Origin of the sequence: Mesorhizobium sp. M1329, assembly GCF_040318035.1 — a bacterium.
Lineage (GTDB): Bacteria > Pseudomonadota > Alphaproteobacteria > Rhizobiales > Rhizobiaceae > Mesorhizobium.
This window is the reverse complement of the sequence record NZ_JAMYLN010000003.1, coordinates 222,913-279,406: the sequence shown is the minus strand read 5'-3', so window position 1 is coordinate 279,406 and position 56,494 is coordinate 222,913. Positions and strand designations below refer to the sequence as shown.

Below are 56,494 nucleotides of genomic sequence, written 5' to 3'. Positions count from 1 at the left end.
GTCATTCAACCCTCCTTCGGCTTTTCCGGCCGAAATAGAATCGAGCTTCGCCGCAAAGCGCAACCCAGATGTGTGAATGCGATAGTCTCCCCCAGGGGGAGAAGGGAAGACGCGCCAAGGCTACCCCAATTCCTCGGAATGCCGGATCTCGACGCCATACTCCGCGGCGGCATCGAGCATCGTATGCCACAGGCTTTCGGCAAACGTCGCAAATACCAGAAGATTGAACACCGCCTGCCCGTCCGGCCGGTCATTGCCGCGCCAGAGATTGATGCTGGTGTGATCTACCGACGTCGCGGCAGCGGTGCCGGCCGGGAACGCCGCCGGGTGCAGGTCCAGCGACGACAGTTTGGCCAGCATCGCGCGTGCCTTTTCTCCGGAAATGCTGATCAGCGCGCGGGCATGCGACTGGTCGGACAGCGAGGCGGATTGCGCAAACGCCTGGCTCAGCGGTCCGATCGTGTGCTTGCCGCCATTGGACAGGACCAGGAACTGATCCGGTCCCGACCAGATCAGCGTAGCGTCGGGAGCTCGGACCGCCTTTGGCGTTTCCGGGGCGGCAACGCCGAAGCGGGTTTCGGCAGCCTTCGCCAGTTCTGCCGCTTTGCCGCGCCGCGCCATCACCTGGATCAGGTCGAAATTGCGGATCTCGGTGAGCGATACGCCCGCCGCCGTGCCGCGCGCGCCATAGGCGCCGCCGACAAGCGCCTTCTCCAGCGGACTGCGGCTAATCCAGGAAAACTCAGCCACGCTGGCGCCCTCCATCCGGGTCGTAGAAGACGGGACTGCACAGCTCGACATCGTAGTCTTCGCCGCGCAGCGGGTCGTGCGCGTGGACGATCTCGCCGATGCGCTCGCGGCCGCGCTCAACCAGTGCCAACCCAATCCACTGGTCGAGCGTCGGCGAGAAGCAGACCGAGGTGACGTAGCCCTGGTCGTTATCGGGACCGGGTGTCTTGCCCTTCGGCATGATATGCGCGCCGGAGCGCAGGCGGCGTGTCTTGTCGACCGGCTTGATGCCGACCACGACCTGCCGGTCCGGCGCAACCAGCACCTCGCGCCTCGCCATGACGCGGCCGATGAAGTCTTTCTTGGTCGACATCATCTTGCCGAAGCCAAGGTCGGCGGCGGTCGTCGTGCCGTTCAGCTCCGGCCCGGCGACATGCCCCTTTTCGATGCGCATGACGCCGAGTGCCTCGGTGCCGTAGGGCGTCACGCCGAACGGCTTGCCGGCCAGCATCAAATTGCGCACCAGCGCGTCGCCGTAACGCGCCGGAACCGAGATCTCGAACGCCATCTCGCCGGAGAACGAGATGCGGAACAGCCGCGCTTTGATGCCGCCGCGTAGCGCGACTTCGCGCGCGCCCATAAAGGGAAAGCCCTCGTTCGACAAATCCTCCGCCGGATCGACGATTTCGCGAAGCAGGTCCCGCGTCTTCGGCCCGGCGATCGAGAATTGCGCCCACTGGTCCGAGACCGAGGTCAACTGCACATCGAACTCGGGAAACAGCACCTGCCGGCAGAATTCGAGATGCTGCATCACCAGCCCGGCCTTGGCGGTGGTGGTGGTCAGGAAATAGTGATCCTCGGCCAGCCGCGACGTCGTGCCGTCGTCATAGACGATGCCGTCCTCGCGCAGCATCAGCCCGTAGCGGGCTTTGCCGACAGCAAGATTGGAGAAGGTGTTGATGTAGACGCGGTCGAGGAAGGCGCCGGCATCCGGGCCGTGTACGTCGATCTTGCCGAGTGTCGAGACGTCGCAGAAGCCGACGCCGGAGCGCACCGCCTTGACCTCGCGGGTGACCGATTCCAGCCAGTCCTTTTCGCCGGCGCGCGGATACCATTGCGCGCGCTTCCACAGGCCGGTGTCGACGAACACCGCGCCCTGTTCGGCGGCCCAGTGATGCGACGGCGTCAGTCGCGTCGCATGAAAATTCTCGTCGCGATGATGGCCGGCGAAGGCGCCGATGGCGACCGGCACATAGGGCGGCCGGTAGATCGTCGTACCGGTCTCGGGAATGGACTTGCCTGACACCGCCGCCATAATGGCGAGGCCGGCGACATTCGAGGTCTTGCCCTGGTCGGTGGCCATGCCGAGCGTCGTATAGCGCTTGAGATGCTCGACCGACTCGAAGCCTTCGCGCTGCGCCAGTTCGATGTCGGACGCGGTCACGTCATGCTGGTAATCGACGAAGGCTTTCCCTTTGCCGGCCACATGCCAGAGCGGCGTCAGCGAAAAGGCTTCGTCGTCGGCGACCGGCGATGTGCCGGCATTGCCGCTTCGTCCGGCGCTCTGCGCTGCCGTAGCACCCGCGGCAAATCCCTGGCGCAGGCAGTCGCCCAGCCCGAAGGCGCCGTTGGCGGCGCCGACGGCCACCATGCCGGGTGGCGCGCCGTCCGGCACGAAGGCTGCAATATCGTCCTGCCATTTCGGCCGGCCGCGATGGTAGGAAGTCAGCCCGACCGCCGGATTCCAGCCGCCGGAGACGGCAAGTCCGTCTGCCTCGACCTCGGCGCGTGCGCCGCCGGTGAGCGCCACCGCAATTTTCCTAACGCCGTCCTTGCCGCCCTCGACCCCGCTGACCGAGCCGTTGAGCACGGCAAAGCCGCCTTTGGCGGCAAGCGCGCGATGCGCGGCGGAGACGTCCGGGCGTCCATCGATCACCGCCGCGATCTGCAGACCGGCGGCAAGCGCGGTCTCGACCGTGCGCCAGCCGTCCTCATTGTTGGTGAACAGGGCGATCCGCCTTGCCGGCGTCGCCGCGTAGCGCGCGACATAGGTCCGCATCGCCGAAGCCATCATCACGCCCGGCGTGTCGTTGCCGGCAAAGACGATCGGCCGCTCGATGGCGCCGGCGGCAACGACGCAACGCCTGGCTACGATCCGCCACAGTCGCTGGCGCACCTGGTGCTCGGGCGGCGAGGGCAGGTGGTCGTTGACCCGCTCGATGGCGCCATAGGTGCCGCCATCATAGACGCCGAACAGTGTCGTGCGGTTCATGATGCGGACATCGGGGAGCGCGGCGAGTTCCCCCAGCGTGCGCGTAATCCATTCGGCTGCCGGCTCGCCGTCGATCGTGCCGCCGTCGGCAAGCAGACGGCCGCCGAACGCAAAATCTTCCTCGCACAGGATGACGCGGGCGCCGCTGCGCCCGGCCGCCAATGCCGCCGCAAGCCCGGCCGGGCCGGAACCGGCGATCAGCACATCGCAATGCGCCCACGCCTTGTCGTAATGGTCGGGATCGGCGCCGCCGGCAGCGCGTCCGAGGCCGGCGGCGCGGCGGATCGCCGGCTCGTAGACCGCTTCCCAGAATTTCGCCGGCCACATGAAGGTCTTGTAGTAGAAGCCGGCGACGAAGATCGGCGCAAACAGCTGGTTGACCGCCATCAGATCATGGCGCAGCGACGGCCAGCGGTTCTGGCTGGCCGCTTCGAGCCCGTCATAAAGTTCGGCTGTGGTCGCCTTGGTGTTCGGCTCGCGCCGCGCTCCCGTGCGCAGTTCGACCAGCGCGTTCGGCTCTTCGGATCCAGCGGTCAGGATGCCGCGCGGCCGATGGTATTTGAACGAGCGGCCGACCAGCTTGATGCCATTGGCGATCAGCGCCGAGGCGAGCGTGTCGCCCTGGAAGCCGGCATAGCTCTTGCCGTCGAAGCGGAAGCCCAGCGGAGCGGAACGATCGATGAGACCGCCGCTCTCCAGCCGGTGTGTCTGCGCAGGGCCAACCATCAAGCGCCCACCTTGGCGGCACCAACGCCCGCCGCCGGCTCGACGGAGGAAATCTCATGCGTCAGCGTGTTGCGGGCGACCTTCAGCCAGGCCCGACAGCCGCCGCCATGGTACCAGTATTCACTCATCGGCCCGGCGACGTTGTCGCGCAGATAGACGTAGTCGAAGACCTCGTCTTCGGTGGCGCCGGCCGTCGGACGCGCCGGCTTGGCGTCGCCCAGATAGGTGAACTCGCCGAGTTCGCGTTCGCCGCAGAAGGGACAGACAATGCGCATGCTTCTTCAGCCAGCCTTCAATGCAGGTTCGGTTGGGCGCCCTGGCCCTTTTCGTCGATCATCGCACCTCGCCGGAAGCGGTCGAGGCGGAAGCGCGCCGCCTCCTTGTGCGGCTCGTCGCGTGCCAGCAGATGGGCAAAGACCAGGCCGGAACCTGGCGTCGCCTTGAAGCCGCCATAGCACCAGCCGGCGTTGAGATAGAGCCCGTCGACCGGCGTCTTGTCGATGATCGGCGAGCCGTCCATCGACATGTCCATGATGCCGCCCCACTGACGCAGAAGCCGTATCCGGCCGATCATCGGCATCAGCGCCATGCCGCCCTCGCAAACGTCTTCCATGACAGGCAGATTGCCGCGCTGGGCGTAGGAATTGTAGCCGTCTATATCGCCGCCGAAGACCAGGCCGCCCTTGTCGGACTGGCTGACGTAGAAATGGCCGGCGCCGAAGGTCATGACATTGGGGATCAGCGGCTTGATCGCCTCCGACACGAATGCCTGCAGCACATGGCTTTCGATCGGCAGCCGCATGCCGGCCATCGCCGCGACGCGCGACGAGGAGCCGGCAACCGCCATGCCGACCTTGCCGGCGCCGATCCTGCCGCGCGATGTCTCGACGCCGGTCACCTTGCCGTTGCCGTCGCGGACAAAGCCGGTCACTTCGCAATTCTGGATGATGTCGACGCCGAGCGCGCTCGCTGCATGCGCGTAGCCCCAGACCACGGCATCGTGGCGTGCCGTGCCGCCGCGTCGTTGCAAAAGCCCGCCCTGCACCGGAAAGCGTGCATTGTCGAAGTTCAGGAACGGCATCATCTTCCTGACCGCCGCCAGGTCGAGCAATTCGGCGTCGATGCCGTTGATGCGCATGGTGTTGCCGCGCCGCGCATAGGCGTCGCGCTGTGCGTCGGAATGGTAGAGGTTGATGACGCCGCGCTGGCTGACCATGGTGTTGTAGTTGAGGTCCTGCTCCATCCGCTCCCACAGCTTCATCGAAAGCTCGTAGAAGCCGGTATTGCCGGGCAGCCCGTAATTGGAGCGGATGATGGTGGTGTTGCGGCCGGCATTGCCGGAGCCGATCCAGCCCTTTTCCAGCACCGCGACATTCCTGATGCCGTATTCGCTGGCGAGGAACCATGCCGTCGCCAGGCCATGGCCGCCGCCACCGATGATCACCACGTCGTAATGGCTCTTCGGGCTGGCGTCGCGCCAGGTGCGCTGCCAGTTCTTGTGGCCGGAAAATGCCGCCCGGGCGAGGGAGAAGATCGAGTATTTCATGAACCTGTTTCGCGCCGGGCGTGCAACAATTCCGGATCAGATGTCGAGCGTGTGGTCGCGCTCCCACTGGGTGAAGTGGGAAGCATAGGAATTCCATTCCTGCTGCTTGAGCTTTAGATAGGCCGACGAGAATTCCTCACCCAGCGCCGCCTTGAGCGATTTGTCGTTGTCAAACTCGCGCAGCGCGTCGAGCAGGTTGAGCGGCAGCTTCGGCGCGCCCTCGACCGTATGGCCGAACTGGTACATGTCGATGTCGTAGCGCCGGCCGGGATCGGCCTTGGAGCGGACGCCGTCGAGGCCGGCGGCGATGATGACGGCCTGCAGCAGATAGGGGTTTGCCGCGCCGTCCGGCAGGCGCAGCTCGAAGCGGCCGGGACCAGGCACGCGCACCATGTGGGTACGGTTGTTGCCCGTCCAGGTCACCGTGTTCGGCGCCCAGGTGGCGCCGGAGATGGTGCGCGGCGCGTTGATGCGCTTGTAGGAATTGACAGTCGGGTTGGTGATCGCGGCAAGCGCGGAAGCATGTTTCATGATGCCGCCGAGGAAATTCCTGCCCTTTGCCGACAGGCCGAGCTCCATGGCATTGTCGGCGAAGACATTTGTCTTGCCGTCCTTGTCCCACACCGAGATGTGGGCATGGCAGCCATTGCCGGTCAGGCCCTGGAACGGTTTCGGCATGAAGGTCGCGCGCAGGCCGTGCTTTTCGGCGACCGATTTCACCATGAATTTGAAGAAGGAATGCTTGTCGGCGGTCGCCAGCGCATCGTCGAAGGCCCAGTTCATCTCGAACTGGCCGTTGGCGTCCTCGTGGTCGTTCTGGTAGGCGCCCCAGCCGAGCGCCAGCATGTGGTCGCAGATCTCGGCGATGACGTCATAGCGGCGCATCACCGCCTGCTGGTCGTAGCAGGGCTTCGACGCCGTGTCGTATTCGTCGGAAATCGTCTTGCCGTCCGGCGAGATCAGGAAGAACTCGGCCTCGACGCCGGTCTTGATGTGCATGCCGTCGCCAGCGGCCTCCGCAATCAGTCGCTTCAGCGTGTTGCGCGGCGCCTGCTCGACCGATTTGTCGTCCATGATGCAGTTGGCGGCGACCCAGGCGACTTCGGGCTTCCAAGGCAACTGGATCACCGAGGCCGGATCCGGCACGGCCAGCATGTCGGGATGCGCCGGCGTCAGGTCGAGCCAGGTGGCAAAGCCGGCAAAGCCGGCACCGTCCCGCTGCATGTCGGCGATCGCCTGCGCCGGCACCAGCTTGGCACGCTGCCCACCGAACAGGTCGGTGTAGGATATCATGAAATATTTGACGCCCTTCTCCTTGGCGAAGGCGGCGAGATCGTTCCCCATTATAGTTCCTCGCTTACTGGCATTTGGTTTGTTTTAGAAGCCGTTCTTGCCCGGTATCCAGTTGGTGCCGGCCAGCGGCACGCCGGCCATGGCGGCGGCTTCGATCGTCAAGGCCACAAGATCCTCGGGCTCGAGATTGTGCAGGCTGTTCTTGCCGCAGGCGCGGGCGATTGTCTGAGCCTCAAGTGTCATCACCTTAAGATAATTCGCCAGCCGTCGTCCGGCCGCAATCGGATCGACCCGTTTCATTAGCTCGGGATCCTGCGTGGTGATGCCGGCCGGGTCGCGTCCCTCATGCCAGTCGTCATAGGCGCCGGCGGTCGTGCCGAGTTCGTTGTATTCCGCTTCCCAGCGCGGGTCGTTGTCGCCGAGCGCGACAAGCGCTGCCGTGCCGATCGACACCGCGTCGACGCCGAGCGCCAGCGCCTTGGCGACGTCGGCGCCGTTGCGGATGCCGCCGGAGACGATCAACTGCACCTTGCGGTGCATGCCGAGATCCTGCAGCGCCTGCACGGCCGGCCTGATGCAGGCAAGCGTCGGCTGGCCGACATTTTCGATGAACACTTCCTGGGTTGCGGCGGTGCCGCCCTGCATGCCGTCGACGACGACGACATCGGCGCCCGACTTCACCGCAAGCGCCGTATCGTAATAGGGCCGCGCGCCGCCGACCTTGACGTAGATGGGCTTCTCCCAGTCGGTGATCTCGCGCAGTTCGAGGATCTTGATCTCGAGATCGTCCGGCCCGGTCCAGTCGGGATGGCGCGAGGCTGAGCGCTGGTCGATGCCTTTCGGCAGCGTGCGCATTTCGGCGACGCGGTCGGAGATCTTCTGGCCGAGCAGCATGCCGCCGCCGCCGGGCTTGGCGCCCTGGCCGACGACCACTTCGATCGCGTCGGCGCGGCGCAGATCGCGCGGGTTCATGCCGTAGCGCGACGGTAGGTACTGGTAGACCAGTGTCTTTGAATGGCCGCGCTCTTCCTCGGTCATGCCGCCGTCGCCGGTGGTCGTCGAGGTGCCTGACAGGGTCGCGCCACGGCCGAGCGCTTCCTTCGCCGGGCCGGACAGCGAGCCGAAGCTCATACCGGCAATGGTGATCGGGATTTTCAGCTCGATCGGTTTTTTCGCATAGCGCGAGCCGAGCACGACGCTGGTGTCGCAGCGCTCGCGATAGCCTTCGAGCGGGTAGCGCGAGATCGAGGCGCCGAGGAACAGAAGGTCGTCGAAATGCGGCAGCTTGCGCTTGGCGCCGGCGCCCCTGATATCATAGATGCCGGTCGCCGCGGCGCGGCGGATCTCGGAAAGCGTGTAGTCGTCGAAGGTCGCGGATTTGCGCGGCGTCGTCGGCGGGTTGCGATAGGTCATTGAGCCTCAATACGCGTCGGCGTTGTCGATATTGAAATTGTAGAGGGTACGAGCCGAGCCATAACGCTTGAACTCCGCCGCCTTGACGCCGGTCACGCCGGCGCGGTCGAGCAGGTTTTGCAGCAATTCGAGATGCTCGGGCCGCATCTCCTTGGCGATGCAGTCGGCGCCGAGGCTTTCGACCTTGCCGCGCACGAAAAGCCGCGCCTCGTAGATGGAATCGCCGAGCGCATCGCCGGCATCGCCCAGCACCACGAGATTGCCGGACTGCGCCATGAAGGCCGACATGTGGCCGATATTGCCATGGACGACGATGTCGATGCCTTTCATCGAGATGCCGCAGCGCGACGACGCGTTGCCTTCGATGACCAGCAGCCCGCCGCGGCCGGTGGCGCCGGCATACTGGCTGGCGTCGCCTTTGACGACGATCTGGCCGGACATCATGTTCTCGCCGACGCCGGGTCCGGCCGAGCCATGCACGGTGATGGTGCCGCCGTCGTTCATGCCGCCGCAATAATAGCCGACGCTGCCGCGCACATCGATGGCGACCGGCTGGTCGACGCCGACGGCGACCGAATGGCTGCCTCGCGGGTGCAGTACTTCCCATGCGGTTTCGTTCGAACCGGGCGCCAGATCGTGCAGCGCCTGGTTGAGCTCGCGCAGCGACATTTCGGCCAGGTCGAAGACCCGTGACGCATGGCTCTGTTCGCGACCCGCCTTGGAGAGGTTGATTGCCGGCATTGGTTCAATGCTCCCAGAAATAGACGGTTGCGGGCTCGGGTTCCCAGACCTTCGCATTGTCTATGCCGGGCAGTTTGGTGAGCGCACGATATTCCGAGCCGAAGGCGACATACTGGTCGGTTTCGGCCATTACGGCAGGCTTGCAGGCGATCGGATCGCGCACCACGCCAAAACCGTTCTTGGTGCCGACGACGAAGGTGAAGAAGCCGTCGAGGTCGCTCAGCGTGCCTTCCAGCGCCTCGCCGAGGTTCTTGCCATGCGCCATTTGCGAGGAGAGATAGGCGGCAGCGACCTCGGTATCGTTCTCGGTCTCGAATGTCATGCCTTCGCGGATCAGCTCGCGGCGGACATTGTTGTGGTTGGACAGCGAGCCATTGTGCACCAGGCACTGGTCGGCGCCGGTCGAGAACGGATGCGCGCCCATCGTCGTCACCGCCGATTCGGTCGCCATGCGGGTATGGCCGATGCCGTGGGTGCCGGTCATCTCGCGGACGCCGAAACGGTCGACGACCGCTTCCGGCAAGCCGACTTCCTTGTAGATCTCGACGACGTCGCCGGCACCCATGATGCGGATGTCGGGGCGCAGTGCCTGGATCGCCTCACGCGCCTGGTCGATCTTGGCAGGCGTCGTCCTGACTACCGCATGCGTCGACTTCGCAGCAATGCTCACCGGCGCGCCGATTGCCTTGGCTAGTTCGGCGTCGAGGCCGCGGAAATCGCGCTCCGGCTTGGCCGACTGGATGGTGATCTTGGCTTCACTGGAGGGGGCGCCATAGATGGCGATGCCGGCGCTATCGGGACCGCGATCGCTGAGCGAGATCAGCATCTCCGACAGCATCGCGCCAAGCTGGGGCTCGAGCGACTTGTCCTTCAAAAACAGTCCGACGATTCCGCACATGTCAGGCTCCGCGAGTTTGTTCCCTCCGAGATGTATCGAATGAGTCCGGGGAATTCAATTGGTATGAAAAAAATTTTCCTGTCGTTATATATCGGCTGAGGCGCCGCCGGCCGCACTATCGCCGCGCGCGCCGCCATTGTGAACCCATTTGGCATAGCGGATACGGGCGATCTTGTAGGCATCCAGGATCGACAGGGCATAGATCAGGAAGCCGCCGGCATGGCGCCCGACGAAGCTGGCGTCGGGCGGCGCGATCTTGGCGGTGACCCAGGCGAGGATCACCATGAAGAACAGAAATTGCAGGCCGCGCACCGGCACGCCGAGCACGACATGCCCGCTTGCCGGCAAGACGATCGCGGCGCCGAGAACGAGATAGGGGCTCGGTGGTGCGAGGGAGGTGGTGCCTTGGCTGCTCATGCCGCTTGCCGTTCGCTTTGATTGATGGCATCGCGCAGCGCCGAAGCCGACGACAGCAGCCTCTCGATCAGCACCGGATCGAGCCTGACCGTGCCGAATTCGGCTTGCCGGAATACGCCGTAGCGCGCCCGCTCGGCCTCGGCCAGAAGCCAGACGATGCGCACGCCGTTCGGTGTGATCAGCAATTCCTTGGCGCGCCCCTCGGCAAAGATGTCGAGGTGGCCGGCGATGAGGGCCTCGGGGAAGCGCACGCCCTTGCGGTCGCTTCGCAGCACCGCCTCGGCCGGAAATTCAGCCGCCTTCGGCAGCGTATGGTCGAGATGATCGAAATTGGAAAAAGTCGTCGGCGATCCCGGCCGCATCATCATGTCGAAAGTGCCTGGTATCGCGACCTTTTCGGTGATCGAAACGCTCAGCCAGCGCGCCGGCAGCTTCCTGATCGCCAGCGTGTCGACGATGGTCCGCACCTGCACCTGCCGGCCGTTCCACGAGCCGGCGAAGGTGACGACGCCGGCAGTGCCGTCCGAGATATTGGCCACGTCGGGAATGATTTCGCGGAGCACCGCCTCCTCGGCGGCAAGCGCGGTCGAAGCCTTGGCGTGGCTGGCCCGCGCAAGCCAGGTTATGTGGAGGACGAGAGCCAGGGCAACCGCCCCGGCGAGCAATGCTGAGATCACCTAACGCACCTCGTCACGCAAATGCCCGCCCAGAACGGGCGCGCCGTCAGTAGCCCTGCGGCTTCGGCCACGGCATGGTGAACTGGGCACCGCGGCGCACGAATTTGTAGCGGTAGAAGTGGAACCACAGCGAGATCAGGAAGTAGAAAGCGACCATGGCGATCAGCTGCGAGCCGAAGCCGAGGAAGATCGCAAAGAAGGTGACCACGCAAAGGCAGAACAAGACGATCGCCGGCAGCGGATGGAAGGGATGGGTGTAGCCGCGGCGGATCGAGCCGAGCGGCCACTTCTTCCTGAACATGATGATGTTGATGCTCATGAAGGTGTATTGCAGCACGCCCGACAGGATCGAGAAGGTGATCGCCTGGTTGAGGTCGGCGATGAAGGCGAAGGCGAGCGCGATCGGCAGCAGGAACAGGATCGAGCGATAGGGCGTGCGGTATTTCGGATGCACCGCCGAGAACCAGGTCGGCAGATAGCGGTCGCGGCCGAGCGAGAACCAGGCGCGCGCGGCGTCGTTGATGCAGCCATTGGCGGAGGCGAGCGCCGCAAGCAGCGTCGCGGTGAACAGCAGGTTTTCCAGCAGCGCACTGCCGGTCAGTTTGCCTGCGTCCCACAGCGGATAGTAGGTGATGCCGAGATATTCCCAGGGCATCAGCGAGGCGCAGACATACCAGGTCATGGCGGCGGCGATCAAAAGCGTGATCATGCCGGCCATCGTGCCATAGGGCAGCGAGCGCGCCGGCGAGCGCACTTCCTCGGCCGCCTGCGTGGTTCCCTCTATGCCGAGATAATACCAGATGCCGAACTGGAAGGCGGCGATGACGCCGATCCAGCCATAGGGCAGGGCGTTGCCGGGGGTGACCAGTTCGTTCAGCTTCAGCACGGCGCCTTGCGTCCACGGGCTGACCGAGAAGAACAGGATGACGATCGAGACATAGGCGATGGCGGTGATGACGAAGTTGACGTTGAGCGTCATCAGCACGCCGCGATAGTTCAGCCATGCCAGCACGACGATGGTCGCGGCGATGAAGGAATTGTGGTTGAGGCCCTCGACGCCGGCCTTGGCGACGATCGTGTCGCCGAGCAGGATCGCGTCCGACACTTCGAGCATGGTGTAGGCAAAGACCAGGAACAGCGCGACGTTGAAGGCCATCAGCGGCCCGACAATGTGCTTGGCCTGCGCATATTGGCCGCCGGCGGCAGCAACCGTCGAGGTGACTTCGGAATCGATCATCGCGACCGAGGTGTAGAGCAGGCCAACGATCCAGCAGACGATCAGCGCCGCCAGCGCGCCACCCTTGTCCGCCGCGAAATTCCAGCCGGTGAATTCGCCGACCAGAACGATGCCGACACCGAGCGCCCAGACATGGGCGGGGCCGAGCACCCTGAGCAGCGAAACCCTGTCGCCTTGCACTTGCACCGCTGGTTCAGCCGTGATCGTCATCGTTCAATCCCCCACTCAGATCCGGTGTTTTTCGGACACGGCTTCAAGTTCGCCTTCCCTGGACGAGGTCAGCATCTCTTCGGAATAGGTCGTGTCGATCTTGAACCAGTCGTAGAGCATCCACAGCGCGAGCACGATCGAGATGCCCCAGCATGCGTAAGAGAGTGCCACCCACATGACGATGCTTCCCTATCTATTTGTCGCCGAACTTTTCGTCGATGACGTCGCGGTATTCGCGGTCCGATGCGCGGAACAGAAAGATGAAATAGCCGATCAGCACCGCGGCCATGATGATCAGCGTCGGCCAGTCGATGATGTAGTGGAACCGGTTCTGGATGATGTCGTGCGCGGTTTCCGGCGTGTAGCCGAGCTTTTCCCAGATCGAGGCCATGGTCGGGTTTTGTCCGAGCGCTTCCCACGTCTTGGCGTCGAGCGCGTCGATGGATTTTGCCGCCCCTGCCAGCCCTAGTTTCAGCGGCAGCCACAGTGCGACGAAAATCGCGACCACGACGACGGCGATATCGAAAACCTGTCCGGCCTTGCTCTGTTCGGGCGGTGTATAGCGGGCCATGCGTCTCCCCTCAGGACTTGCGGTTGCGGTAGGCGTCGGCATTCTTGATGTCGAGACCGTAGATGAAGTCCTTGTCTTCCTTGTAGTGGTTGACCATCGCCAGGATCGCGGCCGTGTTGAAGATCAGCACGGCGGCGGCGGCGACCGCGACGACGAGCTTGATGCCGGCGTCGGGGATGTATGGCCATGTCATGAACAGGACAAAGAGGATCGTCGCCCACAGGCAGACGATCAGGAGCATGGATCCACGCACGTCGGAACGGTACAACGCTTCCACGCGCTGTTGCAGGTCGGACATCGGCTTTCCCCTTTTTCAACGCCCGGTCCGGATTGGCCGGTCATTGCCCTCTTTCAAGAGAGTGAAATTTTTTTCATAAAATCCGGCCGAATTCTGGAATTGTCAAGACGATTTTACGCGGCGTTAACTGTTTGTTTGGTCCGCCGGATTTGCCTGACAATGAAATTATTTGCTTACGGGTATTGCAGGCTCCCGGCGTTTGCGATCAATATTCGGGCAACGCTCCCGCCTGTGTGCAGAGAGCAGGGGAAAGCAAAAAGTTCTTTCGAACGGAGGACCAGCGGATGACGGCATCCTGGAGATTTTCGACGCTTGCGGACCGCCATCGCGCGCTCGGCTCGAAGCTCGAGGACTGGAGCGGCATGGGCACCGCCTGGACCTACGACAAGGACGCCGACGAAGAGTATATCGCCATCCGCACCAGGGCCGGCCTGATGGACGTGTCCGGTTTGAAGAAGGTCCACATCACCGGGCCGCACGCCTCTCATCTGATCGACCTGGCGACGACGCGCGACGTCGAAAAGATCTATCCCGGCAAGTCGGCCTATGCTTGCATGCTCAACGAGGCCGGCAAGTTCACCGACGACTGCATCCTCTACCGCACCGGCCCGAATTCCTGGATGGTCGTGCATGGCTCGGGCACCGGCCATGAAGAGCTGCAGCGCGCTTCGGTCGGTCGCGACGTGTCGCTGCGCTTCGACGACAATCTGCACGACCTTTCGCTGCAAGGCCCGACGGCGATCGACTATCTGGCAAAGAATGTGCCCGGCATTCGCGACCTCAATTATTTCCATCACATGCAGACGCAGCTGTTCGGCTTCCCGGTGATGATCTCGCGCACCGGCTATACTGGCGAGCGCGGCTACGAGATCTTCTGCCGTGGCCAGGACGCCGGCACGATCTGGGACAGGATCCTCGACGAGGGCAAGAGCGCCGGCATCATCCCGTGCCGCTTCACCACGCTCGACATGCTGCGCGTCGAGAGCTACCTGCTGTTTTACCCCTACGACAATTCGCAGAAATACCCGTTCGAGAACGAGGGTCCCGGCGACACGCTGTGGGAGCTTGGTCTCGACTTCACCGTCAGCCCCGGCAAGACGGGCTTTCGCGGCGCCGAGGAGCACTACCGCCTCAAGGGCAAGGAGCGTTTCAAGATCTACGGCGTGCTGCTCGAAGGCAGGGAGCCGGCCGACGAGGGCGCACCGGTCTACCGCGGCGGCAAAAAGGTCGGCGTGGTGACCTGCGCCATGTATTCGCCGCTGGTAAAAAAATCGATGGGCATTGCCCGGCTCGACGTCGACTGCGCGGTGCAGGGCACCAGGCTCGAGATCCGCAACAAGAGCGGCTCCATCAGCGCAACCGCCGAGCCGCTTCCCTTCGACGATCCGAAGAAGACCAAGCGCACGGCGAAAGGCTGAGGCATACTGCGGGTATGGCAGCGAAAAGCATCATCAGCCGGCCGGTCTATGGGACCCTGTCTCCGCAGCCCGGCAAGCATCATCTTTTCATAGCGGATGCAGAGGGAGCGCTGGCGATCGCCGATCTGGCCGCCAAGGCACCGGCGGATTTCTTCGGCGGCGCCCACATCATCTTCATTCCCGGCCGCGACGGCAAATATGCCGATATGCTCGAAGCGCTGAAGCCGGCGCAGTTCTACCTCGGCCATTCCTTCGCCAGCGCTTTGCCGCGGCTGAAGCAGACGCTGGCCAATGCGCATATGGGCCTCAGGCTCTATCTTGCCGGCACCGAAGGGCTGATCGGCCAGGCCATGCAGGCGGCGCTCGAAGCCGGCATCGACCACACCTCGATCCAGACCGAGCATCGCGGCTCGCTGGCGCGCCGCATGCAGTGCGTCCATTGCAAGGGCATCACCGAGAACGTGACGACGCAGCCGGCGACCTGTTCGCATTGCGGCCTCTTGCTTCTGGTGCGCGACCACTATTCGCGGCGGCTCGCCGCCTTCCAGGGCGTCTGCATCAACGCCGAGGATCGCAGCGAAATTCCTCCGATCGAGGAGGTCTTTCGATGAGCACCGGCACCACCAAGCTCGATGTCGTTGTCAGCGATGTCGTCCCGGTCAACGAACTGGTCACGCGCTTTCATTTCCGCAGGCGCGACGGCGAGCTTTTGCCGACCTTTTCCGGCGGCGCCCATGTCGTCGTCGAGATGCGCGATGGCGAGCGCACCAGGCTCAATCCCTATTCGCTGATGGGCTCGCCGCTCGACACCCGCGAATACACCATCTCGGTTCGCCGCGACGACGCCGGCCGCGGCGGCTCGCTGTTCATGCACAGGCAGGTCAGGCCGGGCACGGAGATGGTGGTCAGCTATCCCGTCAACCTGTTCTCGCTCGATCTGCGCGCCAGGAAGCATCTGATGCTGGCCGGCGGCATCGGCATCACCCCGTTCATGGCGCAGACCGCGCAGCTGGCGGCGGAAGGCGGCAATTTCGAATTGCATTACACCTGCCGCACCGCCTCGCTCGGCACCTATGCCGACCTGCTGAGGGAGCGCTACGACCGCCGGGTCAGACTCTATCACGACGACCGCGACGAGCGCGTCGATCTCGACCGGCTGTTGTCGTCGCAGCCGCTCGGCACGCATCTCTACGTCTGCGGCCCGTCCGGCATGATCGGCTGGGTGCGCGAGCGTGCCGCCGCTCTCGGCTGGCCTCCCGAGACCGTGCATTTCGAGCATTTCGCGGCGCCGCAGCCCGGCGCCCCTTTCGACGTGACGCTGGCGCTCAGCGGCAAGACCATCTGTGTCGACGAGCAGCAGAGCCTGCTCGAGGCGATCGAGGCGGCCGGCGTCGATCCGCCCTATCTGTGCCGCGGCGGCGTCTGCGGCCAATGCGAGACCAACGTCATGTCGCATGACGGCAAATTCATCCACAACGATCACTGGCTGAGCGAGGAAGACCACCGTTCGGGCTGCAAGATCATGCCCTGCGTGTCGCGCTTCGAGGGCAGGTCGCTGGTGCTGGAAAGATAGGAGGCGAGCTTGGGCATTACCTTTCGCAAGGAAACCTTCCGCGACGACTTCACCTTCAGGAACAGCCCCGAGCACATCAGGCGGTTCCCGTTCCCGTTCCACGAGGACAGCTACATGTATGCGGTCAACATCGAGCCGCATGTCGTCGGGCCGAAGGGCAGCGTGCTGGAGAATTTGATCGACGTCGACGAGCACTATGTCGCCGAAATGCAGGACCGCGCTTTGGTGCTCGTCGAGGACCCGCTGCGCTGCCAGTCGCTGCCGCACATGACGCTGGCCGGCTGGGACCTGCTCGAATTGCTGATGGAGCAGCAGGCGCTGGGCTATCCCGAGCATTTCACGCTGATCCGCGACGGCGATCGCTGGCGCTGGATCAACCGGCCGCTCGGCATCGACGACAGCTTCACCTTCGGCGACGTCTCGACGCTGCCCTATGGGCCGATGGAATACATCACCCGGCAGAGCCAGGGTGATTTTTGCATCCTCGACCAGCGCGACGGCAATCTGTGGATGGATGCCGGCATGGTCACCACCCAGGCCGACTGGTCGCTCGATTTCGACATCGGCATGAACTTCTTCGAATGGCACGCGCCGGTGCCGCTGGCGCATGAGAAGGGCATATTCGTCCGGGCGCTGAAGTTCCTCACCAACATCCAGCAGGGCAAGCCGGCACGGCGGCTGAACTGGACGATGACCATCAATCCGCGCCTCGATACCAGCCCGGAAAATTATCACAAATGGGGTCCGGACCGCGCGACGGTGACGCCGGAAAATGTCGGCGACAAGGTGCATCTGCGCGTCGAGCTGCAGAGTTTCTGGCGGCTGCCGCGCTCGAATGCGATCGTCTTCCCGATCCGCTGCTACCTGATCAAGATGGACGAGCTGGTGACGCAGCCGAAATGGGCTCGGCGCCTGCACCGCGTCATCCGCGACCTCCCCGACGAACTCGCTAATTACAAAGGCCTGACGCGCTACCGGACGACGCTGGTCGAATGGCTGTCGAAATTGGATGATGGGAGTGTGACGTCGCCGGGTTTCGGGCCGGATTGACTGCTGCCGTCGCCGAAGCTGCCGATCTCCCCCCTCGTGGGGGAGATGCCCGGCAGGGCAGAGGGGGGCGCGAAGGATCGCCAACCTCGTTCATATTACGACCAGCCTAGAACAATCTGAGGCTGCAATTTGCGACCGATCGAGATGTCGGCGGGACAGCGCCCCCCTCTGTCCTGCCGGACATCTCCCCCACAAGGGGGAGATTGCCAACTCACCCCGCGCTCTGCGGATAGCAGATGATCGACAAATAGCGCATCGGAAGGACGCTCAGCACTTCCGGCCCGTGTGGCGCGTCGGCGTCGAAGAACAGGCTGTCGCCGGGCTTCATCGGGTAGAGATTGCTGCCGTGCCGGTAAACCACCTCGCCTTCGAGCATATAGAGGAATTCCATGCCCTCGTGCTGGAAGGTCGGGAACACGTCGGAATCCTCGGTCAGCGTGATCAGATAGGGTTCGACGACGACGCCGCTGGTGTTGGAGCCGATATGGCCGAGCAGATTGTACTGGTGGCCGGCGCGCGTGCCGCGGCGCTCGACGTCGAGGCCTTCGCCGGCCTTGACGAAGACGGCGCTGCGCTCTTCCTCGAAGCGGCGGAAGAAGGCGGTGACGGGAACACCGAGTGCCCGCGACAGCGCCTGCAACGTGGTCAGTGACGGCGAGGTGATGCCGTTCTCGATCTTCGACAGCATGCCAAGCGAAATGTCCGTGGCGGCAGCCAGATCGGCGACGGTGATACCGAGCTTCTTGCGGAATGCCCGCACCTCGCGGCCGATCGCGACCTCGAGCACTTTTTCGCGGGTGTCGCGAATGGCGTGCGGGTTCTGGGTGAGCGGCACGCGTATCTTGCGCGGCTCGATCGCGGCGGGTTTGGCTCTGCCCGCCGCGGCGCCGGCATCATGCTTCAGACTGGATGCTTTTCTCGCCATTTCGCCACCCCGGACCTTGCCGATTCATTTCACTCACGGTGAACATATTCGGTGCCGATACAGAAGCGCAACTGCTACGGCAAGCCACTTGTGGCGACTTGTCAGCGGTCCGGATTTCTCCCGAGGTCGGGCCTCGCTTGGAAATCCAGCGTGGTGAAACGAGGGTTTCGCGACAAGCCCTGTTGACAGCATCGAAGGGGCAATTACTGTCCTGTCAGTGAAATTTGTTTCGTTAGGGAAATGAGATCGGGAGGCCCGCAATGAAAGATCGTGTTGCCGTCATCGGAGCCGGGCCGTCCGGCATGGCCCAGCTCAGGGCCTTCAAGTCGGCTGCCGACAAGGGCGCCGATATTCCCGAGATCGTCTGCTTCGAAAAGCAGTCCGACTGGGGCGGCCTGTGGAACTACACCTGGCGCACCGGCCTCGACGAGCACGGCGACCCGGTGCACGGCTCGATGTACCGTTACCTCTGGTCGAACGGCCCGAAGGAATGCCTGGAATTCGCCGACTATACGTTCGAGGAGCATTTCGGCCGGCCGATCGGCTCCTATCCGCCGCGCGCCGTGCTGTGGGACTACATCAAGGGCCGTGTCGAAAAATCCGGCGTGCGCCAATGGGTGCGCTTCAACAGCCCGGTGCGCATGGTCACCTTTTCCGAAACGACAAAAAAATTCACCGTCACCGCGCATGACCGCACCAACGACGTCACGTACTCGGAAGAGTTCGACAATGTCGTCGTCGCTTCGGGCCATTTCTCCGTGCCCAACGTTCCCTATTTCGAGGGCTTCTCGACCTTCAACGGCCGCATCCTGCACAGCCACGATTTCCGCGACGCGATGGAATTCAAGGGCAAGGACATCTTGATCATCGGCCGCTCCTATTCGGCCGAGGACATCGGCTCGCAATGCTACAAATACGGCGCCCGATCGATCACCTCGAGCTACCGCTCGAAGCCGATGGGCTTCAGATGGCCGGAGAACTGGAAGGAAGTGCCGCTGCTGCAGAAGGTCGTCGGCAAGACGGCGCATTTCAAGGACGGCAGCACCAAAGACGTCGACGCCATCATCCTGTGCACCGGCTACCTCCATTCCTTCCCGTTCCTGACCGAAGACCTGAAGCTGAAGACCGCCAACCGCATGTGGCCGGACGGGCTCTACGAGGGCGTCGTCTGGGAGAAAAACCCGAAGCTGTCCTATATCGGCATGCAGGACCAGTTCTACACCTTCAACATGTTCGACGCGCAGGCCTGGTTCGCCCGCGACGTCATCATGGGTCGCATCAAGCTGCCCTCGGCCGAAGCAATGGCCGAGCACGGCCAGAAATGGCGGGCACGCGAGGAAACGCTGGAAGACGCCGAGCAGATGATCTGGTTCCAGGGCGACTACACCAGGGAGCTGATGGAGCAGACCGACTATCCGGGCTTCGACGTCGAGGCGGTCAATCAGACCTTCATGGAATGGGAGCACCACAAGGCGGAAGACATTATGGGCTTCCGCGACCATTCCTATCGCTCACTGATGACCGGCACGATGGCGCCGCTGCACCATACGCCCTGGCTGCAAGCGATGGACGATTCGATGGAGAGCTATCTCGAGGTGAAGGGCGTGGCGGCGGAGTAGGCAGTCCGAACGACGATTGCCTTGCCTCAGACAACTTCCCGCGCCGGGTCGGCTGCCAGCGCCAGGGAATTTGCGACGTGCTCGAGGTGCTCCTCGTCCAGGATGCTGGTCGCGACGCGGACAGCGTTCGTTTTTCCGGTCGAAAACTTCGCTCCGGCATGGACCGCGATGCCGTGGGCGGCCAGCGTGACCATCGCGTAGGGTTCCGAAGCAACCGGAATGAGGACGCTGAGACCATATCCGGCGTCGATCGCGACATCGCGTTTCCCCAGTTCGCCGGCGAGCCGTTCGCGGCGGTGACGATACACCTCCTTCGCCTGCTCAACGAGGGCAGCCGTGGCCGGGTCTTGCAGCAGCCAGGCGGTGGCCGCCTGCAGGATACGGCTGGTCCATCCCGAGCTGAAGCTGCGATAGGACTGGATCTGCTCGACGATCGTCGCGGATCCGGACAGCACGGCGAGCCGCAGGTCCGGGCCATGGGTCTTGGAATAGGACAGGATATGGACGACGCGATCGGGAAAACGCCGGCCCAGCGAAATGCGCGGCGCCGAGGCAATATCGCCGACGCCGTCATCTTCGACAATCAGCACGTCGGTGCCGGCGAGCAGGTCGCCGATGACTTCCAGCCGCGCCGACGACATGCAGGCGCCGGTCACCGAATGGACGCGCGGCTGGAACAGGAACGCGACGGGCCGCTGCCGCAGCGCGTTGGCGAGTGCCTCCGGCAAGGGGCCGTCGCTGTCGCAGTCCACCGGGATGATCGGCACGTCGAGATCTTCGAGGATGTCGAGCAGGCGAAGCGCCGTCGGGTTCTCGATGGCCACCGGCGCCCCCGGTGGGACCAGCGCATGCAGCAAGGTGTAGATGGCGTTGTAGCCGCCATTGGTAGCCAGGAACGCCCCGGGATCGTACGGCCATGACGGGCGCACTGCGGCCTCCAGCTCGGGCAGGATGCGCACTCGCTCGTAGCTGTTGAGCTTTTCGGCGCGCGCGCCATGCGCCAGCGCGATGCCGAGCGGCGGCAAGAGCTGCACATCGGGCTCCGCGATCGCCAGGTTCAAAACGTCCGCACCGTAATTGCCGCCGCTCATGTGGCGCTCCGGCCGGGCGGCAAAGCGGTTGCCCATGATCCAGGTGCCGTTGCGTCCGCGGCCGCCGATGATCTTGTAGCGCCGCAGCTCGCTCCACGCTTGCGAGACAGTCGCCGGGCTGACGCCGAGCACATAGGCCAGATCGCGCACCGGCGGAAGTTTTGCACCGACAGGCAGCGCGCCGCTTCTGATCAGCGCACTGGTCTCGCGCGCGATGCCGCGCATCGTGCGGTCGCCAAGGCGTTCAGCGAACCATCCTGCATCGAAATCCATCGGCACCCGCGACCGTCAAAGCTAATGTTCAGTAACATAATAACATTTGATCGGTCAAAAATAAACATTTACCAATCGCCGGTCAAACATAGCTTTGAAGTTCACGCCGATGCCCGTCTCCATCACTATAGCCACCCGCGATTGGGACTACCTCACCCCTTTGGTGCTGGGTGACGTCACGTCGAGCCGCCTGTCGGTGAAGGTTGACCGCGTCGCCACGCTGATCGCGGATCTCGGCACCGATCCGAACTACGATGCGGCGGAGGTCTCGTTCAGCCGTTATGTGTCGGCCATGGCTTCGGGCCGGGATACGGTGATTGGACTACCGTGCTTCATCATGCGCGGCTTTCGCCATCGCTGCATCATCACGGTCGAGGCCAGCCCGCTGGAACAGCTTTCCGACCTTGCCGGCAAACGCATCGGCGTCACCGGCTGGCGTGATTCCGGCAACACATGGACGCGGGCGGCGCTTCGCCGGGAAGGCGTCGGCGTCGAGGATGCCTATTGGTTCGCCGGCAGGCTGACATCCGAGCACCCGATCGCCGACCGCCTCGACGGATTCGGCAGGCCGGGGCGCATCGAAGCAGCACCAGGCGAACGCCCGATGATGGAACTGCTGGCGCAAGGCGAGCTCGACGCTGTTTTCACGCCCTTCATGCCGGACGGCTTTTTCGGCCCGGCTTCCGGCTTCCGGCAAGTGCTGCGCGATTTTCGCGCGGCCGAACGCGCCTATTTCGCCGACGTCGGTTATGTCCCGGGCATGCATCTGGTCGCCGTCAAGGCTGCCCTGGCCAGGGAACACCCCTGGCTGCCTCACGAACTCGCCAGGCTGATCGACGAAAGCCAGCGCGTCTGGACGGCAAGGCGCCGAAAATATGCCGACACCTCGCCCTGGATCCTCGAGGAGCTGCTTCATGCGGGGCGCGACCTGCCTCAGTCATGGAACACCAGCGGCCTGGCCGCCAATCGACGCATGATCGAGGATTTCGTCACCGAGCTACATACCCAAGGCATTCTGGCGGAACGGATTTCTGCCGAAGCCTTGTTTCCTTTTGAGACCAAGTCGCGGGCCACCGCAGCCTGACAACGCACAACGAAGAACACGAAGGAGAGTGCCATGAGGAAAATCAGCTTCATATTCGCCTCGCTCGTCATGCTGGCGCAGGCCAGCTTTGCCCAGGATATCCAGAAGCAATCGGTGAACGAGGATTTGCGCGCCCGGCTGCCGGAAGAGATCCGCACGGCGGGAAAGATCACAGCCGTCAACAACGGTTCGTTCCCGCCCTATGAGATCGTCACCGGCACCGAACTGACCGGGGCAACCAGGGACATTTCCGACGCCATCGGCCAGCTGCTCGGGGTCGAGGTCGATCACGCCTCGGTCGCCGGCCTGCCGGCGTTGCTGAGCGGCATCAATGCCGGCCGTTATCAGTTCGCGATGGGGCCTGTCGGCGACTATCCCGACCGCCAGAAATCCAACGACTTCATCGATTGGGTGCGCGAATACGTCGTCTTCGCCGTCGAGAAGGGCAACCCGCAAGGCATCACCTCGCTCGACACCGCTTGCGGCAAGCGCATCGCCGTCATGTCGGGTGGCTCGGCCGAAAAGGTCATCAAGCAGCAGGCGCAGAAATGCACCGAAGGCGGCAAGCCGGCCGTCGAGGTGCAATCATTCACCGACCAGCCGAGCTCGATACTGGCCGTCCGGTCGAAACGCTCCGACGCATTTTTCTCCTCGCAGGCGCCGCTGACCTATTTCGTCGAGCAGGCGAAGGGCCAGCTGGAACTCGCCGGGGTCGGCCAGGCCAACGGCTTCAAGGACATCTATCAAGGCGCCGTCGTCAAGAAGGGCTCGCCGCTGGGCGGCGTGCTGCTCGACGCGTTCAAGATCCTGATGAAGAACGGCACCTACGCCGCGGTCATGAAGAAATGGGGCCTCGAGAAGAACATGATCGACGCGCCCGGCATCAACCAGGGCCAGTAGAGGCTGCCATGACCGACGCGACCGCTGCCTACACGGCCGGGCTGCCGCGACGTCCCGACGACGCGCTGCGCGATGTCAAACGAGCCCACCGGCCGTTTCCGATCGTCCGGCTGGCGCTCTGGGCGTTCACCGTCGCCGTGGCGGCCAGCTTCGCCTATATCGTTGCGGCCAACCCGAATTTCGGCTGGCCGGTCGTCGCTCAGTATTTCTTCGATCCGACGGTCATGCAGGGGCTTTCCGTAACGCTCGGCCTGACGATCGTGGCGATGATCCTGGGTATCGCGCTCGGCCTGCTGCTCGCCATCGCGCGCATGTCGAAGGACAGGCTGGCATCCTTCCTCTCCGGCCTGTTCATCTGGTTCTTCCGGGGAACACCGCTGCTGGTGCAACTGATCTTGTGGTACAACCTTTCGACGCTGTTTCCGCGCATTTCCATCGGCTTCGCCAGTTGGAACACCAACGACCTGATCACGCCTTTGACGGCCGCGGTTCTTGGTCTGGCGCTGAACGAGGCCGCCTACATGGCCGAGATCATCCGTGGTGGGCTGCTGTCGGTCGACAAGGGGCAGGCCGAAACGGCTGAAGCCTTCGGCATGACGCGCGCGCGGGCCTTGCGGCGCATCATCATCCCACAGGCGATGCGCTCGATCGTGCCGCCGACCGGCAATCAGCTGATCAGCATGATCAAGGCGACGTCGCTTGTCAGCGTCATCGCCATGGCCGACCTGCTCTACTCGGTGCAGTCGATCTACAACCGCACCTTCGAAATCATTCCGCTGCTGATGGTTGCAGTGCTCTGGTATCTGCTGATCACCTCGGTTCTCAACGTCGCGCAGGGCGCGATCGAACGCCACTACAGCCGCGGTGACCGCGGCGCCCGCGAGAAGACGGCGACCGCCACCCTGGAGGCTGCCAATGAGCGCGCATGAGACGCCCCTGGTGCGGGCGCGCAACGTTCACAAGGCGTTCGGCCCACTCGAGGTGCTGAAGGGCATCGACCTGGACGTCGCGCCTGGCGAGGTGGTGGTTATTCTCGGACCGTCGGGCTCCGGCAAATCAACCTTCCTGCGATGCATCAATCATCTGGAGGCGATCGACCAAGGGTCGATCGAGGTGGACGGCGAGCAGATCGGTTACCGGTTGCGCGACGGCCGCCTCGACAAGCTTTCCGACCGCGCGATCGCCGCGCAGCGGCGCAAGATCGGCATGGTGTTCCAGCAGTTCAATCTCTATCCGCACATGACGACCCTGCAGAACGTCATCGAGGCTCCGGTCGGCGTTCACCGGGAGAACCGCAAGGAGGCGATCGGCTACGCCCGCGAGCTGCTGACCCGTGTCGGTCTCGCCGACAAGATCGACGCCTATCCGCGCCAGCTTTCAGGCGGCCAGCAGCAGCGCGTCGCCATCGCCCGTGCGCTCGCCATCCGCCCGAAACTGATGCTCTTCGACGAGCCGACGTCGGCGCTCGATCCGGAGCTGGTCGGCGAGGTGCTCGCCACCATGCGCGATCTCGCCAGGCAGGGCTTGACCATGATCGTGGTCACGCATGAGATCGGCTTCGCCCGCGAAGCGGCGGATCGGGTGGTGTTCATGGACGACGGTAACGTGATCGAGGCTGGGCCTCCGGACGAGGTTCTCGCCAAACCCAGGCACCCGCGCACGCGGGCTTTCTTAAGCCGTTTCATCTAAAGCAAAGCCGGCGCGATTACCTGCTCGGCCGGCAAAGGACCTCCCATGCCAAAGACCTCCAACCAGTTCGCCGATATTTCCGACTTCGCCGACAAGGCTGCCGAGCTTGCGGCGGCTCGCCGGCACCTGCACGCGCATCCCGAGCTTTCCTTCCAGGAGTACGAGACGGCTGCATACGTTGCCGAACGGCTCGAAAGCTGGGGCTATGAGGTGACGCGCAATGTCGGCGGCCTCGGGGTCGTCGGTCGCTTGCGCCAGGGCAGCGGCCGCAGCATCGCCATCCGCGCCGACATGGACGCCCTGCCGATCACCGAAGCGACCAATCTCCCTTATGCTAGCCAGGCCAGCGGCAAGATGCACGCCTGCGGTCATGACGGCCACACCACGATGCTGCTCGGCGCGGCCGAATACCTGGCGCGCACAAGGCACTTCAATGGCACGGTCAACCTCATCTTCCAGCCGGCCGAGGAAGCCGGCAAGGGAAGCGGGGCGCAGGCGATGATCGCCGACGGCCTGTTCGAACGCTTTCCCTGCGATGCGATATTCGGGCTGCACAACCACCCGGGCGCGCCGGCGGGTTCATTCCTGATGCGCGCCGGGCCGCTGATGGCGGCGAGCGATACCGTCACCATCAGGATCGCCGGGCGTGGCGGCCACGCCTCGCGCCCGCACCTGACGGTCGACCCGATCGTCGCTGCCGCCAACATCATCATGACCCTGCAGACGGTTGTGTCGCGCAACGTCAACCCGATCGAGACGGCTGTCGTTACCGTCGGCACCATTCACGGCGGCACGGCCTCCAACGTCATCCCGGAACACGCCGAGATCACGCTGAGCGTCCGCTCCTTCTCGGCCGAGATCCGCGACACGCTTGAGCAGCGTATCCGCAACATCGCAGAACTTGTGGCGCAGGCGCATGGCGCAATGGTCGAGATCGATTACGAGCGCGGCTACCCGGTGGTGGTCAATTCCGAGCGCGAGACGTCCTTTGCGACAGACATCGCTGTCGAACTCGTCGGCCAGGACAAGGTGTCCGTCTGCCCGTTGATCCCTGGCAGCGAAGATTTTTCTTATTTCCTCGAACACCAACCGGGTTGCTTCCTGCGCCTCGGAAACGGCGAGGATTCAGCCATCCTGCACAGCTCGAAATATGATTTCAACGACGGCAATTTGACCGTCGGCGCAGCGCTCTGGGCTCGTTTGACCGAAAGATTCCTGGCCGCTTGATTCATAACTGCGGCTTGGATTGTCGATCGGCCGGTCGAGCAGAATTGGGGCGACCGGCCGCGCGACGATGCACAACGAATTCTCACGCATTCCCGCTCTTCGAATGCGATAAGAGCTTCGCTTTCAGACGAACAAAAAGTCACTCGTCGTCAGCGGGTTCGTAAAGTTTGCGAGAGTAACTTGATCGACTCCCGCGGTAATGATGGTGTCGGTTCCACTTTGCGCAATTGTGAGATCATCGAACGATTGCACGCCCTCCACGCCACTAAACACAATGGTGTCGCCTTGGGTCTGGCTGAAGTCGTAGATGGTGTTTTGGGTTCCGACCGTCATTGAACCATCGTCCTTGAATATGAATTGATCTCTGCCGCCCTGAGCCAGTTCGCTCAGTTGCCCGTCACCCCACATGTCGTTGATGACGGTGCAGCCGGGTGCCGCGCTCCCGGCGTACAGGGTATCGTTTCCACCTTTGGCCGAACCGGACATTTGCAGGGCGTCGCCGCACAGGAAGTTACGGACCTGGCCGCTTTCGTTGTTGTTGCCCCCGGTAAGAATGTCGTTGCCGCCCTGGGCGGAACCAGACATGGCGAGGGCGTCACCGTACAACTCGCTTAGAACATCCGGACCGGAGCTCCTGTCGCCGCCAGTCAGGGAATCATTGCCGCCCACAGCGTTGCCGAGTATCGTGCCCGCATCGCCATACCCTAAGTTATGAGTGCCTTGCAGCACGGCCGTGTCGTCGCCACCGCGAGCGTGGTCGGACATGTTGGCGCCCGCGTCACCGTAGAAACTTATCAGGGATCCACCAGCGCTCGTGAAGTTGTCGTTGCCGCCTTTGGCAAAACCGGAAAGATCACCGCCCGCGTCGCCAAAGAGGGTTTTGTTCGGGATCGCCCCACCCAGATCCGTGTAATGGTCGTCGCCGCCCTGAGCATGGTCCGACATGTCACCGCCGGCATCGCCGAAGAAAGTGCTGGTGGAAAAGAAGGCGCCCGTGAACGTGTCGTTGCCGCCCTTGCTGTTGCCCGACATATCGCCGCCGGCATCGCCGTAGAAAGTGTTGAGCGAGTCGGTCCGGCTCGTATAGTTGTCGTCGCCGCCCTGCGCGTTGCCAGACATGTTGCTGCCGGAGTCACCGAAGAAGGTGTTCGTGGCCTGCCTGGAGCCCTGGAAGGTGTCGTTGCCGCCCTTGCTGTGATCCGACATTTCGCCGCCAGCATCACCGTAGAAGGTGTGGGTAGCTCCTTGTACAGTGCTGGTCAGGAAAGTGTCATCCCCGCCCCGGGCATAGCCGAACATCTTGCCGCCGGCGTCACCATAGAAGGTATCGACTACCTGCCTTGCCACTCCACTGTTGAAGGTATCGTTGCCGCCCCTGCCATGGTCCGACATGTCGTCGCCCGCGTCACCAAAGGCAGTGGTGGTGGAGGATGACAGCCCCGTGGTGAAGGTATCGTCACCGCCCCGAGCAAAATTGAACAAGCTCCGAGCCGCGTCGCCGTAGAAGGTGTAGGTCGACGGTGCGGTTTCCGTAAAGGTGTCGTTGCCGCCTCTTGAGAAATCGAGCAGGCTGCCGCCAGCATCGCCGGTCAAGATATTCGTATTTGGATCGCCTGTGAGGGCGTCATCGATACCCCACTGATGATCTGCTAGATCACCGGTAGTAAAGGGAACGCGTTTAGACATTATCCGCTCTCCTGTTGAGCCTACCCGTCCCATGACAGCCGTACGATGTGAGGCAAAAACGAGCAATAATCCCGAATGGCTATGTCTTTAGGCGTAGGGATCGGTGCCCCGTTTACCGGCGCGCTTGGCGGCAGCTTCCTGAGGCCGTCCTGTTCCGGACTATCCCAGCCTTGCCCGAGCCTTCGCCGTCCAGGCGTTGAACAGCCGGTCTGCGACGATGCCGATGAAGGCGATGGCCAGGCCGGCGACGATGCCGCGGCCGGAATCGGCCTTGGACAGGGCGATGAACACCTCCTGGCCGAGATCGCGAGTGCCGACCATCGCGCAGATGATGATCATCGCCAGCGCCATCAGGATGGTCTGGTTGACGCCGAGCATGATCTCGGGCAACGCCAGCGGCAGTTGCACGCGAAAGAAGGTCTGCCGCCTGGTGCAGCCGGAAACCTTCGCCGCCTCGATCAGCGCCGGCGGCACCTGCCGGATACCGTGATTGGTATAGCGGATGGCCGGCACCACGGCGAAGGCGACGGTGGCGATCATCGCGGTGACGTCGCCGACCCTGAACAGCATCACCACTGGAATGATGAAGCAGAACGACGGCAGCACCTGCAGCGTGTCGATGACCGGCGTGACGATCTTTTCGAAGCGGTCGCTGCGCGATGCCGTGAGCCCGATCGGGATGCCGATCAGGCAGGCGATAAAGGCCGAGATGCCGCACAAATAGACCGTCGCCATGGTCTTTTCCCAAAGGCCGGTGACGGCGCAGAACGCGGTCAATGCCGCAACCAGGGCGGCGAGGCGCAAGCCGACGAGCTGGTAGCCGGCAAGGCCGAGGAGACACACCGCGCCCAGCCACGGAAAGCCCTCGCAGAAGGCGCGCACCGGGTTGAGCACATTGAGGATAAGCGCCACGCGGAACGCTTCGATCGTGTCGAAGAAGTTGATGGTGGTCCAGTTCACCGCCGCCTGCCACAAAGGCGCGGTGGTCAAGGTGGTCGCTTTCGGCACCGCGGCGAAGGCCGGCACAAACAGGCCGAGCAGCGTGGTGACGGCGAGGATGGCAACGGCCAGCGTCAGATTGGGATAGCGCCGCCAGAAGCTGGTGCTGGCCTGATGGCGGACATTGCCCTTGGCGTAATTGTGCGCGATCGCCTGACTCAGCCGGTCGAGGGCAATTGCCAGTGCGACGATCGCGAGGCCAGCTTCCATCGCCTCGCCGACCTTGAGCGCGCGCAACGCCAAAAGCACGTCATAGCCGAGCCCACCGGCGCCGATCATCGAGGCGATGATCACCATATTGAGCCCCAGCATGATGACCTGATTGACGCCGACCATCAATGTCGGCCGCGCCAACGGCAACAGCACCCGCCACAGTTTCTGCCGTGCCGTGCAGCCGGCCATCTCGCTGAAATCGTCGATCTCCGACGGCACCCGCGACAGGCCGAGCATCGTCGCCCGCACCATTGGCGGCGTCGCGAAAATTGCCGTCGCGATCATTGCCGAGACCGGGCTGTTGCCGAACAGAAGCAGCATCGGGATCAGATAGGCGAAGGTCGGGATCGTCTGCATCAGATCGAGGGCAGGGGAGATCAACAGCCTCTCCGCCCAAGGTTTGCGCCATGCCCAGATGCCGGCGAACAGCCCGGCGACAATGCAAAACGGCACGGCGATCGAGATCAGGCCCAGCGTCAGCATGGCGCTGGTCCACTGCCCGAACAGCGCGATGTAGAGAAAACAGCCGCCGACCAGCGCGCCCAGCTTCCAGCCGCCGGCGGCGCGCCCGGCAAGATAGGCGGCAGCGCAGACGCCGACCCAGGACAGGCGCGGCAAGACGATCATATCCGCGCCATGGCCGATCTTGAAATTCTTGGCCAGAAGACCGAGCGCGAAATCGAGCGGCACGCCGAGCACCGCGGTGATCGAGCGGGTCAGCCAGGAGAAGTTCGACTTCACCCAGTTCATCAGCGCACCGACCCAGTCTGCGACAGGAACGATCGCGCCGGCCGGATAATTGACCGCCCAGGGCAGGCTTTCCTGCAGCAGGAAGACGATAAGCACGGCGGCGAGCGCGCAGGCCCAGATCGCCAGCCAGGTTTGAACCGGCCGGGGCCTCGCTGCGCTGGCGCTTGCCGCGACGGTCATGCGCCGGCCCCACGACGCTCGATGCCTGCGAGAAGATCGATCACCGCCTGCGGCGTGACTTCACCGATCGGCTTGCCGGTGCCGTTGACCACCGCGAAGGGCTTGCCGGCAGAGACAATATCTGCCGAAAAACTTGATATCTTGGCATCCGGCGCGACCGTGCCGCCGTACTCAGTGCCGTCGCAGGCGCGCATCAGGCTGCGCGCCGAGATCACCTTGGCGCGGTCGACGTCGCGGGTGAATTCGGCGACATAGTCGGTCGCCGGGTTGACCACCAGCTCTTCCGGCATGCCGATCTGGATGACCTCGCCGTCCTTCATGATGGCGATACGATCGGCCAGCCGGATGGCCTCGTCGAAATCATGGGTGATGAAGACGATGGTCTTGTGCAGCATGGTCTGCAGCCGCATCAGCTCGTCCTGCATCTCACGGCGGATAAGCGGATCGAGGGCCGAGAACGGCTCGTCGAGGAACCAGATTTCCGGCTTCGTGGCGAGGCTGCGGGCGATGCCGACTCGCTGCTGCTGGCCGCCGGAAAGCTCGCGCGGATAGAAATGCTCGCGGCCGCGCAAGCCGACCAGCTCGATGACTTCACGGGCCCGCTTCTCGCGCGTCGGCCGGTCCTGCCCCTGGATGCCCAGGGGAAAGGCGATGTTCTCCAGTACGTTGAGATGCGGCAGCAAGGCAAAATTCTGGAAAACCATGCCCATGCGATGGCGTCGCAGCTCGATCAGCGCGGCATCGGAAATCTTGAGCAGGTCCTTGCCTTCAAACTCGACCTTGCCGTGGGTCGGCTCGATCAGCCGCGACATGCAGCGCACCAGCGTCGACTTGCCTGACCCCGAAAGTCCCATGATGATGAAGATCTCGCCCTGGCGGATTTCGAGATCGACGGCGCGCACCGCGCCAACCAGTCCGGCGGCGGCGATGTCCGCCGTGCTGGCCTTGCCGTCGCGCCGGCGGATGAAATTGGCTGCGTCCGCCCCGAACAGCTTCCAGACATTGCGACAGGCAAGCTTTATCGGGCGGGCATCGTTGCCCGCTTTCGCCGCCTGTTCAATCGTATCGGTCATGCGATCGTCCTTCTGGAACACGGGATCGAGACCCGGCCACGAATGGCCGGGTCGTCGGATTTCCAGTCAGACGGTCACTCGGCCCAGGCTTTCCAGTCGGCTTCGTGGGCGGCGATCCAGGCGGCGGCGACGTCTTCCGGCGTCTTGCCTTCGAGATCGATCTGGCCGCTCATCTTGTTGAGCTCGTCGGTATCGACCGTGTAGTTTTTCGCGACCTTGTAGGCCACCGGCCATTTGTCCTTCATGCCGGCCCAGGAATATTTCCAGATCTCGCCATGCGGCTTGCCGCAGTCATATTTCGCGTCGGGGTTCACACCCCATTTCGGGTCGGTGTAGCACTCTGTCGTATAGTCGGGGAATTCGACCCATTCGCCCTTGTATTTGGCCGGCGCCCAATGCGGCGAATAGATCCACAGCATGATCGGCGCCTTGCGCTGATAGGCCGAGTCCAGTTCGGCGAACATCGCCGCATCGGTGCCGGCATGGATGACGGTGAAGGGCAGTTTCAGCGCCTCGACGCGTTCGTCGTCAAAACCTTCCCATGTCACCGGGCCGCCGAGATAGCGCCCCTTCGGTGTCGTTTCGGCCGTCGAAAAGGCCTCCGCGCATTTTGGGTCCTTCAGCGCCTCCCAGTTCGGCAGGCCGGGGCATTTCTCTTTCATGTATTCGGGAAACCACCATTCTTCCTTGGCCTTGGGTCCGAGCTTGCCGAGGCGTTCGGTCTGGCCCGTCGCGTCCGAGGCCTTCATCGCCTCGCCGGCCGTCGTGTCCCAGAATTCCAGGCCGACATCGATGTCGCCATTGGTAAGGCCGGTGGTCAGGCTGGAGAGATAGTCGGCGGTCGGGTACTCGACGGTATAGCCGAGCTTTTCGAGGATGCCGCCGAGGATCTTGGCGTTCAGATTGACGCTGGTCCAGTCGAACAGCGCGATCTTGATCGGGTCGTTGGATTCCGGCGCCGCCGCATAGGCCGAAGGTGTCAGTGCACTTGCGGCGGCAAGTGTTAAGGCTCCCATTGAGAAATTTGAAATCATGCTCCGAAGTGACATGCTTGTTCTCCTGTCAAGCTCTGGTGGAAATTATCGTTAGTTCCCTTCTTGCGTCTTTTTTTGATTGTGTTGGAAAAGCTGGTCGTTGCGCAAGGCCGTAGGCGCCACAATGCTGCCGAAGCGGATGCCGGCGCAAAACGGGGTGGTGCCCAAATTGGTGAAGATGTGGCGGGACCGGCCGCGTCATGATCGCCGAAGGATTGCTGCCGAAGCAGTCATCCACGGATCGATCGCCGGTCTTGAGGGGCAAACCATCAAAGTCCCATGATCTCGGCTGTTGGCTCGGCAACTCGACCAGAGCCACTTTCATGAGATGAAATTATATATACCAACGTTCACGTCGCGCAACGAACCCCGGTGCCAATTTCACGGCCCGTCTTTTTGCATGGACCCGTAGATGGGTTTGAAAAAAGCCAAGGTTGCCGGTCATCCCGTATGCGAGCCGCGAGGACAGGATATCGACACAATGCAGCAGACCAAAGCGCCTTACTTCTTTGCGAACCGCGGTATCGCCGTCGGCTTCTGACCGTTTCAACATCAGATCATATCCGAGGCTTTCATGACCTCTTCCTTGAACAGACTGCGAATTGCCGTGCTCTTTGGCGGACGTTCCGCCGAACATGACGTTTCGGTGCTTTCAGCAACCAATGTCATGCGGGCGCTGCTGCCCGCCAAATTCGATGCCGTCCCCATCTTCGTCACGCGCGAAGGACAGTGGCTGCTGAGCAGCTTTGAGGATGGTACGCTCGCAAAGCCTGCGGGCGGCATGGAAGTTTGCCTGGTTCCGGGCGGGCATGGGCGGATGATGGCGATCCCGGCCCACGGCACGCCCTATGATCTGCCAAAGATCGACATCCTATTTCCGGTCCTGCACGGCCTCCACGGCGAAGATGGCTCGGTGCAGGGGGTGGCGGAGGTGGCTCGGGTGCCGCTCGCCGGCTGCGGCATCCTGGGTTCGGCAACCGCGCTGGACAAGGACATCGGCAAACGGCTCCTGGCAGCCGCGGGGCTGCCAATCGCGCGCTCAGTGACGATCCATGAAGGTGCGGCGCCTGCCTTCGCCATGCTGGAAAGCGAACTCGGCCTGCCGTTCTTCATCAAACCGGCGCGTCAGGGATCGTCTGTAGGCGTCAGAAAAGTCCATGCCAGCCAGGAATTCGATGGAGCGCTTGCTGAAGCCTTCCGGCACGATTGCAAGCTGTTGGCCGAGGAATTCATTCGTGGGCGCGAGATCGAATATAGCGTGCTGGAGGAACCGGCAGGCGACCTGTTCGTCTCGCGGCCAGGCGAGATCGTGCCGGCGGAAAGCCACGATTTCTACAGCTACGATGCCAAATACATCGACGAGAACGGCGCTGTGCTAAAAGTGCCGGCCGAACTGCCGCCCGAGGTCGAGGCAGGCATGCGGGATGTGGCTGCAAGGGCTTTCAGAGCCGTCGGCTGTGACGGGATGGCGCGCATCGACTTTTTCCTGACGCCGGACATGCAGTTCCTGGTCAATGAAATCAACACCATCCCCGGCTTCACCGATATCAGCATGTATTCCAAGGCAATGGCGGCAAGCGGCGTCAGCTATTCCGAAATCATCGACCGACTCGTGGAACATGGATTGGCACGGGCGGGCCGAGCAGCCTGAACGCAGCGAAGCGGCTTTCATATCCCGGTCGATGGTAGGTTGACCCGCGCCGCTCACGACATGATCAGGCCGCCATCGACATTGATGGTCTGGCCGGTGATGTAGGCCGCATCGTCGCTGGCCAGAAAGCTGACCAGGCCGGAGACATCCTCGCCGCTGCCGGCGCGGCCCATCGGGATGTTCTTCACCCATTCGGCCATCAGCTCGCCGGGCTTGTAATCGCCCATCAACTTGCCCCACGCGGCATCGTTATAGGCCCACATGTCGGTGTCGATGATGCCGGGGCAGATCGCGTTGACGGTGATCTTCTCCTTGGCCACTTCCTTGGCCAGGCTCTGGGTGATGCCGACGACGCCGAATTTCGACGCCGCATAATGCGGCGTGTAGATAAAACCCTGCCGCGCCTGGCCGGATGCGGTGTTGATCAGCCGGCCGCCATCGCCATGCTTGCGGATGCGCGCGATCGCCTCCTGGCAGCACAGGAACACCCCCTTGGTGTTGACCGCCATCACCTTATCCCATTCGGCCTCGGTCATCGCCTCGATCCTGGCGATGGTGATGACACCGGCATTCTGTACGGAGATGTCGACGCGGCCGAACTCCTGCTCGGCCAGGTCATAGAGGGCGACGACCTCGTCTTTCCTGGTTACGTCCATGCGCAGCGATGCGACCTTGGCGCCCGCAGCCTTCAGATCGGCGGCAACCTCGTCGACGCGCGCGTCGATGGCGCTGACGACGACCGCGGCACCTTCCGCCGCGAAGCGCCTGGCTATTGCCGCGCCGATGCCGCCGCTGGCGCCGGTGATGACCGCCGTTTTTCCCTGGAATCGCTTCTGCATCTTTTCTCCTACCAGCAGACAAAGCCGCCATCGACGATCAGGTCGATGCCGGTGACGAAACTCGCGGCGCGGCTGGCCAGGAACACGGTCGGGCCGACCATCTCTTCCGGCGCCGCCATGCGGCCCATCGGCGTGTCGCGCTCAAAGATCCTGACCTGGTCGGCGACCTCCGGCCGCTTGTTCATCGGCGTCAGCGTGTAGCCGGGGCTGACGACATTGACGCGCAGGCCGCGATCCGCCCATTCCATGGCGAGGCTCTTCGACATGTGGATCACTGCGGCTTTCGACGAATTGTAATGCGCCTGGGTCAGGCCGCGATTGACGATCGAGCCCGACATCGACGCGATGTTGATGATCGAGCCTTTGCGCCGAGCCAGCATGGCGCGGGCCTCGGCCTGGCAGGACAGGAACACGCCGCTGACATTAACGTCGTAGACCTTCTGCCATTTCTCCAGCGACAGCGTCTCTGCCGGCTCAGCTCCGGCGACGCCGGCATTGTTGACGGCGATAGTCAACGCGCCGAGTTCCGCCTCCGTACGCTCGATCGCAGCCGCGAGATCGGCCTCTGAAGTCACTGTGCCGTTCAGCACCAGCGCTTTGCGGCCGAGTGCCGTTATCCGGTGCGCGGTCTCCTCCAGCCCGCCTTTCGAGGCGTGGCCGAAGCAGGCTATGTCGGCGCCGGCCTCGGCCAGCCCAATGGCGATCGCTTGCCCGATGCCGCTGCCGGCGCCTGTCACAAGTGCCACGTCACCATGAAGTTCGAATAGTTTCATCGTCGGTCCCTCTGCTCCAACCGCCGTCCTCCGGAAATAAAGGGGCGCCAACTCTCTGTTGCTGGCGCCCCGCGCGGTCTGGTGCCCGGGAGGATACCACCTGCTGCGCTTTGTTTCGATGGGCCGTCCTAGCTCGTGGCGAGTTCCATCACGGCGACATTGCTTGCTTCGCTGCGGTCGAGAATGCCGCGTTGCCGGCCGCGGCTCAGCACCAGCACGCGATGCGACAGGCCGAGAACTTCCTCGAGGTCGGAGCTCACCACCACCACCGCCATGCCGGAACGGGCAAGGTCGGCGATGACATCGTAGATCGCGGCGCGGGCACCGACGTCGATGCCGCGCGTCGGCTCGTCCAGGATGAACACCTTGGGCGGGCGCGACACCCATTTGGCGATGATCACCTTCTGCTGGTTGCCGCCTGAAAGCTTGCTGACGGCCTGGTTCGGCCGGCCCTTGACGCCGAGCCTGCGAATGCCAGCCTCGGCGAATTTCTGCACCGCCCTCGGAAACACCCAGCCGTTCGGCGCGACATGGTCGAAATTGCCGATCGCCAGATTCTCGCCGATCGTCTGGTCGAGCACCACGCCTTGTGCCTTGCGGTCTTCCGGTACCAGCACGACGCCGGCCTTGATCGCCGCCGCCGGGCCATTGAGATGCACCGGCTTGCCGGCGACGCGCACCGAGCCGGATGAGATCGGATCGGCACCGGCGATCGCCCGCACCAGCTCCGTGCGGCCGGCGCCGATCAGCCCGGCAATGCCGAGGATTTCGCCGGCCCGCACTGAAAAGCTGACATTTTGAAAGCTGCGTTCCGGCGAGGACAGGTTCTCGACTTCGAGCAGCGTGTCGCTGCCCGGCGCCGATACCGTAGGGAACATCCGCTCGACACTGCGGCCGACCATTTGCTCGACCACAGTGCGCACAGGAATGTCGGCGCGCTCGTGCCGGGCGACGATGCGCCCGTCGCGCATCACCACCACGCGGTCGGCGATCTGGGCGATCTCGTCCAGCCGGTGGCTGATATAGATGAAGGACATGCCTTCCGCCTTAAGCTTGCGGATCTGCTGGAACAGGAGCTCCGTTTCCTCGCCGCCAAGGGCCGCCGTTGGTTCGTCGAAGATCAGCAGCTCGGCATTGAGCGTCAGCGCCTTGGCGATCTCGACCTGCTGCTGGGCGGCGATACGCAGCGTGCGCACCTTGCGCTCGGGCGAGACATCGAGGCCGAGGCGCTTCAACTGGGCCGATGCCCGTGCGTTCATTGCCGCGCGATCGATGCGGCCGCCGCGCATCGGCAGGCGCCCGACATAGACGTTTTCAGCGACCGACAGATCGGGCAAGAGCTTCAGCTCCTGGTGGATCATGCCGATGCCGGCGTCGATCGCCGCGGCAGGATTGGCGGGGGAATAAGCGTTCCCCCGCCAGGTGATGGTGCCGGCATCGGGTTTCGTCGACCCGGCGATGATGTTCGAGACAGTCGACTTGCCGGCGCCGTTTTCGCCAAGCAGCGCCACGACCTCGCCCGGCCGCACCTCGAAGCTCGCATCGGCCAGGACCTGCACCGGCCCGTAGCTCTTGCAGAGGCCGCTGACGACGAGCCCGTTATGGGGGCTGTGCGTGTGGCGAGGATCGGTGGACATCGTTGCGCTCGTCGACTGCCGGACTGGTCTCAATCAGGGATGCTTGGCGATGAACTGCTCGACATTGTCCTTGGTGGTCAGCGTCGCATCCTGCAGCTGTTCGGCGGGAATGGTCTCGCCGGCCACCAGCTTGATTGCCGCGTCGACGGCAAGCCGGCCCATGCCCTGGGTCTGCTGCGTCGCGGTCACGTCGAAGACACCGTCCTTCAGTGCCTTGAGCGCCGCCACGTCGCCGTCGAAGCCGGCAACCCAGACCTTGTGGCCGGGATTGGCGACCTTGACGGCCTGCGCCGCACCGAGCGCCAGCGCATCGGCCTGGCCGATGACGATCGACACGTCGGGGTGCGACTGCAACAAATCCTGCGTCAGCTTGAAGCCTTCGTCCTGGTGCCAGCCTTCGCTCCACAATTCGCCGACAACCTTGATGTCGGGATAGCCCTTCAGCGCTTCGCCGCAGCCCTTCGAGCGATCGACCTCGGGCGTCGTACCCTTCTGGCCGTGGATGATGATCAGCTCGCCCTTGCCGCCAGCCTGCTTGGCGATGTAGTCGCAAACCGCCTTGGCCGAGGCCACGCTGTTGGTGGCGATGAAGGTATCGCCGGGTGCGCCGTCGGCGTTGCGGTCGACATTGATGACTGGGATGCCGGCAGCCTTGGCGGTCTTGGTCGGCACGGTGGCGGCGGTGGCGCCGGCTGGAATGTAGATCAGCGCATCGATGTTCTGCGTGATCAGGTCCTGCACCTGGCTGACCTGGGTCGCCGAATCGCCCTTGGCATCGACGGTAACGACCTCGATCCCCTTTTCCTTGCCGTAGGCTTCGACGGACTGCTTTATCTGGTTGAAGAAGTCGGCCTGCAGATTGGCGACGGCGAGGCCGAGCTTCTTGGCCTCCTTGGCCGAGGCCATGTCGGACAGGCCAAGCAGCGGGATGACGGCCGCTGCGGCAAGCAGCAATGAACGTTTGGTCAGCATGTTATTCCTCCGTTGATGTTCAATCTGTCCTGCCCGCGCATCGCGGCGCCCCTTGGCCGAACAACTCCCAGTTTCGGATCACCGATCCGTTTTCGCCCGAATATCGGGGCGAATCTCATTGAGCCCAATTCTTCATTGCGCCCCATTCTTCATTGCGCCCTGCGGCGCCAGGTGTCGGTGGCCACCGCCAGCGCGATCACCACGCCGATAACCACTTGCTGGATGAAGGGCGAGACGCCGAGCAGGTTCAGTCCGTTGCGCAGCACGCCAATGATGAGGACGCCGATGGCTGTGCCGCCTATCGAACCGACGCCGCCCGACAGGCTGGCGCCGCCGATTACCACCGCCGCGATCGTGTCGAGTTCGTATCCGAGGCCGGAGCTCGGCTGGACGGAATCGAGCCGCGCGGCAAGCACGATGCCAGCGAGACCGGCCAGCACGGCGCAGATCGCATAGACCCAATTTGTCAGCGACTTGACCGGTATGCCGGACAGCCGGGCGACTTCGGCACTGCCGCCGATTGCGTAGAGGCTACGGCCGGTGGCGCGGTAGTTCAGGAAGATCGCGAAAATGACGGCAAGCACGATCATCAGCCCGACGGTGACCGACAGGAAGCCGAAATGGCGGATGATCGACAGGCTGGTGAACCAGTCGGGAAAGCCGACGATCTGCGAGCCGTCGGTGATCATGTTGGCGAGGCCGCGCGCCACCGACATCATCGCCAACGTGGCGATGAAGGGCGGCAGCTTGGTGACCGTCACCAGCAGGCCCGAAACCAGCCCGCAAAGGCCGGCGACGACGAGGGCTGCGGCGATGCCGGCCGGCAGGCCGAGATTGAGATAGTCCGGATGGGCGACGAAGCCCATCACCATGGAAGCCAGCGCCAGCACTGAGCCGACGGACAGGTCGATGCCGCCGATCAGGATGACCAGCGTCATGCCGATCGCCATGATGCCGAGCACGGTGACCTGGTCGAGCACATTGAGAATGTTGCGGACAGTCAGGAAGGTGTCGGTGGTCAGCGAGAGCGCCAGGCACAGCAGAACCAGCCCGATCAGCGGACCCATGGTTCCGGCAAAGACAGCCGAAAACTTTGCGCCCGCCGTAGCCTGCGCACCAGAGCCTGCTTTCAACTCGCTTGCGTCGTTGCTCACAGCCACTTTGTCTCCTCCACAGCAATCCGGCGCTGCATCACCGGGTCACTTTGTTCACCCAGGCCCCTCCCTGTGAACAATTTATCTTTAGTATGCAATTTTGTTCAGCTAAACTGTTCGTCGGAAAATTGTCAAGGCCTGCCGCTTCATTCGACGACGGGTTTGCGCTGTCCGCCGGTTTGCCTTACGCAAGGTCTCGGAAATCTTGGGCATTTCGAAGTCGCCGGATTGGAATATCATGGGCAGAGCCGGCGGCTGCGGCAAGGCAAACAGATGACGATCGTAGAGAACGAAAGAGCCTCGCGCTTCCCAGACGCCGAACTCAAGGCCCGCGCCGCCTGGCACTATTATGTCGAGGGTCTTACACAGGAGCGGATTTCCGAAATTCTCGGCGTCGGCCGCATCAAGGTGCATCGCATTCTCTCCGCCGCCCGCGAAGAGGGTGTCGTCCAGTTTCGCATCCGCGACAGCGTCGTTGAATGCGTGGTTTTGGAGGAAAGCCTGAAGCAGCGGTTCGGGCTCAGCCAGGCCGTTGTCGTGCCGTCGGCGGCCGACCGAAGCAACGCGCCGCTGATGATCGGCCACGCCGCCGCCGCCTACCTGGCCGACCATGTGAATGCCGGCGATGTCATCGCACTCGGCTGGGGGCGGACACTGAAATTCGCCATCAATGAATTGCCGCGACGGCCGATCGCCAGGACGACGGTCGTTTCGATGCTCGGCGGCCTTACCCATGCCCAGCCGCTCAATCCGACCGAAAGCGCCTGGGATTTCGCCGAAAAGATCGGTGCGGAGTGCTTCCTGCTGCCGGTGCCGGTCTATGCCGACAGGCCGGAGCAGCGCGACGCTTTCATGAGCCAGCGCAGCGTTCAGGACGTCGTCTTCCGTGCACGCCGGGCAAACATCGCTGTGCTCAGCGTCGGCTCGTTTTCCAACGACAGCCCGATCGCCAATTACGGCTTCATCAAGCCAAGCGAACTCGAGGAACTGCAGGCGGCCGGTGCCGTCGGCGATATTCTGTGTCATTTCATCGACGCCGAGGGCCGGCCGGTCGACCACGAGGTCAACCGCCGCGTCTGCGCCTATCCGCTGCAGGATCTGTCGGATATCCCGAGCATCATCCTGGTGTCGGGAGGCAGCGAGAAGGTTGCGGTGATGCGGGCGGCGCTCGCCAACATCAAGGTATCGGTTCTGATCACCGACGAAGACGCGGCGAAAGGCTTGCTGGGCCGGTAGATATTGCTGCGCTGAAGATTTGAAAGAGATCGAGGCTGTCGCAACCGAGCTCAAAGACAGCGGCGCAGAATTTCGCTCTGTAGCGATCCGTCCCACCCCCCTCTGTCCTGCCGGACATCTCCCCCGCAAGGGGGGAGATCGGCAATTGCGATGCCGTCGCTCATCCTGCAACGCTTGTGGTTAGCGAAAACGGTGATGAAGGCTCAATCTCCCCACTTGCGGGGGAGATGGCCGGCAGGCCAGAGGGGGGTGCTGTCCCGCCGACATCTCAAAGGCTGGGTCCAAAAGGTCTCCGACCTCTCAAAATCTCTAAACTTGCCCAACCTCACCCAGCAAATCTCTAAACTTGCCCAACCTCAGCCAGCCGCGCGTGGATATCGCGCGTCGCGTGATAGAGGCCGCGGTAGATCGCTTTGCGCGTGCGGTAGAAGGACATCAGCTCGCCGACCGGGTCGACATGCCTGTTCGGCGCTGCCGCCATCGCTTCCGCGGCGGCTTCCGGCGAGGCAAACCAGCCGACAGCCGCTGCCGCCAGCATGGCAGCGCCGAGCGCGGCGGCTTCGTTGACCGGCGAAACCGAGAGCGGCCGCTCGAGTACGCTTGCCATGATCTGCATGAGCAGCGCGCAATTGGTACCGCCGCCGGCGGCAATCATCGTCGCCGGTCCGCCGGCCTGGGCTTCCATGGCCTCGGTGGCAACGGCCTGCTCGAAGGCGATGCCTTCCAGGACAGCGCGGAAGAGATGCTCCGGCCGGTGGTCCAGCGACAGGCCGACAATGGCGCCGCGCGCCGCACCGTCCCAATAGGGGCTCATGACGCCGGCCCAATAGGGCATGATGAGCAGGCCGTCGCTGCCCGCGGCAACATCCAGCGCAGCTTTCTCCAGCGCAGCGGCTGACGGCGAGCCGGTGGTTCGGACGATCCAGTCGACCAGCTGCATGCCCGAGCGTAGTACGGTCTCCAGCATGAAACCGGAGCCGGTCGGCGAGACCAGCGTTCGAAAGGCGTCCGAGGTTTTCACCTTGCCGGAATAGCAGCCGCTGACCACGCCGGAGCCGAGCGAGAGATAGCTCTTGCCCTCGCCGTAGACGCCCATGCCAAGGCCCATAGCTTGCCCGTCACCGGCTCCTGCCACAACCGGCGTGCCAGCCTTCAGGCCCGTCAGTTGCGCCGCGGTTGTGGAAAGCCCGCCGCAAATTGCGCCCGGCGCGACCAGCTCGGGCAATTGCTCCAGCTGCAGCCCCGCCGCCGCAACGAGCTCTGGACGCCAAGTGCCTTTCTCGACGTCGAGCAGCCCGAGCGGATCCGCACTTGCGGTGCTGGTGACCAATCGCCCGGTCAGCCGCTGAACGAAGAAGCCGTGCACGTCGACCAGCGCCGCTGCCTGGTGCAGCACCTGCGGCTGGTGTTCGGCAAGCCAGGCGATCGCATACAGCGCCGGCGTCGGGTCCGGCGGCTTGCCGCTCCAGTCGCGGATCGCCTCGCGGCCAAGTTCGGCCGAAAGCCTGATAACCTGAGGCCGGGCGCGTTCGTCCAGCCACAGGATCGCAGGGATGAGTGGTTTGCCGGCGCTGTCGACTAGCGTGAAGGTCTCGCGCTGATGTGCAATGCAGATCGCCGCCACCCGCGCAGCGCCGACCGCCTCGGTGACCTGCTTCAATGCGCCAAGCAGCGCGGCCCACCAATGTTCGGCGTCCTGCTCGAAATGGCCGGGCTGCGGATTTGAAAGCGGGTAGGTCTTGCGCGCCTGGAACAGCTCTTCGCCGTCGCGGGTGAAGGCAATCGCCTTCACGGCCGTGGTCGAGGCGTCGATCCCGATTACGACATCGTCCATCAGCGGAGATCCGGCGGGGTCAGGCTGCGTTTGTTGCGAACCGTCCGTCCGATTGGTCGAGACGGCGGCGGATCTGGGTTATCACCATCGAATCGTCGGGTACACAATTTTCATAGGTCAGGAAGTCGCCGGTCTTGAGCGGCTTGACCACCTTGGCGCGCTCGGCAAGGCCGAGCGGCAGGGCGCCGCGGGCGCGAGCATCGTCCCACGTCATGGCGAAGCCGCGATAGTCGTTCTCGCCGATCATGCCGAGCGACTGGCCAACGCCAAGATCGCTCTTGGCAACCGCCACCGCCTCGGCGACCGGATGGTCGAGCGGCTCCATGTCGGCGCGCTTGTAGACCACCGCGCGCGCCGCCGACAGCGGCACTTCCAGGCTGGTCAGATGATAGGGCCGGAAGATCGTGAAGTAGGGGCCCTTGCCAACCTTGAGGTCGATCATGCGCTCCAGCACGCGCGGATGCCGGGTCTCGATGATGCAGAACACGCCGGGCGCGACGCCCTTGCCGATGGAATAGTCGACCACGCCCTTGCGGTGCAGCACGCCGCCATCCTCGCGCGGGCAGAGCACGCTGGCCAGTTCCTCCAGCGTCGCGGTCGGGCCGTGCATGCCCGGCACGTCGGGCACCAGCCCGGTCGCATTGGCGATCGCCACCATCTCGATCGCCGTCTTCGACCCGTCGACGAATTCGACCAGCATGCGCGCATTCATATTGCGCTCGGCCGCCTCCTTCTCGTAGTCGGCCGGCATGGCGTCGATCTTCAGCGGATTGTTCTTGCCCTTGCCGGCGGCGATGATGTTGAAGCCGAGGCTTTTGGCAAAGCCGATGATCTCCAGCGTGCAGGCCGGCTCGTCGCCGGCCGCACCCGTATAGACGACGCCGGCCTTGCGCGCTTCGTCCTTGAGGAAACGGCCGATGGTGATATCGGCCTCGACATTGAGCATGACGATGTGCTTGCCGTTCCTCATCACTTCGAGCGCGAACAGCGTGCCGATGTTGGGATTGCCCGTCGCGTCGATGATGACGTCGATGCGGCCGGCCGCCGCCAGCGCATGCAAATCTTCGGTCACCGCGATCTTGCCGACCTCGATGGCGCGGTCGATCGCCGCCGCATTGCCGGCCTGGACGATGTCGGAACGGTCGTGGCCAGCGAGCAGCGCCGCGTCGATCGCTGCCTGCGGCCTGACTTCGGAAATGGCGCCGATCCGCATGCCCGGCATCAGTGCGACCTGGACGACGATGTCGGTGCCCATCTGTCCGGCGCCGGCAAGCCCGATGGTGATCGGCCCGTGCTGTTCAGCGCGCTGCAGAAGTTCCGCTGCAAATTGCGGATGGGACATGTCGCTTCCTCCAGTTCCGGACGCGCCGCAGCGTCCAAATCAGCGTTTTGAACATTTCTATTTGCAAATGAAAAATATTTCAACCGGCAATTGGGCATTGTCGCTCTGCAATCGGCCGAAGACGATTGGATGAGTGGTCAATCTAGCGGCCGTGCCTCTGCAGTCAGAAGGACGCGGCAAATTTCAGGTTGAATGGGGTGCAGCGTTGTTGCGCTCAGCTGCCGATCTCGAAGAAGGGCGCGCCGAGCAGGTGGGGAACGACATCGATGCCGAGTCCGGGCCCGTCCGGAATGCCCATGCGGCTGCCCGAAACCGGCGGCATGTTGGATGCGGTGCGCACCGTCACCCATTCGTGAAAGGCGATGGCGTGCAGCCGGCGCTCCTCCGGCGTCGACAGCGACAGATGCGCCATGGCCGATGTGTCGATCTCGGCGCCGCCAGTGTCCTCGACGGTGATCATGAAGCCCAGGTCGACGGCAAGGTCGCGGATCTGGCGCGTCTTGGTAACGCCGCCGAGGCGCGAGATCTTCAGCGTCAGCCCGTCGGCCGCGCCCTTGCGGTGGATGTCGAGCATATCGTCCAACGAGGCGACGGATTCGTCGAGCACCATCGGCTTGTCGAGCGAGCGGCGCACCGACATGCATTCGTCGATCGTCGTGCAGGGCTGCTCGAACGTGTAGTCGATGGTGCGCGTCGCATCGGCGAATTGGCGCGCCTGGTAAGAGGTCCAGCCGGCATTGGCGTCGCAGAAGATGACGGTGCCCTTCGGCACCGCGGCGGCGACGGCGGTGACGCGTTCGATGTCGTCATGGACGTTGCCGCCGACCTTGACCTGAAGCCGGCGAAACCCTTGGTCGACGATGCGCTTGGCAAGTGCGGCCATCGCATCGACCGTGCCGTGGGTGACGACCTTGTAGAGTTCGGCCGTCTCGCTTTCGCGCCCACCAAGCAGGGTGACCAGCGGCACGTCGGCGGCGCGCGCCGCGAGATCCGAGCATGCCATGTCGAGCGCCGACTTGATGTAGGGATGGCCCTTGAACACCGTGTCCATCAGCCTGTTGATACTGGCAAGCCCGCGCGGGTCATGGCCGACAAGATACGGCGCGATCTCGACGACGCCGGCGCGAGCACCGGCGGCGAAGGCCGGCGAATAGAAATTGCCAAGCGGCGCCATCTCGCCCCAGCCGGTGAGCCCGCTGTCGGCGGTGACCGCGACGATCACCGCGTCGAACGCATCGGCGACGCGCCCCCTGGACATGCGGTAAGGCCCGTCAACGAAGGGCTGCACGACATGGTAGGCCTTGATGGTTTTGATCTGCACGTTTTCTGTCCGTTATCTGCGATATTAAGGGTGGCCCGCCAAACTTATCGGGCTCATCAGGCGGTTTCGGGCCGGCCGCGGGTCGGGCTTGCACGACTAGCGTCATTTGGGCCGCGTCGCTCCAGCCCGCGCGCATAGGCGAGCAATGCCTCGAAATCGAAATCGATGTGCTCCTTGGCGTGGTGCTGTGCAGCGGGCATGTCGTTGCCCTTGAGCAGCCGCACATAGGTCTCGTGAGCATCTTCGGCAGGCACAGGCTCGTTGCGGGCCCGCTGGTGCAGCGCGAAATACATCTGCAGCCGGCTGGTCAGCCGTTGCCACGTTTCAAGCAGCACCGAATTGTCGGCCCATTCGTGGATCAGGCCATGCAGTTGCAGCGCCGTTTCGATCTGCCGCGTCGTGTCCAGTTCGCGCGTCGCCTGCTTCACCGCCGCATGACGCCGGTCGAGTTCGTCGAAGAACCGCTGGTCGCGAAGCGGCCAGGTCCGCGCGATGGCGAACTCGTCCAGCACCTTGTTGAGCGAATAGGCATCGTCGATGTCCTTGGCGGTAACATCAATGACGAAGGTTCCGGCGTAGGGGATGCTGGTCAGGATGCCTTCCTGCACCAGTTCGCGCATCGCCTCGCGCAGCGGCGCACGGCTCACCCGCATCTGCTCGGAAATCCTGAGTTCGTTGAGCTTCTGCCCCGGCTCCAGCTGGCCGGTCAGGATCGCCCGCCGGAGCAGCGCCACGATCTCGGCCCTGCGTGTCGTATCCGCGATCGGACTGAAATCCAGCGTTGCCATCCGGCTGCTCCAGGAGACCAAAAGCAACACAAGCAGATTGTCGACAATCTAACAAGAGTAATTTCTGGATTCTCGACCCTGCATGACATTGGCGGCCTTCCGGCCTCAGCCAGCCTTCCCGCTCCCCTCGCTGAGCGTCAGCTGGCTTCTCGCAGCGCGAAACGGACTGGTGCGTAGCCTTCGCAATGTCCATTGACGACTGGGAAGCTTTGTGTCACTAGCAGTGACATGAATTCACAAATGATGACTCAGAAATACGAGAGCCCGCTGCGGGCAGAGCAGGCGCAGGCCACGCGCGAGCGGATCCTCGCGTCCATTCGAACGATCCTGGAGCAAAATCCGTACAGCCTCCTTGGCTTCGATGAGGTTGCCGAGGTTTCGGGCGTGAACCGAAGGACGATCTTCCGCCACTTCCCGACGAAGGAAGCGCTTTTGGAAGCCTTTTGGGCCAGCACCAATGCCTCGCTGGGAGTGCGGTTCTGGCCTGAGCGGGAGCAGGATCTGATCGATCTTCCTCCCGATCTTTTCGCTTCGTTGGACGCAATCGAAGGCGTAGTCAGGGCCTCGCATGCGAGCGTTACCGGGCGCGAGATGCGCCTGCAAGCCAATGGTGAGCGGCAACGTGCCTTTCGGAGCAGCCTTTCGCAAGTCGCTAAAGGAATGGACCCGAAGGCGGCGCGCCAGCTTGAGGCCGTGATCCAGCTCCTGTTCAGCGCCACTGCCTGGCAGACGATGAAAGACTACTGGGGTCTTAACGGCCGTGAGGCCGGAGAGGCAGCCGCCTGGGCAATTCGCGCCTTGCTCAATGCGGCAAAATCGCAGCAGGGCGCTGTTCGAAAGGGAAAAAGCAAGTGACTTGGCATAAGACCAAAGCAACGGTCCATCCGGCCGATTCGGTTCAAAGCTTCTGGGTAATGGGCGATCAGGTCGCTGTCCGGGCAAAGCTCGCTGGGACGGCACTCAACGTGATCGACGTCACGGTGCCTCCTGGAAGCGGCACGCCGCCCCACACGCATCCTTCCGCGGAAATTTTCCGCATTCTCGAGGGCACTCTCACGATGTGGACAGTGATCGATGGTGTCGCGCAAGAATACGAGGTGGAACCCGGTGATGTCGTCACCATTCCGGGCAACGCGCCCCATGGCTATCGCAATGCTGGTCCCGTGCCGGCTATGTTCATGGCGATCGTCGACGACGAGATGATCGCATTCTTCGAAGAGGCTGCATCCAAGGACGCGCCCTCCGGCCCGCCGACCGCTGACATGATTAACCGCGTGATCGAGCTTACCGGACGGCACGGAATCCAGATCCTGCAGGCGGCCTGACCGGCGAAACTGTTGCGCCAGGCTCAAGATTTGACCTGGCTTATGCCGGCTAAATCCAGCAGTCCATCCATCCAGGGTCGAAGCGGGCCTTCGCGTGAGTGATACGTGCAGCCGCGACAAGCCGTCGGCTGGATGGATGTCTCGCTTGCTGATCCACAAACTGCTTTCGCAGCTAGAGAGCGCCTCTATGCTGCCATCGTCGCCAGAGCCGCCGTTCGCGCGACGGCTTGAATCGACCGCGTCGAAACTATCAGCAAAAACGGCGCCCTTGGCGTGGGAGCCGAGGGCGCCGCGGGACCGGACCTGATGGGGGTTATCAGGTGGCCGGTTTCTCGGGCAGCGGCGAGATCGGCATTCCCGGGCCGATCTTCTGCAGATTGCCGGTAATCACCCGGTCGCCTTCGGCCACACCGCTCAAGATGGCAACCTGATCGCCATTGGTCGGTCCGAGCGAAACGATGCGCTGGTCGACGGTGTTGTCCTTGCCGACGACATAGAGGTATTTGCCGAGTTGGCCGGAGCCGAGTGCCGTCTGCGGCACCATCAGCGCATCAGGCTGCTCTTTGACGTGCAGCCGGACGCGGACATATTGGCCGGGCAGCAGCGTGAACTTGCCGTTGCCGATCGTCGCCCGTGCCGTGATCGTGCCGGTCGAGCGATCGATCGTGTTGTCTATGAAGGTAAGATCGCCCTTCTGGCGCGGTTCCGTTTCACCGGGAAGCAGGACGTCGACACTGATCGGTCCCGCGGCCCGGGCCTCCTCGATCTGAGTCAGGTCGGTTTCGCTCGGATTGAAGGTGACGTAGATCGGATCGAGCTGCACCAGCGAGTTGAGCACGGTGCCGGCGACGCTGACCAGCGTTCCGACGGATGCTTGGCTGCGTCCGATGCGTCCCGCGAACGGGGCACGGATTTCGGTATAGCTCAAATTGAGCTCGGCGGTCCGCAAGGCGGCCTGGTTTACGGCGAGCGAGGCCTGAGCCTCGCGCAAGGTGCTGGTGCGCTGGTCGAACACGTCCTTGGCGAGATAGCCGCTCTTGGCGAGCTCGCTGCCGCGCCCGAGATTGGAGCGCGCATAGTCGAGTGTTGCCGTGTCGCGCTGGATAAGCGCCTTCGCCTGCTCGAGGGCAGCCTGGAAATCCTCCGGGGCGATCTTGTAGAGAAGGTCGCCCTTTGCAACGTCGCTGCCGTCTGTAGCGACCTGCTCCTGCAGATAGCCCGGTACGCGCGCCTGCAGCGTGATGCTGCGGATCGGCTCCACCCGGGCGGCATAGTCGAGATAGATCGGGATCGTCTTCTTGACGACGCTCACCACCGGCACCGGCATGACAAAGGCTTCCGGCTTGGGTGTCGCCGCCCCGGCTGTGCCGGCGTTGAGGCTGAGGCTGCCCATGTCGAGCAGGTGAACGCTCGCCACCGAAATCGCCCCAAGGGCGACGGCCGTTCCCAGCGCGATTTTCCATTTACGCATGATCAATTCTCCAGTCCTATTCAGCCGCTTCGGCCAATGGCTCGAATACGGGTTCGGCAGTTGGTTGTTCGGTCGCTTCGGAAACCGGTTCGCTCTCGCTGCGGCGCTCGCGCAGCTGCTCGATCACCGCATAGAAGACCGGCACGAACACCAGCGACAGGATCGTCGCCGCGACCATGCCGCCAAAGACGGTGGTGCCGATCGACTGCCGGCTTGCGGCACCGGCACCCGTGGCGAACATCAGCGGCAGCACGCCGAGGATGAAGGCGAAGGCGGTCATCAGGATCGGTCGCAGCCGCAGCCGCGCCGCTTCCATCGCGGCATCGACGATGCTGAGGCCTTCTTCGCGCCGGCGCCGGGCAAACTCGACGATCAGAATCGCGTTCTTGGCCGCCAGTCCGATCAGCATGACGAAGCCGATCTGCGAATAGACGTCGATCTGCATGCCGCGCAGCCACAGCACGACGAACGCACCGAACAATGCGAGCGGCACCGCCAGCAGCACCATGAACGGCATCGCCCAGCTCTCATATTGCGCGGCGAGAATCAGGAAGACGAAGACGATCGCGAGGCCAAAGACGACGGATGCGATCGATCCCGCCTTGAGCTCCTGATAAGTGATGCCGGTCCATTCGTAGCCGAAATCTCTCGGCAACGCCGTGGCAGCGGCACGCTCCATTGCCGCCACCGCCTGGCCGGACGAAAAGCCGGGCGCGGCGCCGCCATTGATCAGGGCCGACGCATTGTTGTTGTAGTGCGGCACGGTCTCGGGACCGACGATGGGCACAAGCTTGCCCAGCGTGCTGAGCGGCACCATGCCACCCGACGCATTGCGGACATAGAGCCGCGAAATGTCGGCCGGACCCGCACGAGAGTCCTTGTCGGCCTGGATCGTCACCCGGAAGGTGCGGCCGAACAAGTTGAAATCGTTCACATAGAGCGAGCCGAGATAGATCTGCAGCGTATTGAAGACGTCCGGCAGGTTGAGCCCGAGCAGCTTCGCCTTGGCGCGATCGAGATCGTAGTTGAACTGCGGCGTCGAGGTCGAGAACGACGAGAACAATTGCTGCGGGTTGAGCTCGGGCTGCTTGCGCGCCTCGGCAATCACCGCTTGCGTCGCATCGTTGAGCGCCACGCTGCCGCGGCCGGTCAGGTCCTCGACCTGAAACTCGAAGCCACCGGTGGTGCCGATGCCCGGGATCGACGGCGGGTCGAAGCTCAGCGCAAAAGCCTCCGGAATTTGCAGCAGCTTGTTGCGCACGTCGGCGACGAGCTTCGAGGCGCTCTGGTTGGGACCGCGTTCGTCCCATGGCTTCAGGATGGCGAATTCGACCGCCGAGTTCGACTGCGCGGCGCTGGTCAGGAAGTTCAAGCCGCTGATCGAGCCGACGATATCGACGCCGGGCGTATTCTGCAGGATGTCGCGTGCCTTTTGCGCCACCGCGTCGGTGCGTTCCAGCGAGGCCCCGTCGGGGAGCTGGATGACGACGAAGAAGTAGCCCTGGTCCTCGACCGGAAGGAAGGTCGACGGCAGGCGCTGCCAGACGAAATAGGTCGCGACAAGTCCGGCCGCGAACACGCCGAGCATGATCCAGCGCAGGCGGATGAGAATGCGCACACCATTCGCATAGGCATGCGCCAGCCGTTCGAAGCCCATGTTGAACCAGCGGAATAGCACGAACTGCGTTTCCGGCCGGTGGCGCAGGAAGGCGGCGCTGAGCGACGGGGTAAGCGTCAGCGAGACGAAGGCCGAGATGCCGAAGGAGATCGCCACCGTCAGGGCGAACTGGTTGTAGAGCCGGCCGGACACGCCGGGAATGAAGGCGACCGGCACGAACACGGCCATCAGCACGGCGGTCGTCGCGATGATCGGGCCGGTGACCTCGGCCATCGCCGTGCGCGTGGCAGCCAGCGGTTTTAGGCCGGCCTCAAGTTGGCGTTCGACATTCTCGACGACGACGATGGCATCGTCGACGACGAGGCCGATCGCCAGCACCATGCCGAGCAGACTGAGCATGTTCAGTGAGAAGCCAAGCATATGCATGACGGCCAGCGTCGCCACCAGCGACACCGGAATTGCGATCGTCGGGATGATCGTGGTGCGCCAGCTTTGCAGGAAGATGAACACCACGGCGACGACCAGGACCAGCGCTTCGCCGAGCGTGATCAGCACGTCGTGCATAGACGCCGATACGAAACGTGTCGTATCGTAATGCATGGCGTAGCTGACGCCCTTCGGGAAGCGGGCCGACAGCTCCTGCATCTTATCCTTGACGCGCTGCTGCAGATCGAGCGCGTTGGAGCCCGGCATCTGGTAGACCGCCAGCACCACCGTCGGGTCCTTGCCGAAGAAGGCCGACGAAGAATATTGCAGCGCGCCGAGCTCGATGCGCGCAACGTCGCGCAGCCTGACCAGCGAGCCGTTCGCGGTATTGGCCCGCACGACGATGTCACCGAACTCCTTCGGATCGCTCAGCCTGCCGACGGCGTTGACCTGCATCTCGAAGGCGGTGCCGGCCGGAGCCGGCGACTGTCCGATCTTGCCGGCCGCCACCTGGACGTTCTGCTCGGCGACGGCGTTCTGCACGTCGACGGCAGTAATGCCGAGATTGGCGAGCTTGTCGGGATCGAGCCAGATGCGCATCGAATAGCGCCGCTCGCCGAAGATCTGGACGTCGCCGACGCCGGGCAGGCGCTTCAGCGGATCGACCACCTGCAGATAGGCCAGATTGCTCAGCGCGACCGGGTTGACGGAACCGTCCGGCGAGGTGAGGTCGACGATCAGGACGAAGTTCGGGTTCTGCTTCTTGATCGTCACGCCGCCCTGATTGACGATGGCCGGCAACGAGGACGCCGCCTGCGAAACGCGGTTCTGGACGTCGACGGCCGCCGTGCTCAGGTCGTAGCCAACGTCGAAGGTGATGGTGATCGTCGAGGAGCCGTCATTGGAGCTCGACGACGACATATAGGTCATGCCCTGGACGCCGTTGATCTGCTGTTCGAGCGGCGTCGTCACCGTGTCGGCGACGACCTGCGCGCTGGCGCCCGGGTAGTGGGCGCTGACCACGACCTGGGGCGGCGTGATGTCGGGAAATTGCGAGACGGGCAGAAGGAAATAACAAATCCCTCCGGCGAGCACCATGATGATGGCGATCGCCGACGCAAAGATCGGACGATGGATGAAGAAGTTTACCATGAGATGCACGCCTCGCCCGATGCTCTGGCCCGGCCAAAGGCCCTGGCTACCCTGGACAGCCGCCGGCTGCGCGTTGAGCCGGAATCTTCGAGAAAGCCGAAATCTTGCAGAGGGCGGCGCGGCGCATTGCGGCGTTCGGCCTGCTCATCAGCCAGCGCACGCAGCATCGCCTCGAAAGACCGCGGGTCGACGCGGTCGGCCTTCATCAGCATGCGGATCATCGGATCCCTCACGACTTCATCGATCGTCAGATCATTGCGCTGCGACATCGAAGCGGCTCCTGGTTTTTGGCGATCCGCGGCAAGCCGCGGATCGGGTGTTCTCTTGCTCGCCGGCCGAGGCCGTGAGGTGCGGTTCGTCCCCTTGCCGATCGGGGCGGGGCTGATGGCCGGCACTTGCGAGTTTGACATGATGCAATGCGGGTGTTACAGGTAAGTAACATCTCTAACGTTACAGACCGGTAACACCCTAGTCAAGAGGTGCACCGAGGGAATTTCGGAAACGCAATCACGGAGGTTTTGATGACAGACGGTGTTGTGGAGCGTGTTCGCCCCCGGGACAGGATCCTGGAGACGGCACGGGACATGTTTCACAAGCATGGCATTCGCGGCGTCGGCATCGACGCCATCACCGAGGCCGCCGGCACCAACAAGATGACGCTCTACCGGCATTTCGAGTCCAAGGACGACCTGATCATCGAATGTCTGCGGGCGACCGCCTGCAGCGCCAACGCGATGTGGGAAAAGTTCGAGGCCGAGAATCCGGGCGACAAGCTGGCGCAGCTGCACGCCTGGGTCCGGATGGCGGCCGATTGCCTGATGTCGGATCGTCGCGGTTGCGACATGGCCAACGCCGCCATCGAGCTGAGCGAGGCCGATCATCCGGCAAGGCAAGTGATTAAGGAACTCAAGGAAGCGCAGCGCGAGCGGCTGGTCTCGCTGTGTCGCGATGCCGGCATCGGCCAGGCCGAGCTTCTTGCGGACACGCTGTCGCTGTTGCTCGAGGGCGCCCGCGTCAGCCTGCAAAGCGTCGGCGCCGAGGGCCCGAGCGCGCAGTTCGTCCGCATGGCGGAAGGCCTGATCACGTCTTTCAGGGCCAGATAGTCTCGCAAGCGGCGAAACGATCCGTGGCGTTTCGATTGCGGGCCGCGCCGCCGGGTGATGTCTCGTCCCATTGCGATGTGCCATCTCGCGTCTCCCTTGCCGGTCCTCCGCAGCAGCAATGCCTGCGCGGCGCTGTTTGCTGGTCGTGAGGCAGGATAGGGCCGCCGGCGAACCGGTGAGAGTGACAAGTGTGACAGGATTCCGCCCGACAAGTCGCGGCGATCGCAGCGAAGCTCATCGATCCGCGGATCAACAGTCGTGTCCGGTGCTGGTCACGATCCCAAGCGTCGGCCGCTATCCCGGAGCCGGAATAAAAAAAGCCCGCTGCCGGGAGGAGGTGGCAGCGGGCTCGATTTCGAATACGGCACGGGAGGAGGTGTACCGCACTCAGCGTCGGCATCGCATCTGGGAGGAGTAGATGGCCGACACCTGCGAAATTATCGATTGCCCAATGATTCGGCAACCACAAAAGTTGCATAGGTGATGTGCAGATTTGCGGTATCAACCGAATTTTAACGATGAAGGCCCGAGCGCCATCGCCCACGCGCGGCATCACTGCACCGGGACATTTTCCTTGAAGATCAGGCGCGGCTCGATGAATTTACGCGTCAGATAGGGCGCCGATGAGGCGATCGAGCCGAGCAGGCGAATGACCGACTGTTCGGCGATCAGCCGCGCATTCTGGTCGATGACGACGTCGAGCAGATCGTCGACGAGATAGCCGCGCGTCTCACGCGTCAGATCATGGCAGATGAACACCGGCTTCTTGTGCGGCCTGGCTTCGCGCAGCGCCTTCGCCACGCCCGAGCGCCCGGCCCCGACACAGTAGATGCCGAGCAACTCCGGCTCGTTGTGCAGCGCCTTCATGGTCGCGGTATAGCTGACCTCCGGTTCGTCGTTGATCTCGACGGCGCTGGTGACGGCCAGGTTCGGAAACTCTTCGCCGAGCACGGAGCGAAAGCCCATCTCGCGTTCCTCGTGGCCGCGATAGGAGCGTGAGCCGACGACCATCGCCAGATGGCCCTGGCGGCCGCCGAGGAACCGTCCCATCAGCAGCGCCGCCGTACGGCCGGCCACCCTGTTGTCGATGCCGACATAGGCCGAGCGGGGCGCGCCGGGAACATCGGACACCAGCGTGACCAGACGGATGCCGGCCTCGACGATCTCGCGCAAGATGTTGCGCGTTCTCGGATGATCGACGGCGATGACACCGACGCCGTTCGCCTTGAGCGAGAGGTTTTCGACGGCCGCCTGCAAGGCACTCGGCGAAATGCCGGCGAGCTCGTGGATGCGGCAGGAGGCAACCAGCGGCAGGCGCGCCGCATAATCCTCGATGTGCCTGGCCAGATCGGCCATGAAGGCATTGCTGCCGATCGGCAGGAAGAATTCGAGATGTGCCGGCCGCGAGGGCAACGCGACCTGGTCGACGACCGGCAGATAGCCGAGCTGCTTGGCCGCCTCCATTACGCGCTGCCGGTTGGCGGCACTGGCTCCCGGCCGGTTGTTGAGCACACGGTCGACCGTCGCGGTCGACAGGCCGCAGCTTCTGGCAATATCCGAAACGGTGGCCTTCATATCGCAACCATGTGGCGATGCGATCCAGTGCCTCGACGATAAGCCCGGCCCGGCTGCTCAGCCGGGCCGTTGCGTGCGCTCGACCAGCGCGTCATGGATCTCCTTGTCGGACATGCCGGTGATGACGCGTTCGACTTCGGCGACGCTGGTCTTCTTCGGGTCTATATCGTCGGCGACCACCTTGCCGCGGCGCATGACGACGATGCGGTCGACCACCTGGAAGACGTGGTGGATGTTGTGGGCGATGAAGATGCAGGAATGGCCGGAATCGCGGGCACTGCGCACGAAGCTCAGCACGCCTTGCGTTTCGGCGACGCCGAGATTGTTGGTCGGCTCGTCGAGGATGATGAGGTCGCTGTCGAAATGCATGGCGCGCGCAATCGCCACCGCCTGCCGCTCGCCGCCGGAGAGCGAGCCGATCGGCGTCGTCGGCGGGATGTTCTTCGAGATGCCGACCTGCTTGAGCAGGTCGCGGGCAACCACGTTCATCGCCTCCTGGTCCATGCGGTTGAGGAAACGCGGCGGCTTGACCGGCTCGCGTCCAAGGAACAGGTTGCGCGCGATCGACAGCTGCGTCACCAGCGCGGAGTCCTGGTAGATCGTCTCGATGCCGTGGGCGATGGCGTCGCTGGTGCTGCGCAAATTCACCTTCTTGCCTCGGATGAAGATGTCGCCGCTGGTCAGCGGAACCGCGCCCGATAGCACCTTGATCAGCGTCGACTTGCCGGCGCCGTTGTCGCCGAGCAGCCCGACGATCTCCCTTTCGTTGACATGGAAATTGGCATCCACCAGCGCCTGCACGCGCCCATAGGACTTGCGGATGTTTTCCATGCGGACAAGCGGTTCGGCCATGGTTCAAGTCCCTGCCTGATGCCGGCGTTCCAGCCATGAGTGGAGCGCCATCATGCCGAGGATGATGGCGCCGATGAAGATGTTGTAGGCAAGGCCCGGCACGCCGATCAGCACGATGCCGTTGCGCATCACGCGCAGGATCAGGATGCCGAGCACAGTGCCGATGATTGTGCCGCGCCCACCGGTCAGCGCCGTGCCGCCGATCACCACCATGGCGATGACTTCGAGCTCGTAGCCGGTGCCGCTGTTGGGGTTGGCCGCAGAGGTGCGTAGCGAGGAGATGACGCCGGCAAGCGAGGCCAGGATCGACGACAGGATGAACAGGCCGATCTTGACGCCGCTGACATTGACACCGCGCGCCCTTGCAGCACTCGGGTTGCCGCCGGCCGCCTGGATCCAGTTGCCTGTCCGGCTTTGCGTCAGCACGTAGCCGAGCGCGATTGCGGCGGCGATGAACCAGAACAGCGACATGTAGATACGGAACGGACCGATGAAGAAATCGCCGACCAGCGCTTCCGCCAGCCAACTGCCCTCGGCGCTCCAGGTCCGCTGCGGAAATCCGTTGGTGACGAACAATGCGGTGCCGCGCACCACCAGCAGCATGCCCAGCGTCACCAGGAAGGACGGGATCTTGAGCTGCGTCACGAACCAGCCATTGACCAGTCCGATGAACGCAGCGACCACCAGCGCGATGACGAAGGCGGCTTCGAGCGAGGCGACGCCGCTGTTGAACAACGTCCACATCAGGACAGGCGAGAAGCCGAACACCGAGCCGACCGAGAGGTCGAATTCGCCTGATGTCATCAACAGGGTCATCGCCAGCGCGATCAGCCCGAGCTCGACCGTGAAGGCCAGCGTGTTCGAGATGTTTTGCGGCGACAGGAAGTCGTGGTTGATGCCCCAGAACACAGCGATCTCGACGACGAGCAGCACGAACGGCCCGAACTCGGGTCGCGCGATCGAGCGTTGGATAAGAGAACGATTTTCCACCTTGGACCCGCGATAGGATTGGATTTGGCCGAGACCGCAACCGGCTTCGGCGGAATGATGAGACAGTCACGGCCGCCGAAGCGGCCGTGACCAACTCGATCGCGGATTTATTTGCCGGACAGGATCTTGTCGTAGACTGCCGCGGTGTCCTTCTCGTAGAGCGCGCCGGTGATCACGTCGAAGCCGGGCGGAATACCGCTTGCCGCCATGTTGGCGAGCGAGAGCGCGACATAGCTGGTCGCCTGCGGATCCTGCCACTGGCCGGCATTGACGTAGCCGTTCAGCACTTCCTGGGTGGTGTCGAGCGAGTTGCCCCAGCCGACGACCGGGATTTCGCCCGGCTTGACGCCGACCTGGTCGAACACCCGCTTGATCGAACCGGTGACAAGGTCGCCAAGGCCGATGATCGCCTTGACCTTGGCCCTGTTGGCGGTGAGGTAATCGACCATGCGGTTGATCACTTCGGCCTGGTCGAGCGTCGCTTCGGTGATTTCATAGGTGATGCCGAGCGGCTCGAAGACGCTCTTGATGCCTTCCTCTTCCTGGACGCCATAGGTGGCGCCGGGAATTTCGACCGGCATCCAGACGAAGTCGCCCTTCTTCACCAGGCCCTTGTCGACCAG

The 56,494-nt window shown here is 63.5% G+C and carries 52 protein-coding genes (1 of these 52 cut by a window edge); 16 read left to right on the top strand and 36 right to left on the bottom strand.

Features of this window, described 5'->3' with window-relative positions; translation table 11 throughout:
- Window positions 1-120 precede the first annotated feature (120 nt).
- The 14 genes from NKH21_RS04965 to NKH21_RS04900 form a co-directional block, all read right to left on the bottom strand.
- Window positions 121-750, bottom strand: coding sequence for a sarcosine oxidase subunit gamma (locus NKH21_RS04965; protein WP_352660723.1), 630 nt, complete (start codon window positions 748-750; stop codon window positions 121-123).
- A complete protein-coding gene (locus NKH21_RS04960; RefSeq protein WP_352863265.1) occupies window positions 743-3,727 on the bottom strand; it encodes a sarcosine oxidase subunit alpha in 2,985 nt (994 codons plus the stop codon). The genes NKH21_RS04965 and NKH21_RS04960 overlap by 8 nt, the downstream gene beginning before the upstream one ends.
- Window positions 3,727-4,002 carry a sarcosine oxidase subunit delta gene (locus NKH21_RS04955; protein WP_352660729.1) on the bottom strand — a complete coding sequence of 92 codons (276 nt, stop codon included), beginning with the start codon at window positions 4,000-4,002 and terminating at the stop codon, window positions 3,727-3,729. The genes NKH21_RS04960 and NKH21_RS04955 overlap by 1 nt, the downstream gene beginning before the upstream one ends.
- Window positions 4,003-4,019: 17 nt before the next feature.
- Window positions 4,020-5,273 carry a sarcosine oxidase subunit beta family protein gene (locus NKH21_RS04950; protein WP_352660732.1) on the bottom strand — a complete coding sequence of 418 codons (1,254 nt, stop codon included), beginning with the start codon at window positions 5,271-5,273 and terminating at the stop codon, window positions 4,020-4,022.
- A 36-nt stretch (window positions 5,274-5,309) separates the two neighbouring features.
- Window positions 5,310-6,617, bottom strand: a complete 1,308-nt coding sequence (gene glnT / locus NKH21_RS04945; RefSeq protein WP_023673983.1) for a type III glutamate--ammonia ligase — start codon at window positions 6,615-6,617, stop codon at window positions 5,310-5,312.
- A 33-nt stretch (window positions 6,618-6,650) separates the two neighbouring features.
- Complete coding sequence (locus tag NKH21_RS04940) at window positions 6,651-7,979, bottom strand: FMN-binding glutamate synthase family protein (protein WP_023673984.1); 1,329 nt, start codon at window positions 7,977-7,979, stop codon at window positions 6,651-6,653.
- A 6-nt stretch (window positions 7,980-7,985) separates the two neighbouring features.
- Window positions 7,986-8,720, bottom strand: coding sequence for a GltB/FmdC/FwdC-like GXGXG domain-containing protein (locus tag NKH21_RS04935; protein WP_352660735.1), 735 nt, complete (start codon window positions 8,718-8,720; stop codon window positions 7,986-7,988).
- A 4-nt stretch (window positions 8,721-8,724) separates the two neighbouring features.
- On the bottom strand, window positions 8,725-9,618 hold the full coding sequence (locus tag NKH21_RS04930) for a class II glutamine amidotransferase (RefSeq protein WP_352660738.1): 894 nt from the start codon (window positions 9,616-9,618) through the stop codon (window positions 8,725-8,727).
- A gap of 84 nt (window positions 9,619-9,702) precedes the next feature.
- Window positions 9,703-10,035, bottom strand: coding sequence for a hypothetical protein (locus tag NKH21_RS04925; protein WP_352660741.1), 333 nt, complete (start codon window positions 10,033-10,035; stop codon window positions 9,703-9,705).
- The gene (locus NKH21_RS04920; RefSeq protein ID WP_352660744.1) at window positions 10,032-10,712 is read right to left on the bottom strand and encodes a hypothetical protein; all 681 of its coding nucleotides are present in this window, start codon (window positions 10,710-10,712) and stop codon (window positions 10,032-10,034) included. Before NKH21_RS04920 ends, NKH21_RS04925 begins: the two co-directional genes overlap by 4 nt.
- Before the next feature lie 46 nt (window positions 10,713-10,758).
- A complete protein-coding gene (locus NKH21_RS04915; RefSeq protein ID WP_352660747.1) occupies window positions 10,759-12,159 on the bottom strand; it encodes an APC family permease in 1,401 nt (466 codons plus the stop codon).
- 15 nt (window positions 12,160-12,174) lie between these two features.
- Complete coding sequence (locus NKH21_RS04910) at window positions 12,175-12,336, bottom strand: hypothetical protein (protein WP_023673991.1); 162 nt, start codon at window positions 12,334-12,336, stop codon at window positions 12,175-12,177.
- 16 nt (window positions 12,337-12,352) lie between these two features.
- Window positions 12,353-12,730, bottom strand: coding sequence for a hypothetical protein (locus tag NKH21_RS04905; RefSeq protein WP_023673992.1), 378 nt, complete (start codon window positions 12,728-12,730; stop codon window positions 12,353-12,355).
- Window positions 12,731-12,740: 10 nt separating this feature from the next.
- The gene (locus NKH21_RS04900; protein WP_352476575.1) at window positions 12,741-13,028 is read right to left on the bottom strand and encodes a hypothetical protein; all 288 of its coding nucleotides are present in this window, start codon (window positions 13,026-13,028) and stop codon (window positions 12,741-12,743) included.
- Window positions 13,029-13,312: 284 nt separating this feature from the next.
- On the opposite strand from NKH21_RS04900, the gene NKH21_RS04895 reads away from it, so the two are divergent.
- The 4 genes from NKH21_RS04895 to NKH21_RS04880 are packed head-to-tail and all read left to right on the top strand — an operon-like array spanning window position 13,313 to window position 17,069.
- Window positions 13,313-14,446, top strand: coding sequence for an aminomethyl transferase family protein (locus NKH21_RS04895; protein ID WP_352660753.1), 1,134 nt, complete (start codon window positions 13,313-13,315; stop codon window positions 14,444-14,446).
- Window positions 14,447-14,460: 14 nt separating this feature from the next.
- The gene (locus NKH21_RS04890; RefSeq protein WP_352660756.1) at window positions 14,461-15,057 is read left to right on the top strand and encodes a dimethylamine monooxygenase subunit DmmA family protein; all 597 of its coding nucleotides are present in this window, start codon (window positions 14,461-14,463) and stop codon (window positions 15,055-15,057) included.
- Window positions 15,054-16,019 carry a PDR/VanB family oxidoreductase gene (locus tag NKH21_RS04885; protein WP_352660759.1) on the top strand — a complete coding sequence of 322 codons (966 nt, stop codon included), beginning with the start codon at window positions 15,054-15,056 and terminating at the stop codon, window positions 16,017-16,019. The genes NKH21_RS04890 and NKH21_RS04885 overlap by 4 nt, the downstream gene beginning before the upstream one ends.
- 9 nt (window positions 16,020-16,028) lie before the next feature.
- On the top strand, window positions 16,029-17,069 hold the full coding sequence (locus NKH21_RS04880; RefSeq protein WP_352660762.1) for a heme-dependent oxidative N-demethylase family protein: 1,041 nt from the start codon (window positions 16,029-16,031) through the stop codon (window positions 17,067-17,069).
- A 211-nt stretch (window positions 17,070-17,280) separates the two neighbouring features.
- Here the strand turns inward: NKH21_RS04880 and NKH21_RS04875 are convergent, their stop codons facing one another.
- Window positions 17,281-17,994, bottom strand: a complete 714-nt coding sequence (locus tag NKH21_RS04875; RefSeq protein WP_352660765.1) for a helix-turn-helix domain-containing protein — start codon at window positions 17,992-17,994, stop codon at window positions 17,281-17,283.
- A gap of 260 nt (window positions 17,995-18,254) precedes the next feature.
- Here NKH21_RS04875 and NKH21_RS04870 point away from each other — a divergent pair, with 260 nt between their 5' ends.
- Window positions 18,255-19,613: a trimethylamine monooxygenase gene (locus tag NKH21_RS04870; RefSeq protein WP_352660768.1), complete on the top strand. Its 1,359-nt coding sequence runs from the start codon at window positions 18,255-18,257 to the stop codon at window positions 19,611-19,613.
- A gap of 26 nt (window positions 19,614-19,639) precedes the next feature.
- Here the strand turns inward: NKH21_RS04870 and NKH21_RS04865 are convergent, their stop codons facing one another.
- Window positions 19,640-20,977 carry an aminotransferase-like domain-containing protein gene (locus tag NKH21_RS04865; protein WP_352863258.1) on the bottom strand — a complete coding sequence of 446 codons (1,338 nt, stop codon included), beginning with the start codon at window positions 20,975-20,977 and terminating at the stop codon, window positions 19,640-19,642.
- 109 nt (window positions 20,978-21,086) lie between these two features.
- On the opposite strand from NKH21_RS04865, the gene NKH21_RS04860 reads away from it, so the two are divergent.
- From NKH21_RS04860 to NKH21_RS04840, 5 genes are read left to right on the top strand one after another with little or no spacing between them, the layout of a single operon-like run.
- Window positions 21,087-22,061, top strand: coding sequence for a substrate-binding domain-containing protein (locus NKH21_RS04860; RefSeq protein WP_352660774.1), 975 nt, complete (start codon window positions 21,087-21,089; stop codon window positions 22,059-22,061).
- 33 nt (window positions 22,062-22,094) lie between these two features.
- Complete coding sequence (locus NKH21_RS04855) at window positions 22,095-22,961, top strand: ABC transporter substrate-binding protein (RefSeq protein ID WP_352863256.1); 867 nt, start codon at window positions 22,095-22,097, stop codon at window positions 22,959-22,961.
- A gap of 8 nt (window positions 22,962-22,969) precedes the next feature.
- The gene (locus tag NKH21_RS04850) at window positions 22,970-23,890 is read left to right on the top strand and encodes an amino acid ABC transporter permease (RefSeq protein ID WP_352660780.1); all 921 of its coding nucleotides are present in this window, start codon (window positions 22,970-22,972) and stop codon (window positions 23,888-23,890) included.
- Complete coding sequence (locus NKH21_RS04845) at window positions 23,877-24,650, top strand: amino acid ABC transporter ATP-binding protein (RefSeq protein ID WP_352660783.1); 774 nt, start codon at window positions 23,877-23,879, stop codon at window positions 24,648-24,650. The genes NKH21_RS04850 and NKH21_RS04845 overlap by 14 nt, the downstream gene beginning before the upstream one ends.
- Window positions 24,651-24,695: 45 nt before the next feature.
- The gene (locus NKH21_RS04840) at window positions 24,696-25,877 is read left to right on the top strand and encodes a M20 aminoacylase family protein (RefSeq protein ID WP_352863253.1); all 1,182 of its coding nucleotides are present in this window, start codon (window positions 24,696-24,698) and stop codon (window positions 25,875-25,877) included.
- Between the two features lie 123 nt (window positions 25,878-26,000).
- Here the strand turns inward: NKH21_RS04840 and NKH21_RS04835 are convergent, their stop codons facing one another.
- The 4 genes from NKH21_RS04835 to NKH21_RS04820 all read right to left on the bottom strand — a co-directional run bounded on the left by NKH21_RS04835 (window position 26,001) and on the right by NKH21_RS04820 (window position 31,827).
- On the bottom strand, window positions 26,001-27,563 hold the full coding sequence (locus NKH21_RS04835; RefSeq protein WP_352660789.1) for a hypothetical protein: 1,563 nt from the start codon (window positions 27,561-27,563) through the stop codon (window positions 26,001-26,003).
- 159 nt (window positions 27,564-27,722) lie between these two features.
- Window positions 27,723-29,705, bottom strand: a complete 1,983-nt coding sequence (locus NKH21_RS04830) for an ABC transporter permease (protein WP_352863251.1) — start codon at window positions 29,703-29,705, stop codon at window positions 27,723-27,725.
- Window positions 29,702-30,778, bottom strand: coding sequence for a quaternary amine ABC transporter ATP-binding protein (locus NKH21_RS04825; protein WP_352660793.1), 1,077 nt, complete (start codon window positions 30,776-30,778; stop codon window positions 29,702-29,704). Before NKH21_RS04825 ends, NKH21_RS04830 begins: the two co-directional genes overlap by 4 nt.
- 74 nt (window positions 30,779-30,852) lie before the next feature.
- Window positions 30,853-31,827, bottom strand: a complete 975-nt coding sequence (locus NKH21_RS04820) for an ABC transporter substrate-binding protein (protein WP_292653893.1) — start codon at window positions 31,825-31,827, stop codon at window positions 30,853-30,855.
- Window positions 31,828-32,224: 397 nt separating this feature from the next.
- Here NKH21_RS04820 and NKH21_RS04815 point away from each other — a divergent pair, with 397 nt between their 5' ends.
- On the top strand, window positions 32,225-32,353 hold the full coding sequence (locus tag NKH21_RS04815; protein WP_352863248.1) for a hypothetical protein: 129 nt from the start codon (window positions 32,225-32,227) through the stop codon (window positions 32,351-32,353).
- Window positions 32,354-32,386: 33 nt separating this feature from the next.
- Window positions 32,387-33,463 (top strand): D-alanine--D-alanine ligase family protein, encoded by a 1,077-nt coding sequence (locus NKH21_RS04810; RefSeq protein WP_352660795.1) that lies wholly within the window; start codon window positions 32,387-32,389, stop codon window positions 33,461-33,463.
- Window positions 33,464-33,516: 53 nt separating this feature from the next.
- Here NKH21_RS04810 and NKH21_RS04805 read toward each other — a convergent pair whose 3' ends face one another.
- From NKH21_RS04805 to NKH21_RS04785, 5 genes are all read right to left on the bottom strand, one after another.
- Entirely contained in the window at window positions 33,517-34,302 is a 786-nt protein-coding gene (locus tag NKH21_RS04805; protein WP_352660797.1) for a glucose 1-dehydrogenase, read from the bottom strand.
- 8 nt (window positions 34,303-34,310) lie between these two features.
- Window positions 34,311-35,075: an SDR family oxidoreductase gene (locus tag NKH21_RS04800; RefSeq protein ID WP_352660799.1), complete on the bottom strand. Its 765-nt coding sequence runs from the start codon at window positions 35,073-35,075 to the stop codon at window positions 34,311-34,313.
- A gap of 128 nt (window positions 35,076-35,203) precedes the next feature.
- A complete protein-coding gene (locus NKH21_RS04795) occupies window positions 35,204-36,712 on the bottom strand; it encodes a sugar ABC transporter ATP-binding protein (RefSeq protein ID WP_352660802.1) in 1,509 nt (502 codons plus the stop codon).
- 33 nt (window positions 36,713-36,745) lie between these two features.
- Window positions 36,746-37,684, bottom strand: a complete 939-nt coding sequence (locus NKH21_RS04790) for a sugar ABC transporter substrate-binding protein (RefSeq protein WP_254820381.1) — start codon at window positions 37,682-37,684, stop codon at window positions 36,746-36,748.
- 149 nt (window positions 37,685-37,833) lie between these two features.
- Window positions 37,834-38,844, bottom strand: a complete 1,011-nt coding sequence (locus NKH21_RS04785) for an ABC transporter permease (RefSeq protein WP_292653900.1) — start codon at window positions 38,842-38,844, stop codon at window positions 37,834-37,836.
- 267 nt (window positions 38,845-39,111) lie between these two features.
- Here NKH21_RS04785 and NKH21_RS04780 point away from each other — a divergent pair, with 267 nt between their 5' ends.
- Window positions 39,112-40,074 (top strand): sugar-binding transcriptional regulator, encoded by a 963-nt coding sequence (locus NKH21_RS04780; RefSeq protein ID WP_352660805.1) that lies wholly within the window; start codon window positions 39,112-39,114, stop codon window positions 40,072-40,074.
- Window positions 40,075-40,414: 340 nt separating this feature from the next.
- Here the strand turns inward: NKH21_RS04780 and NKH21_RS04775 are convergent, their stop codons facing one another.
- The 4 genes from NKH21_RS04775 to NKH21_RS04760 all read right to left on the bottom strand — a co-directional run bounded on the left by NKH21_RS04775 (window position 40,415) and on the right by NKH21_RS04760 (window position 45,359).
- Window positions 40,415-41,908 carry a xylulokinase gene (locus tag NKH21_RS04775; protein ID WP_352660808.1) on the bottom strand — a complete coding sequence of 498 codons (1,494 nt, stop codon included), beginning with the start codon at window positions 41,906-41,908 and terminating at the stop codon, window positions 40,415-40,417.
- A 19-nt stretch (window positions 41,909-41,927) separates the two neighbouring features.
- Window positions 41,928-43,250 (bottom strand): NAD(P)H-dependent oxidoreductase, encoded by a 1,323-nt coding sequence (locus NKH21_RS04770; protein WP_352660810.1) that lies wholly within the window; start codon window positions 43,248-43,250, stop codon window positions 41,928-41,930.
- A 214-nt stretch (window positions 43,251-43,464) separates the two neighbouring features.
- Complete coding sequence (locus NKH21_RS04765) at window positions 43,465-44,571, bottom strand: mandelate racemase/muconate lactonizing enzyme family protein (protein ID WP_352660813.1); 1,107 nt, start codon at window positions 44,569-44,571, stop codon at window positions 43,465-43,467.
- A 56-nt stretch (window positions 44,572-44,627) separates the two neighbouring features.
- Window positions 44,628-45,359 (bottom strand): GntR family transcriptional regulator, encoded by a 732-nt coding sequence (locus NKH21_RS04760; RefSeq protein ID WP_352660815.1) that lies wholly within the window; start codon window positions 45,357-45,359, stop codon window positions 44,628-44,630.
- A gap of 240 nt (window positions 45,360-45,599) precedes the next feature.
- On the opposite strand from NKH21_RS04760, the gene NKH21_RS04755 reads away from it, so the two are divergent.
- Both NKH21_RS04755 and NKH21_RS04750 read left to right on the top strand, forming a co-directional pair.
- Window positions 45,600-46,214: a TetR/AcrR family transcriptional regulator gene (locus NKH21_RS04755; protein ID WP_352660818.1), complete on the top strand. Its 615-nt coding sequence runs from the start codon at window positions 45,600-45,602 to the stop codon at window positions 46,212-46,214.
- 59 nt (window positions 46,215-46,273) lie between these two features.
- A complete protein-coding gene (locus NKH21_RS04750) occupies window positions 46,274-46,684 on the top strand; it encodes a cupin domain-containing protein (RefSeq protein WP_352660820.1) in 411 nt (136 codons plus the stop codon).
- 316 nt (window positions 46,685-47,000) lie between these two features.
- On the opposite strand, the gene NKH21_RS04745 is transcribed toward NKH21_RS04750, so the two are convergent.
- The 3 genes from NKH21_RS04745 to NKH21_RS04735 are packed head-to-tail and all read right to left on the bottom strand — an operon-like array spanning window position 47,001 to window position 51,620.
- Window positions 47,001-48,155, bottom strand: coding sequence for an efflux RND transporter periplasmic adaptor subunit (locus tag NKH21_RS04745; RefSeq protein ID WP_352660823.1), 1,155 nt, complete (start codon window positions 48,153-48,155; stop codon window positions 47,001-47,003).
- Window positions 48,156-48,171: 16 nt separating this feature from the next.
- Entirely contained in the window at window positions 48,172-51,351 is a 3,180-nt protein-coding gene (locus NKH21_RS04740; RefSeq protein WP_352660826.1) for an efflux RND transporter permease subunit, read from the bottom strand.
- The gene (locus NKH21_RS04735) at window positions 51,345-51,620 is read right to left on the bottom strand and encodes a hypothetical protein (RefSeq protein ID WP_352466109.1); all 276 of its coding nucleotides are present in this window, start codon (window positions 51,618-51,620) and stop codon (window positions 51,345-51,347) included. Before NKH21_RS04735 ends, NKH21_RS04740 begins: the two co-directional genes overlap by 7 nt.
- A gap of 252 nt (window positions 51,621-51,872) precedes the next feature.
- On the opposite strand from NKH21_RS04735, the gene NKH21_RS04730 reads away from it, so the two are divergent.
- Entirely contained in the window at window positions 51,873-52,454 is a 582-nt protein-coding gene (locus NKH21_RS04730; RefSeq protein WP_031211029.1) for a TetR/AcrR family transcriptional regulator, read from the top strand.
- A gap of 552 nt (window positions 52,455-53,006) precedes the next feature.
- On the opposite strand, the gene NKH21_RS04725 is transcribed toward NKH21_RS04730, so the two are convergent.
- The 4 genes from NKH21_RS04725 to NKH21_RS04710 form a co-directional block, all read right to left on the bottom strand.
- Window positions 53,007-54,029, bottom strand: coding sequence for a LacI family DNA-binding transcriptional regulator (locus NKH21_RS04725; protein ID WP_352660829.1), 1,023 nt, complete (start codon window positions 54,027-54,029; stop codon window positions 53,007-53,009).
- 57 nt (window positions 54,030-54,086) lie between these two features.
- Window positions 54,087-54,881 carry an ATP-binding cassette domain-containing protein gene (locus tag NKH21_RS04720; RefSeq protein ID WP_352660831.1) on the bottom strand — a complete coding sequence of 265 codons (795 nt, stop codon included), beginning with the start codon at window positions 54,879-54,881 and terminating at the stop codon, window positions 54,087-54,089.
- Between the two features lie 3 nt (window positions 54,882-54,884).
- Window positions 54,885-55,871, bottom strand: coding sequence for an ABC transporter permease (locus tag NKH21_RS04715; RefSeq protein WP_023674041.1), 987 nt, complete (start codon window positions 55,869-55,871; stop codon window positions 54,885-54,887).
- Window positions 55,872-55,978: 107 nt separating this feature from the next.
- Window positions 55,979-56,494 carry the 3' portion of a substrate-binding domain-containing protein gene (locus NKH21_RS04710; protein WP_352661309.1) on the bottom strand. It continues 417 nt past the right edge of the window, so only the last 516 of its 933 coding nucleotides appear in the window; its start codon lies off the right edge, out of view — the gene reads right to left on this strand; its stop codon occupies window positions 55,979-55,981.

What these genes read in the sequence shown, in the direction of transcription:
- NKH21_RS04960 (WP_352863265.1), bottom strand. Translation starts at nt 3,727, where the DNA reads ATGGTTGGCCCTGCGCAGACACACCGGCTGGAGAGCGGCGGTCTCATC.
- NKH21_RS04955 (WP_352660729.1), bottom strand. Translation starts at nt 4,002, where the DNA reads ATGCGCATTGTCTGTCCCTTCTGCGGCGAACGCGAACTCGGCGAGTTC.
- NKH21_RS04950 (WP_352660732.1), bottom strand. Translation starts at nt 5,273, where the DNA reads ATGAAATACTCGATCTTCTCCCTCGCCCGGGCGGCATTTTCCGGCCAC.
- glnT (WP_023673983.1), bottom strand. Translation starts at nt 6,617, where the DNA reads ATGGGGAACGATCTCGCCGCCTTCGCCAAGGAGAAGGGCGTCAAATAT.
- NKH21_RS04940 (WP_023673984.1), bottom strand. Translation starts at nt 7,979, where the DNA reads ATGACCTATCGCAACCCGCCGACGACGCCGCGCAAATCCGCGACCTTC.
- NKH21_RS04935 (WP_352660735.1), bottom strand. Translation starts at nt 8,720, where the DNA reads ATGCCGGCAATCAACCTCTCCAAGGCGGGTCGCGAACAGAGCCATGCG.
- NKH21_RS04930 (WP_352660738.1), bottom strand. Translation starts at nt 9,618, where the DNA reads ATGTGCGGAATCGTCGGACTGTTTTTGAAGGACAAGTCGCTCGAGCCC.
- NKH21_RS04925 (WP_352660741.1), bottom strand. Translation starts at nt 10,035, where the DNA reads ATGAGCAGCCAAGGCACCACCTCCCTCGCACCACCGAGCCCCTATCTC.
- NKH21_RS04915 (WP_352660747.1), bottom strand. Translation starts at nt 12,159, where the DNA reads ATGACGATCACGGCTGAACCAGCGGTGCAAGTGCAAGGCGACAGGGTT.
- NKH21_RS04910 (WP_023673991.1), bottom strand. Translation starts at nt 12,336, where the DNA reads ATGTGGGTGGCACTCTCTTACGCATGCTGGGGCATCTCGATCGTGCTC.
- NKH21_RS04905 (WP_023673992.1), bottom strand. Translation starts at nt 12,730, where the DNA reads ATGGCCCGCTATACACCGCCCGAACAGAGCAAGGCCGGACAGGTTTTC.
- NKH21_RS04900 (WP_352476575.1), bottom strand. Translation starts at nt 13,028, where the DNA reads ATGTCCGACCTGCAACAGCGCGTGGAAGCGTTGTACCGTTCCGACGTG.
- NKH21_RS04895 (WP_352660753.1), top strand. Translation starts at nt 13,313, where the DNA reads ATGACGGCATCCTGGAGATTTTCGACGCTTGCGGACCGCCATCGCGCG.
- NKH21_RS04890 (WP_352660756.1), top strand. Translation starts at nt 14,461, where the DNA reads ATGGCAGCGAAAAGCATCATCAGCCGGCCGGTCTATGGGACCCTGTCT.
- NKH21_RS04885 (WP_352660759.1), top strand. Translation starts at nt 15,054, where the DNA reads ATGAGCACCGGCACCACCAAGCTCGATGTCGTTGTCAGCGATGTCGTC.
- NKH21_RS04875 (WP_352660765.1), bottom strand. Translation starts at nt 17,994, where the DNA reads ATGGCGAGAAAAGCATCCAGTCTGAAGCATGATGCCGGCGCCGCGGCG.
- NKH21_RS04870 (WP_352660768.1), top strand. Translation starts at nt 18,255, where the DNA reads ATGAAAGATCGTGTTGCCGTCATCGGAGCCGGGCCGTCCGGCATGGCC.
- NKH21_RS04865 (WP_352863258.1), bottom strand. Translation starts at nt 20,977, where the DNA reads ATGGATTTCGATGCAGGATGGTTCGCTGAACGCCTTGGCGACCGCACG.
- NKH21_RS04860 (WP_352660774.1), top strand. Translation starts at nt 21,087, where the DNA reads ATGCCCGTCTCCATCACTATAGCCACCCGCGATTGGGACTACCTCACC.
- NKH21_RS04855 (WP_352863256.1), top strand. Translation starts at nt 22,095, where the DNA reads ATGAGGAAAATCAGCTTCATATTCGCCTCGCTCGTCATGCTGGCGCAG.
- NKH21_RS04850 (WP_352660780.1), top strand. Translation starts at nt 22,970, where the DNA reads ATGACCGACGCGACCGCTGCCTACACGGCCGGGCTGCCGCGACGTCCC.
- NKH21_RS04845 (WP_352660783.1), top strand. Translation starts at nt 23,877, where the DNA reads ATGAGCGCGCATGAGACGCCCCTGGTGCGGGCGCGCAACGTTCACAAG.
- NKH21_RS04840 (WP_352863253.1), top strand. Translation starts at nt 24,696, where the DNA reads ATGCCAAAGACCTCCAACCAGTTCGCCGATATTTCCGACTTCGCCGAC.
- NKH21_RS04835 (WP_352660789.1), bottom strand. Translation starts at nt 27,563, where the DNA reads ATGTCTAAACGCGTTCCCTTTACTACCGGTGATCTAGCAGATCATCAG.
- NKH21_RS04830 (WP_352863251.1), bottom strand. Translation starts at nt 29,705, where the DNA reads ATGACCGTCGCGGCAAGCGCCAGCGCAGCGAGGCCCCGGCCGGTTCAA.
- NKH21_RS04825 (WP_352660793.1), bottom strand. Translation starts at nt 30,778, where the DNA reads ATGACCGATACGATTGAACAGGCGGCGAAAGCGGGCAACGATGCCCGC.
- NKH21_RS04820 (WP_292653893.1), bottom strand. Translation starts at nt 31,827, where the DNA reads ATGTCACTTCGGAGCATGATTTCAAATTTCTCAATGGGAGCCTTAACA.
- NKH21_RS04815 (WP_352863248.1), top strand. Translation starts at nt 32,225, where the DNA reads ATGGGTTTGAAAAAAGCCAAGGTTGCCGGTCATCCCGTATGCGAGCCG.
- NKH21_RS04810 (WP_352660795.1), top strand. Translation starts at nt 32,387, where the DNA reads ATGACCTCTTCCTTGAACAGACTGCGAATTGCCGTGCTCTTTGGCGGA.
- NKH21_RS04805 (WP_352660797.1), bottom strand. Translation starts at nt 34,302, where the DNA reads ATGCAGAAGCGATTCCAGGGAAAAACGGCGGTCATCACCGGCGCCAGC.
- NKH21_RS04800 (WP_352660799.1), bottom strand. Translation starts at nt 35,075, where the DNA reads ATGAAACTATTCGAACTTCATGGTGACGTGGCACTTGTGACAGGCGCC.
- NKH21_RS04795 (WP_352660802.1), bottom strand. Translation starts at nt 36,712, where the DNA reads ATGTCCACCGATCCTCGCCACACGCACAGCCCCCATAACGGGCTCGTC.
- NKH21_RS04790 (WP_254820381.1), bottom strand. Translation starts at nt 37,684, where the DNA reads ATGCTGACCAAACGTTCATTGCTGCTTGCCGCAGCGGCCGTCATCCCG.
- NKH21_RS04780 (WP_352660805.1), top strand. Translation starts at nt 39,112, where the DNA reads ATGACGATCGTAGAGAACGAAAGAGCCTCGCGCTTCCCAGACGCCGAA.
- NKH21_RS04775 (WP_352660808.1), bottom strand. Translation starts at nt 41,908, where the DNA reads ATGGACGATGTCGTAATCGGGATCGACGCCTCGACCACGGCCGTGAAG.
- NKH21_RS04770 (WP_352660810.1), bottom strand. Translation starts at nt 43,250, where the DNA reads ATGTCCCATCCGCAATTTGCAGCGGAACTTCTGCAGCGCGCTGAACAG.
- NKH21_RS04760 (WP_352660815.1), bottom strand. Translation starts at nt 45,359, where the DNA reads ATGGCAACGCTGGATTTCAGTCCGATCGCGGATACGACACGCAGGGCC.
- NKH21_RS04755 (WP_352660818.1), top strand. Translation starts at nt 45,600, where the DNA reads ATGATGACTCAGAAATACGAGAGCCCGCTGCGGGCAGAGCAGGCGCAG.
- NKH21_RS04750 (WP_352660820.1), top strand. Translation starts at nt 46,274, where the DNA reads ATGGGCGATCAGGTCGCTGTCCGGGCAAAGCTCGCTGGGACGGCACTC.
- NKH21_RS04745 (WP_352660823.1), bottom strand. Translation starts at nt 48,155, where the DNA reads ATGCGTAAATGGAAAATCGCGCTGGGAACGGCCGTCGCCCTTGGGGCG.
- NKH21_RS04740 (WP_352660826.1), bottom strand. Translation starts at nt 51,351, where the DNA reads ATGGTAAACTTCTTCATCCATCGTCCGATCTTTGCGTCGGCGATCGCC.
- NKH21_RS04735 (WP_352466109.1), bottom strand. Translation starts at nt 51,620, where the DNA reads ATGTCGCAGCGCAATGATCTGACGATCGATGAAGTCGTGAGGGATCCG.
- NKH21_RS04730 (WP_031211029.1), top strand. Translation starts at nt 51,873, where the DNA reads ATGACAGACGGTGTTGTGGAGCGTGTTCGCCCCCGGGACAGGATCCTG.
- NKH21_RS04725 (WP_352660829.1), bottom strand. Translation starts at nt 54,029, where the DNA reads ATGAAGGCCACCGTTTCGGATATTGCCAGAAGCTGCGGCCTGTCGACC.
- NKH21_RS04720 (WP_352660831.1), bottom strand. Translation starts at nt 54,881, where the DNA reads ATGGCCGAACCGCTTGTCCGCATGGAAAACATCCGCAAGTCCTATGGG.